Annotated in this window: 56 protein-coding genes, 1 tRNA gene and 1 pseudogene (1 of these 58 running past the window's edge); 27 read left to right on the top strand and 31 right to left on the bottom strand. The window is 65.6% G+C overall.

What is annotated here, in order from left to right; genetic code table 11:
- The 3 genes from V6M49_RS11895 to V6M49_RS11885 all read right to left on the bottom strand — a co-directional run.
- Window positions 1–842: the 5' portion of a tRNA (adenine-N1)-methyltransferase gene (locus tag V6M49_RS11895; RefSeq protein WP_104061484.1), read on the bottom strand. 220 nt of this gene lie to the left of the window's left edge; only the first 842 of its 1062 coding nucleotides appear in the window; its start codon is at window positions 840–842; its stop codon lies beyond the left edge, outside the window.
- A gap of 113 nt (window positions 843–955) precedes the next feature.
- Window positions 956–2122: a site-2 protease family protein gene (locus V6M49_RS11890; RefSeq protein WP_332761229.1), complete on the bottom strand. Its 1167-nt coding sequence runs from the start codon at window positions 2120–2122 to the stop codon at window positions 956–958.
- The gene (locus V6M49_RS11885; protein WP_332761228.1) at window positions 2119–2856 is read right to left on the bottom strand and encodes an HAD family hydrolase; all 738 of its coding nucleotides are present in this window, start codon (window positions 2854–2856) and stop codon (window positions 2119–2121) included. The genes V6M49_RS11890 and V6M49_RS11885 overlap by 4 nt, the downstream gene beginning before the upstream one ends.
- Before the next feature lie 150 nt (window positions 2857–3006).
- Between V6M49_RS11885 and V6M49_RS11880 the strand changes: the two genes are divergently transcribed.
- Window positions 3007–3912, top strand: a complete 906-nt coding sequence (locus V6M49_RS11880; RefSeq protein ID WP_141140621.1) for a PAC2 family protein — start codon at window positions 3007–3009, stop codon at window positions 3910–3912.
- Here V6M49_RS11880 and mshC read toward each other — a convergent pair.
- Window positions 3909–5186, bottom strand: a complete 1278-nt coding sequence (gene mshC / locus V6M49_RS11875) for a cysteine--1-D-myo-inosityl 2-amino-2-deoxy-alpha-D-glucopyranoside ligase (protein WP_332761227.1) — start codon at window positions 5184–5186, stop codon at window positions 3909–3911. The genes V6M49_RS11880 and mshC overlap by 4 nt on opposite strands.
- Window positions 5187–5201: 15 nt before the next feature.
- On the bottom strand, window positions 5202–6035 hold the full coding sequence (locus tag V6M49_RS11870; RefSeq protein ID WP_104061480.1) for an undecaprenyl-diphosphate phosphatase: 834 nt from the start codon (window positions 6033–6035) through the stop codon (window positions 5202–5204).
- A gap of 50 nt (window positions 6036–6085) precedes the next feature.
- On the opposite strand from V6M49_RS11870, the gene V6M49_RS11865 reads away from it, so the two are divergent.
- Window positions 6086–7021 (top strand): aldo/keto reductase, encoded by a 936-nt coding sequence (locus V6M49_RS11865; protein ID WP_332761226.1) that lies wholly within the window; start codon window positions 6086–6088, stop codon window positions 7019–7021.
- A 74-nt stretch (window positions 7022–7095) separates the two neighbouring features.
- Here the strand turns inward: V6M49_RS11865 and V6M49_RS11860 are convergent, their stop codons facing one another.
- Window positions 7096–7362, bottom strand: coding sequence for a hypothetical protein (locus tag V6M49_RS11860; protein ID WP_056339953.1), 267 nt, complete (start codon window positions 7360–7362; stop codon window positions 7096–7098).
- Between the two features lie 39 nt (window positions 7363–7401).
- Between V6M49_RS11860 and V6M49_RS11855 the strand changes: the two genes are divergently transcribed.
- Window positions 7402–7635, top strand: coding sequence for a DUF5703 family protein (locus V6M49_RS11855; RefSeq protein WP_056339951.1), 234 nt, complete (start codon window positions 7402–7404; stop codon window positions 7633–7635).
- Window positions 7636–7685: 50 nt separating this feature from the next.
- On the opposite strand, the gene V6M49_RS11850 is transcribed toward V6M49_RS11855, so the two are convergent.
- Window positions 7686–8846, bottom strand: a complete 1161-nt coding sequence (locus tag V6M49_RS11850) for an acyl-CoA dehydrogenase family protein (RefSeq protein WP_332761225.1) — start codon at window positions 8844–8846, stop codon at window positions 7686–7688.
- Between the two features lie 12 nt (window positions 8847–8858).
- The gene (locus V6M49_RS11845) at window positions 8859–10163 is read right to left on the bottom strand and encodes a M20/M25/M40 family metallo-hydrolase (RefSeq protein WP_104061477.1); all 1305 of its coding nucleotides are present in this window, start codon (window positions 10161–10163) and stop codon (window positions 8859–8861) included.
- A 172-nt stretch (window positions 10164–10335) separates the two neighbouring features.
- Between V6M49_RS11845 and V6M49_RS11840 the strand changes: the two genes are divergently transcribed.
- From V6M49_RS11840 to V6M49_RS11830, 3 genes are all read left to right on the top strand, one after another.
- Window positions 10336–10418, top strand: a tRNA-Leu gene (locus tag V6M49_RS11840).
- Window positions 10419–10492: 74 nt separating this feature from the next.
- Window positions 10493–11107: a hypothetical protein gene (locus tag V6M49_RS11835; protein WP_332761224.1), complete on the top strand. Its 615-nt coding sequence runs from the start codon at window positions 10493–10495 to the stop codon at window positions 11105–11107.
- A gap of 203 nt (window positions 11108–11310) precedes the next feature.
- A complete protein-coding gene (locus V6M49_RS11830; RefSeq protein ID WP_056339942.1) occupies window positions 11311–11613 on the top strand; it encodes a DUF4193 domain-containing protein in 303 nt (100 codons plus the stop codon).
- 99 nt (window positions 11614–11712) lie between these two features.
- Here the strand turns inward: V6M49_RS11830 and V6M49_RS11825 are convergent, their stop codons facing one another.
- A complete protein-coding gene (locus V6M49_RS11825) occupies window positions 11713–12177 on the bottom strand; it encodes a GatB/YqeY domain-containing protein (protein WP_141140616.1) in 465 nt (154 codons plus the stop codon).
- Between the two features lie 124 nt (window positions 12178–12301).
- Here V6M49_RS11825 and V6M49_RS11820 point away from each other — a divergent pair, with 124 nt between their 5' ends.
- The 4 genes and pseudogenes from V6M49_RS11820 (at window position 12302) to V6M49_RS11805 (ending at window position 16356) form a co-directional block, all read left to right on the top strand.
- Window positions 12302–13039: a M50 family metallopeptidase gene (locus V6M49_RS11820; protein ID WP_332761223.1), complete on the top strand. Its 738-nt coding sequence runs from the start codon at window positions 12302–12304 to the stop codon at window positions 13037–13039.
- Window positions 13040–13049: 10 nt separating this feature from the next.
- Window positions 13050–14062 (top strand): annotated as a pseudogene (locus V6M49_RS11815) (glutathione S-transferase C-terminal domain-containing protein).
- A gap of 38 nt (window positions 14063–14100) precedes the next feature.
- Window positions 14101–15210: a serine hydrolase domain-containing protein gene (locus V6M49_RS11810; RefSeq protein WP_332761222.1), complete on the top strand. Its 1110-nt coding sequence runs from the start codon at window positions 14101–14103 to the stop codon at window positions 15208–15210.
- Window positions 15211–15237: 27 nt separating this feature from the next.
- Window positions 15238–16356 (top strand): FUSC family protein, encoded by a 1119-nt coding sequence (locus V6M49_RS11805; protein ID WP_442959719.1) that lies wholly within the window; start codon window positions 15238–15240, stop codon window positions 16354–16356.
- Here the strand turns inward: V6M49_RS11805 and V6M49_RS11800 are convergent.
- The 3 genes from V6M49_RS11800 to V6M49_RS11790 are packed head-to-tail and all read right to left on the bottom strand — an operon-like array spanning window position 16353 to window position 19993.
- Window positions 16353–17279: a MaoC family dehydratase gene (locus V6M49_RS11800; RefSeq protein WP_332761221.1), complete on the bottom strand. Its 927-nt coding sequence runs from the start codon at window positions 17277–17279 to the stop codon at window positions 16353–16355. The two genes, V6M49_RS11805 and V6M49_RS11800, sit on opposite strands and share 4 nt — an antisense overlap.
- Window positions 17276–18616, bottom strand: coding sequence for a 3-oxoacyl-ACP reductase (locus tag V6M49_RS11795; RefSeq protein ID WP_332761220.1), 1341 nt, complete (start codon window positions 18614–18616; stop codon window positions 17276–17278). The genes V6M49_RS11800 and V6M49_RS11795 overlap by 4 nt, the downstream gene beginning before the upstream one ends.
- A 9-nt stretch (window positions 18617–18625) precedes the next feature.
- The gene (locus V6M49_RS11790; RefSeq protein WP_332761219.1) at window positions 18626–19993 is read right to left on the bottom strand and encodes an acetyl-CoA C-acetyltransferase; all 1368 of its coding nucleotides are present in this window, start codon (window positions 19991–19993) and stop codon (window positions 18626–18628) included.
- Between the two features lie 61 nt (window positions 19994–20054).
- Here V6M49_RS11790 and V6M49_RS11785 point away from each other — a divergent pair, with 61 nt between their 5' ends.
- Both V6M49_RS11785 and V6M49_RS11780 read left to right on the top strand, forming a co-directional pair.
- A complete protein-coding gene (locus tag V6M49_RS11785; RefSeq protein ID WP_371706668.1) occupies window positions 20055–20747 on the top strand; it encodes a TetR/AcrR family transcriptional regulator in 693 nt (230 codons plus the stop codon).
- A 53-nt stretch (window positions 20748–20800) separates the two neighbouring features.
- On the top strand, window positions 20801–22963 hold the full coding sequence (locus V6M49_RS11780; protein WP_246848524.1) for an acyl-CoA dehydrogenase family protein: 2163 nt from the start codon (window positions 20801–20803) through the stop codon (window positions 22961–22963).
- A gap of 135 nt (window positions 22964–23098) precedes the next feature.
- Here V6M49_RS11780 and glgA read toward each other — a convergent pair whose 3' ends face one another.
- Window positions 23099–24322: a glycogen synthase gene (glgA, locus tag V6M49_RS11775; RefSeq protein ID WP_332761218.1), complete on the bottom strand. Its 1224-nt coding sequence runs from the start codon at window positions 24320–24322 to the stop codon at window positions 23099–23101.
- Between the two features lie 101 nt (window positions 24323–24423).
- Here glgA and glgC point away from each other — a divergent pair, with 101 nt between their 5' ends.
- From glgC to V6M49_RS11760, 3 genes are all read left to right on the top strand, one after another.
- On the top strand, window positions 24424–25833 hold the full coding sequence (gene glgC / locus V6M49_RS11770; protein ID WP_058932488.1) for a glucose-1-phosphate adenylyltransferase: 1410 nt from the start codon (window positions 24424–24426) through the stop codon (window positions 25831–25833).
- 83 nt (window positions 25834–25916) lie between these two features.
- Window positions 25917–27368: an SDR family NAD(P)-dependent oxidoreductase gene (locus V6M49_RS11765; RefSeq protein WP_332761217.1), complete on the top strand. Its 1452-nt coding sequence runs from the start codon at window positions 25917–25919 to the stop codon at window positions 27366–27368.
- A gap of 75 nt (window positions 27369–27443) precedes the next feature.
- On the top strand, window positions 27444–27956 hold the full coding sequence (locus V6M49_RS11760; protein WP_141142077.1) for a pyridoxamine 5'-phosphate oxidase family protein: 513 nt from the start codon (window positions 27444–27446) through the stop codon (window positions 27954–27956).
- A 45-nt stretch (window positions 27957–28001) separates the two neighbouring features.
- Here the strand turns inward: V6M49_RS11760 and V6M49_RS11755 are convergent, their stop codons facing one another.
- The 3 genes from V6M49_RS11755 to V6M49_RS11745 all read right to left on the bottom strand — a co-directional run bounded on the left by V6M49_RS11755 (window position 28002) and on the right by V6M49_RS11745 (window position 31408).
- Entirely contained in the window at window positions 28002–28853 is an 852-nt protein-coding gene (locus V6M49_RS11755) for a transglutaminase family protein (RefSeq protein WP_332761216.1), read from the bottom strand.
- Window positions 28850–29776, bottom strand: a complete 927-nt coding sequence (locus V6M49_RS11750) for an alpha-E domain-containing protein (RefSeq protein ID WP_056339904.1) — start codon at window positions 29774–29776, stop codon at window positions 28850–28852. Before V6M49_RS11750 ends, V6M49_RS11755 begins: the two co-directional genes overlap by 4 nt.
- 75 nt (window positions 29777–29851) lie before the next feature.
- Complete coding sequence (locus tag V6M49_RS11745) at window positions 29852–31408, bottom strand: circularly permuted type 2 ATP-grasp protein (protein ID WP_141140604.1); 1557 nt, start codon at window positions 31406–31408, stop codon at window positions 29852–29854.
- A gap of 199 nt (window positions 31409–31607) precedes the next feature.
- On the opposite strand from V6M49_RS11745, the gene V6M49_RS11740 reads away from it, so the two are divergent.
- Together V6M49_RS11740 and pepN are read left to right on the top strand one after the other, a co-directional pair.
- Entirely contained in the window at window positions 31608–32597 is a 990-nt protein-coding gene (locus V6M49_RS11740) for a YeiH family protein (RefSeq protein WP_442959720.1), read from the top strand.
- A 62-nt stretch (window positions 32598–32659) separates the two neighbouring features.
- Window positions 32660–35275 carry an aminopeptidase N gene (gene pepN, locus V6M49_RS11735; protein WP_332761215.1) on the top strand — a complete coding sequence of 872 codons (2616 nt, stop codon included), beginning with the start codon at window positions 32660–32662 and terminating at the stop codon, window positions 35273–35275.
- Between the two features lie 17 nt (window positions 35276–35292).
- Here pepN and V6M49_RS11730 read toward each other — a convergent pair whose 3' ends face one another.
- From V6M49_RS11730 to V6M49_RS11710, 5 genes are all read right to left on the bottom strand, one after another.
- Window positions 35293–36384: a lipoate--protein ligase family protein gene (locus tag V6M49_RS11730; protein WP_332761214.1), complete on the bottom strand. Its 1092-nt coding sequence runs from the start codon at window positions 36382–36384 to the stop codon at window positions 35293–35295.
- A gap of 114 nt (window positions 36385–36498) precedes the next feature.
- Entirely contained in the window at window positions 36499–36756 is a 258-nt protein-coding gene (locus V6M49_RS11725; protein ID WP_056339888.1) for a type B 50S ribosomal protein L31, read from the bottom strand.
- 122 nt (window positions 36757–36878) lie between these two features.
- The gene (locus V6M49_RS11720; protein WP_332761213.1) at window positions 36879–37703 is read right to left on the bottom strand and encodes a TrmH family RNA methyltransferase; all 825 of its coding nucleotides are present in this window, start codon (window positions 37701–37703) and stop codon (window positions 36879–36881) included.
- 7 nt (window positions 37704–37710) lie between these two features.
- Complete coding sequence (locus V6M49_RS11715; RefSeq protein ID WP_332761212.1) at window positions 37711–38496, bottom strand: sulfite exporter TauE/SafE family protein; 786 nt, start codon at window positions 38494–38496, stop codon at window positions 37711–37713.
- 18 nt (window positions 38497–38514) lie between these two features.
- Window positions 38515–39300: an ABC transporter ATP-binding protein gene (locus tag V6M49_RS11710; RefSeq protein WP_141140599.1), complete on the bottom strand. Its 786-nt coding sequence runs from the start codon at window positions 39298–39300 to the stop codon at window positions 38515–38517.
- A 168-nt stretch (window positions 39301–39468) separates the two neighbouring features.
- Here V6M49_RS11710 and serB point away from each other — a divergent pair, with 168 nt between their 5' ends.
- Window positions 39469–40362: a phosphoserine phosphatase SerB gene (gene serB, locus V6M49_RS11705; RefSeq protein ID WP_141140598.1), complete on the top strand. Its 894-nt coding sequence runs from the start codon at window positions 39469–39471 to the stop codon at window positions 40360–40362.
- A 127-nt stretch (window positions 40363–40489) separates the two neighbouring features.
- Here the strand turns inward: serB and V6M49_RS11700 are convergent, their stop codons facing one another.
- Both V6M49_RS11700 and V6M49_RS11695 read right to left on the bottom strand, forming a co-directional pair.
- Complete coding sequence (locus V6M49_RS11700) at window positions 40490–41335, bottom strand: VOC family protein (protein WP_246848522.1); 846 nt, start codon at window positions 41333–41335, stop codon at window positions 40490–40492.
- Between the two features lie 160 nt (window positions 41336–41495).
- Entirely contained in the window at window positions 41496–42248 is a 753-nt protein-coding gene (locus V6M49_RS11695; protein WP_141140597.1) for an SDR family oxidoreductase, read from the bottom strand.
- A gap of 147 nt (window positions 42249–42395) precedes the next feature.
- On the opposite strand from V6M49_RS11695, the gene V6M49_RS11690 reads away from it, so the two are divergent.
- Complete coding sequence (locus V6M49_RS11690; protein WP_141140596.1) at window positions 42396–42773, top strand: DUF5655 domain-containing protein; 378 nt, start codon at window positions 42396–42398, stop codon at window positions 42771–42773.
- 26 nt (window positions 42774–42799) lie between these two features.
- On the opposite strand, the gene fabG is transcribed toward V6M49_RS11690, so the two are convergent.
- The gene (fabG, locus tag V6M49_RS11685) at window positions 42800–43525 is read right to left on the bottom strand and encodes a 3-oxoacyl-ACP reductase FabG (RefSeq protein ID WP_104061453.1); all 726 of its coding nucleotides are present in this window, start codon (window positions 43523–43525) and stop codon (window positions 42800–42802) included.
- Between the two features lie 143 nt (window positions 43526–43668).
- On the opposite strand from fabG, the gene V6M49_RS11680 reads away from it, so the two are divergent.
- The 4 genes from V6M49_RS11680 to V6M49_RS11665 are packed head-to-tail and all read left to right on the top strand — an operon-like array spanning window position 43669 to window position 45752.
- Entirely contained in the window at window positions 43669–44103 is a 435-nt protein-coding gene (locus V6M49_RS11680; protein WP_332761211.1) for a DUF3099 domain-containing protein, read from the top strand.
- Window positions 44100–44375 (top strand): hypothetical protein, encoded by a 276-nt coding sequence (locus tag V6M49_RS11675; RefSeq protein WP_058932504.1) that lies wholly within the window; start codon window positions 44100–44102, stop codon window positions 44373–44375. Before V6M49_RS11680 ends, V6M49_RS11675 begins: the two co-directional genes overlap by 4 nt.
- Complete coding sequence (locus V6M49_RS11670) at window positions 44376–45269, top strand: SURF1 family cytochrome oxidase biogenesis protein (protein WP_141140594.1); 894 nt, start codon at window positions 44376–44378, stop codon at window positions 45267–45269. It abuts the gene before it with no gap.
- Window positions 45270–45272: 3 nt separating this feature from the next.
- On the top strand, window positions 45273–45752 hold the full coding sequence (locus V6M49_RS11665) for a YbaK/EbsC family protein (protein ID WP_332761210.1): 480 nt from the start codon (window positions 45273–45275) through the stop codon (window positions 45750–45752).
- A 134-nt stretch (window positions 45753–45886) separates the two neighbouring features.
- On the opposite strand, the gene V6M49_RS11660 is transcribed toward V6M49_RS11665, so the two are convergent.
- A complete protein-coding gene (locus V6M49_RS11660) occupies window positions 45887–47485 on the bottom strand; it encodes an ABC-F family ATP-binding cassette domain-containing protein (protein ID WP_104061449.1) in 1599 nt (532 codons plus the stop codon).
- 280 nt (window positions 47486–47765) lie between these two features.
- Here V6M49_RS11660 and V6M49_RS11655 point away from each other — a divergent pair, with 280 nt between their 5' ends.
- From V6M49_RS11655 to V6M49_RS11645, 3 genes are read left to right on the top strand one after another with little or no spacing between them, the layout of a single operon-like run.
- On the top strand, window positions 47766–48395 hold the full coding sequence (locus V6M49_RS11655; RefSeq protein ID WP_332761209.1) for a biotin transporter BioY: 630 nt from the start codon (window positions 47766–47768) through the stop codon (window positions 48393–48395).
- Window positions 48396–48402: 7 nt separating this feature from the next.
- A complete protein-coding gene (locus tag V6M49_RS11650) occupies window positions 48403–49119 on the top strand; it encodes an energy-coupling factor ABC transporter ATP-binding protein (RefSeq protein WP_332761208.1) in 717 nt (238 codons plus the stop codon).
- The gene (locus V6M49_RS11645) at window positions 49116–49739 is read left to right on the top strand and encodes an energy-coupling factor transporter transmembrane component T family protein (protein WP_332761207.1); all 624 of its coding nucleotides are present in this window, start codon (window positions 49116–49118) and stop codon (window positions 49737–49739) included. Before V6M49_RS11650 ends, V6M49_RS11645 begins: the two co-directional genes overlap by 4 nt.
- Before the next feature lie 21 nt (window positions 49740–49760).
- Here the strand turns inward: V6M49_RS11645 and V6M49_RS11640 are convergent, their stop codons facing one another.
- Both V6M49_RS11640 and V6M49_RS11635 read right to left on the bottom strand, forming a co-directional pair.
- Window positions 49761–50963 (bottom strand): thiolase family protein, encoded by a 1203-nt coding sequence (locus V6M49_RS11640; RefSeq protein ID WP_332761240.1) that lies wholly within the window; start codon window positions 50961–50963, stop codon window positions 49761–49763.
- Between the two features lie 16 nt (window positions 50964–50979).
- A complete protein-coding gene (locus V6M49_RS11635) occupies window positions 50980–52386 on the bottom strand; it encodes a class I adenylate-forming enzyme family protein (protein WP_332761206.1) in 1407 nt (468 codons plus the stop codon).
- Between the two features lie 61 nt (window positions 52387–52447).
- On the opposite strand from V6M49_RS11635, the gene ypfJ reads away from it, so the two are divergent.
- Window positions 52448–53329 (top strand): KPN_02809 family neutral zinc metallopeptidase, encoded by an 882-nt coding sequence (gene ypfJ / locus V6M49_RS11630; protein WP_141140588.1) that lies wholly within the window; start codon window positions 52448–52450, stop codon window positions 53327–53329.
- Between the two features lie 104 nt (window positions 53330–53433).
- On the opposite strand, the gene V6M49_RS11625 is transcribed toward ypfJ, so the two are convergent.
- The 4 genes from V6M49_RS11625 to V6M49_RS11610 form a co-directional block, all read right to left on the bottom strand.
- On the bottom strand, window positions 53434–53766 hold the full coding sequence (locus tag V6M49_RS11625) for a metal-sulfur cluster assembly factor (protein ID WP_056339832.1): 333 nt from the start codon (window positions 53764–53766) through the stop codon (window positions 53434–53436).
- Window positions 53767–53778: 12 nt separating this feature from the next.
- Window positions 53779–54567, bottom strand: coding sequence for a Fe-S cluster assembly ATPase SufC (gene sufC / locus V6M49_RS11620; protein WP_056339828.1), 789 nt, complete (start codon window positions 54565–54567; stop codon window positions 53779–53781).
- A gap of 113 nt (window positions 54568–54680) precedes the next feature.
- A complete protein-coding gene (locus tag V6M49_RS11615) occupies window positions 54681–55040 on the bottom strand; it encodes a non-heme iron oxygenase ferredoxin subunit (RefSeq protein ID WP_056339825.1) in 360 nt (119 codons plus the stop codon).
- 15 nt (window positions 55041–55055) lie between these two features.
- Window positions 55056–55514 (bottom strand): SufD family Fe-S cluster assembly protein (locus V6M49_RS11610; RefSeq protein WP_332761205.1); only part of this gene is annotated, 459 nt, incomplete at its 5' end.

Raw genomic sequence — 55514 nt, 5'->3', positions numbered from 1 at the left:
TGGGCCACCATGCGGTGGTCCGGGCGGACAGCCAGGCCCTCAAGGTGCCACCCGCGGACCATGGACTCCCAGGCGTCGGGTTCGGTGAAGCGGCCATCAGCCCTGATGGCCTCCGCGGTCCGGGAGAGCTGGGTGACCGTGGCAACGTAGTTGATCCAGACGCCGCCGGGTGCGAGGACAGTGGCGACGGCATCAAGGCACTCCCAGGGAGCCAGCATGTCCAGCACGACACGGTCCACGGATCCGGGTGCCTCGCTGCGGACTACTTCCTCCTGGAAGTCGCCAAGGGAGATCCTCCACGCCGGGTGCGGGCCGCCAAAGATGGTTTCCACATTCCCGCGGGCGATGTCCGCAAATTCCTCACGGCGCTCGAAGGAGTGGAGGTAGCCGTTGTCGCCAACGGCCCGGAGCAGCGAGATGGACAGCGCTCCGGAGCCAACACCGGCTTCAACAACCCTGGCGCCGGGGAAGATATCGGCCATGGTGACGATCTGGCCGGCGTCCTTCGGGTAGACCACTGCGGCGCCACGCGGCATGGAAAGGACAAAGTCCGAGAGGAGCGGGCGCAGCGTCTGGTACTGCTGGCCGACGTTGTTCACGACGACTGAGCCATCTGCTTTTCCGATGATCTCGTCGTGGTTCAGGAAGCCGCGGTGCGTGTGGAAGGCGCCGCCGCTTTCAAGAGAGATCGTGTTCATGCGGCCGCGCTCGTCGGTCAGCTGGACCCGTTCGCCTTCACGGAAAGGCCCGCGGCGGCGGGCAGCTCCCACCGGCTGGGTGCCATTGGCGGCAACACCGGTGGTGGTTGGTGCTGCGGCTTCGGCGGCAGTTTCGCTGCTCATGGATTTTCCTCGCTCCTGTAAAACTGTGGGGCCACGCATTGAAATAGGTCCGCCGGGTGTGGCGCTGGCCTCCGGGCGGCCACGCGGCGGCAATGCACGGCCGGCACGTAACTCTACCGGCTTTGACCCTGAGGATGCCTATTTGACGGGTCAGCCTTGCCGGTGATGGCGGCCACCACCACGTTCTGCGCCAGAAGGCCGGTGACCGTGCCGTGATGGTCCACCACGGCATATTCGTGACCGTCCAGCTGGGAAAGGTACTGGATCAGTTCCTGCCCCTGGGACGACTCGGGTACGTAGGCTCCCGCCGCGAGGGCATAGGACACTGCCGTGGCAGGCGTGGAGCCGGCGGCGTAGTCAGGAACCGCGGCGAGGGCACCGGGATCCACAACACCCTGCGGGCGTCCATCCGGCCCGCAGACCACAACGGCGCGTGAACCGTCCGGTGACAGCCTGCGGATGTCCGCCACCACCGCGGTGGCTGGAATTCCGACGGCGGGAGCCGCCAGGGCAGCGGCGCTGACCAGATGCATCCTTCCGCGCAGGGTGCCCTGCTGGATTGCGGCGCTGGCACCCATCCAGAGGAAGCCGCCAACGAGGACGGTGATCATCAGGAGGCTGATATCTGGTGTCTCACCGGCCAGCAGCGGCCGGGCAATGAACCAGAAGCCCAGCGCCACCACGATGACGCGGCCGGCCCAGCCGGCGGCGACGGTGCCTTTGGCCTGGCTCCCGGTTGCTTTCCAGACGGCCGACTCAACGATCCTGCCCCCGTCCAGCGGGAGTCCGGGCAGAACATTGAAGATGCCGATGACGAAGTTGGCCCACATAAAGATGTTCGTGAGTATTTCGGCCACGGTGCCCATGCTGGTGGTGGACAGGACCACCCAGGCGCCGCCGGCGAGGACCAGGTTGGCAGCCGGCCCGGCCAGCGCCACGATGACCGAGCGCGCCGGCGTCGCCGTGAAATTCTCAAACTGGGTGTGGCCGCCCCAGAGATTCAGCACGATCTTCTGCGTGGGCCAGCCGTAGATCTTGGCTGTGAGGGCGTGCGCCAGTTCGTGGACCAGGACTGAGATCAGGAGCAGCAGGGCGTACGCGAAGGCCATGTAGTAAGCGGAAATGCCCAACACCGGATTCTGCTCCAAGAGAAGGGGCCCGTAGACAATGACGGTAAAGGCGGCGATCACAAACCACGAGTAGGCCAGAATGACCGGGATTCCGGCGATCCTGCCGAGCGGTATTCCTTCGCGGCGGGCGGGGGCGGGCGCGGAACTCATGACGGGCTCCCCGTCACGAGCATTGCGGATCCAGCCGCCGCGACGGCCAGGCTGCCCGCGGCGATGGCCTCCAGCTCGGAAACGGTGCGGCCGGCCAAGGATTCCCAGGTGGTGTGCCTGGGATCGTCGGGGATCGGGACAATGTGCGGAATGGCGACGGTGGCGACGCCCGAGGCCACAGCAGCAGCCACTCCCGGCGCGGAGTCCTCCAGGGCGACGCAGTGATCCACGGTCAGGTCCGGGTCCGCTTCCTGAAGCAGCTCCACTGCCTTCAGGTATGCTTCCGGGTGCGGCTTGCCCTGGGTGACGGTGTCCCCCGTGACCAGGAATTCGAAGTAAGGCTTGGGCAGGCTAGCGACAATTTCGCGGGCCAACGGCTCCTCCGACATGGTCACCAGCGCGCATCGTACTCCGGCGACGTGCAGGTCATCCAGCAGTTCCCGCGCCCCGGGACGCCAGGGAACAGAGTGCCGGACGCTCCTGATGACCTCAGAGGTCAGGGTGTCGATGATCTCCCGGCGCTCCAGCCGGACACCGGCTGCCTGCAGGATTCCGGCCGAATACGTCAGCGACTGACCCACGAGCTGCATGGCCTGCCCGTGTGACCAGGTGCCGCCATGCGCTTCCACAAGGGCGTGCTCCGCGGCAATCCAGTAGCGTTCAGTGTCCACAATGGTGCCGTCCATATCCCAAAGAACGGCTCTGAGCGGGGAAACGGAGGGTAGGGATCGCATGTTCCCAGTCTACGGGGCGCACCTGAACGCCAGCCGGTGGATACGCCCTCGGCGAATATCAGCATTGCCTTCGGGCGCGCACGCGCCCCGGCGCACTTTTTGGCCCTTCATTCAATGCGTCGCGCCGGTTCTTGGACGTAGGGTGATGAGATGAATAGCTTCGACGGAGACACCGCGGAACCGGGTGCCGCACCTGAACCGGAGCAGTTCCTGCTGCCAGTGGCGGACGGGGAGCGCATTACTGTGATGCTGGCCGCGTTTGAAGGCTGGAACGATGCCGGCGAAGCCGCCAGTGATTCCTTGCGCTACCTGAACAGGGTTTGGGGCGGCAAGAAGGTCGCGTCCATTGACGCCGACGAATACTACGATTTCCAGTTCACGCGTCCCACGGTCCGAAGGAACGCCTCGGGGGAACGCAAGATCAAGTGGCCCTCCACGCGGATCTACAAGGCCAGTGCGCCGGATTCGAACGTGGACGTCATTTTCGTCCAGGGCATTGAGCCGTCCTACAAGTGGCGGGCCTATACGGCGGAACTGCTGGTCCACGCCGAAGCGCTGAAGGTGGACTACGTGGTCCTGGTGGGGGCCCTTCTGGCAGACGTTCCGCACAGCAGGCCGATTCCGGTCAGCACCTCCTCTGACGACGCTGCGTTGCGGGAACGCCTCAACCTTGAAGCATCCCAGTATGAAGGTCCCGTCGGCATCGTCGGAGTACTGTCCGAAGTGTCCCTCCTGGCGGGCCTTCCTACTGTTTCCCTCTGGGCAGCCGTCCCGCATTACGTGGCCCAGGCCCCGTCACCCAAGGCGCAGCTGGCTCTCCTGCACCGGGTCGAGGAATTGATCCAGGTCCCGCTGGACACGCACGAACTGGCGGAAGAGGCAGCTGCGTGGGAGCGCGGCGTCGATGAGTTGGCTACCGAGGATCCTGAGATCGCCGCGTACGTCCGCCAGCTGGAAGAGGCAAAAGATACGGCCGATCTTCCGGAGGCGAGCGGCGAATCCATTGCGCGGGAGTTTGAGCGCTATCTCAAGCGTCGGGGCCGGGACAAGCCCTAAAGTACGACGCCGAGCAAGGCGTCCAGGGCGTCCCTGACCAGGGCCTGATCATGCTGGCTGCCCGCTGCCGCGGCGGAGTCCGCCGAGGCAGCCCAGCGGTCAACAGCTTCCAGGGCGGCCGGTGCGTTCAGGTCAGCTGCAAGGGCGGACCGCATTTCTGCGATCAGGCCGGGGGCCGATCCTTCCGGCGAGGTGGCGACGGCGCTGCGCCACGCAGCCAGGCGGTCCTTCGCGGCTTCAAACCCTTCACCGGTCCAGGACCAGTCTGAACGGTAATGGTGGGCCAGGATGGCCAGGCGGATGGCAGCCGGATCTTCTCCCTCGGCCCGAAGTTTGGACACCAGGACCAGGTTGCCCTTGGACTTGCTCATCTTTTCGCCGTCCAGGCCCACCATGCCGGCGTGGGCATAGTGGTGGGCCAGCGGCACTTCGGCGAGGGAATAGGCGTGACCGGCGCCCATCTCGTGGTGCGGGAAGATGAGGTCAGAGCCGCCGCCCTGGACAGTGAAGGGAGCCGGCAGGTACCGCTGGGCGATGACCGTGCATTCGATGTGCCAGCCAGGCCTGCCCTGGCCCAGCTCGCCGCCCGGCCAGCTGGGCTCGCCGTCACGGGCAACCCGCCAGAGCAGGGGGTCCAGGGCCTGCCGCTTGCCGGCCCGGCCCGGGTCGCCGCCGCGTTCGGCGAACAGTTCCAGCATTTCGGCTTCACCGAGGCGCGAGATCGAGCCTAGGGTCCAGGCGTCCGGCGCGACCGACTGCTTGCCGGCAGCTTCGACGTCGTAGTAGACGTCGCCGTCGGGCTCCCCTGCCGTACCAGGGACGCGGTAGGCCAGCCCCAGCCGGACCAGCCGTTCGATGGCCGGAACAATGATGTCAACTGATTCAACGGCCCCCACGTAGTGGTCCGGCGAGAGGACGTTCAGGGCCTCCATGTCGGTCTGGAAGAGTTCAATCTGGCTCGCGGCCAGGTCCCGCCAGTCCACACCGGTGGCGGTCGCGCGCTCCAGCAGGGGGTCGTCGACGTCGGTGACGTTCTGGACGTAGGAAACCTGCTGGCCGGCGTCACGCCAGGCCCTGTTCAGCAGGTCAAAGGCGACGTAGCTGGCCGCATGGCCCATGTGGGTTGCGTCGTAGGGAGTGATCCCGCAGACGTACATGGATTGCTCTCCCCCGGACCGGAGCGTGACCTCACTCCCCTTAGCGGTGTCGAACAGCCGGATGGCAGGCATGGCGCCGGGCAGCGCAGGGACAGGGCGGGAGGTCCAGGATTTCACAGCCTAAGCCTACGGCTAGGCGCTGATGACATTGAAACCGAGCAAGAGATACAGGGCCAGGCCCAGGAAGATCCGGTACCAGACGAAGAGCCGGTAGCTTCGGGTGGAAATGAACTTGAGGAACCAACCGATGATCACGTAGCCCACCACCAGGGCGATGACAGTGGCCAGCGCCGTCTCCGGGAGGCCGTAGGGGCCGGTGATGCCTTCCTTGGAGACCACTTTGTACAGCTGGTAAAGGCCGCTGCCGAACACAGCCGGGATAGCCAGGAGGAACGAATACCGCGCGGCGGCTTCGCGGGTGTAGCCCATCAGGAGACCTGCGGTGATGGTGCCGCCGGATCGCGACACACCGGGAATAAGAGCCAGGGCCTGGGCGAAGCCGTACAAAATGCCGTGTTTGTAGGTGAGCTGGGTGAGGTCCCGGTCCTGCTTTCCGATCGCGTCGGCCACGGCCAGAAAGAGCCCGAAGACGATCAGCATGGTGGCGACGAGCCACAGGCTCCTCAGCACCGACTCGATCTGGTCCTGGAACAGGAGACCCAGCACGATGATGGGGAGGCTGCCCAGGATCACCAGCCAGCCCATGCGGGCATCCGGGTCCTGCCGGGAGACTCTTCCGGTCAGCGATCCCGCCCAAGCCTTGACGATCCGCACGATGTCGCGCCAGAAGTAGATCACCACCGCCGTTTCGGTGCCAAGCTGCGTGATGGCGGTAAACGCGGCTCCGGGATCGGATGCGTTGGGCAGGAACTGCCCCACAATCCGCAGGTGCGCGCTCGATGAAATCGGTAGAAATTCGGTAAGTCCCTGCACTAGGCCCAGCAGGGCCGCCTCAAACCAGTTCACGCTAAGACCCTACGTCATGGACACTGTTGATTCCCCGTAAGCTTGCAGCTATGCAGCAGCGTTACGTCGGCAACAGTGGATTGCGAGTCTCCGCCCTTTCCCTCGGCACCATGTCCTGGTCCGGCGATACCGACGAACAGGACGCCTCGGAGATATTGCGGACATTTATCGATGGTGGCGGAAAACTCATAGATACCGCGGCGTCTTACTCCGAAGGCCGCGCCGAGGCGATGATCGGCTCTCTCCTGGGTGACGTCGTCTCCCGCACCGAAGTCTGCATTTCCACCAAGGCGGGGATGACGACGTCGGAGGGCCGGCGCACGGTGGACACGTCACGTAACGCGATGCTCACCGGCCTGGACGCAAGCCTGGCCAGGCTGGGGACTGACTACGTGGATATCTGGTTTGCCCAGGCATGGGACGGCAACGTTCCGCTGGACGAGACCCTGTCCGCGCTTGAATTCGCGCTCCGGAGCGGCCGCGCCCGCTATGCGGGGATCTCCAACTTCAACGGGTGGCAAAGCGCCAAGGCAGCGGCGGTGGCCGGATTTCCGCTTGTAGCCGCGCAGGCTGAATATTCGCTCCTGCAGCGAAAGGCGGAAGCGGAACTGGTTCCCGCCGTCGAAGATGCCGGCCTGGGACTGATGGCCTGGGCTCCGCTGGGACGCGGCGTCCTGACCGGCAAGTACCGCGGCACCATTCCCGCCGGTTCCCGGGCGGCAAGGACAGACTCCGCACCCTACGTAGAGCCGTATCTGGAGGCGCTGCCGTCCAGCGTGGTGGAAGCCGTGGCCATGGCGGCCAAGGGCCTGGGCCGGACACCGCTGGATGTCTCGCTGAGCTGGCTGTTGTCCCAGCATGGCGTGGCCACGGCCATCGTGGGGCCCAGGACTCCCGTGCAGGCGAAAGAAATCATGGCGGCCCAACTGACCAGGTTGCCGCCCGAAATTGCCCGCGCTCTCGAGGACGTTTCCCTGCCCGGCTGAGTTTCCGTGCCCGGCTGACGCGCCGTTCAGGGCCGCGGCGTTAGGTCGTTGCCCGCGATGGCGGCGTGGAGTTCTCAGTCCTCGAGGATTTCCAGGTCCTCGTCGTCATCGATGCCGGCTTCATCGTCCTCGTCTTCTTCATCATCGAAGACCTGAAGGGGTGTAACTTCGCTGTAAGCCTCGTAGAGTGCGTCTTCATAAACCTCGAAAGCATCCGCGACCGCAAAAAAAGCCGCTTCCACCGCGGGATCGCCATCTCCACGCCGGTTGGATGCTGCTATAAGGTGTTCTTCCAAGGCGGTTGTCAAGGACTGAAGCGCGACACGCGGATCGATGCTCATGCCTTCACGTTAGCCGGAAAAGGACGAAAATGGAGAGCAATGAAGGAACATTTTCTCACCAGCTCGGTCCAGCGCGAACGGGACATTCTTAGGCAGTACGAGTACCTCGTCCTGACGGTCAGCCCTGACGATTCGCTGCCTGACGCCAGGCGCCGGCTTGTGGAGCATTCCGAGTACGGCAAGTGGGAGCTGGAACGCAGCAAGCTGTATTTGGGCGGCGGCAGGCGCTTCTGGCTCCGCCGCCGGGTGATGCAGGTCCAGCGGACCGTGTAGGAACTGTCCGGCCAGCGGACCGTATAGGGATTAACGGGCCAGTGGCCTGTTCAATCCGCCAGCGGACCCAGCCATGCGTTCGCCACGGTGTTGTGCGCCGACTCATCGTCTGATGGGTGGAACATCCCCGCCAGCACGTCCCGGTACAGGCGTTCAAGCTCCGACCCACGAAAGTAGCTGGAGCCGCCACTCACCCTGATGGCCAGGTCCACAACGCGGCGGGCCGTTTCAGTTGCATTGACCTTCAGCCCCACAAGTTTGGGAAACCACTGTGGCCCGTGATCAACGAGCGCATCCACATCGCGGCTGACGGTCAGCAGCTGGGGGTAGAGGTTATCCATGGCCATGGCGGCCTCCGCGACCTTCCAGCGGATATCCGGATCCTGCGCATAGCTGCGGCCGGCGTTCTTGAAGGACGTGCGGCGCTTGACGGCCTCGACACCCAGGTCCAGGGCACGTTCGCCAATGCCGGTGTACACGGCAGCCAGCAATGTCTCGAAGCACGCGAAGATGGCGAAAATCAGCGGATCGGCGTTAGGTCCCACCGGGAGTTTGCGGAAGATCCTCTCCGGCGGGACCTCGGCGCCGTCCAGGACGGTGGTGTTTGACTGGCTGGCCCGCATGCCCAGGGTGTTCCAGTCATCCAGGATGGCGTAGCCCGCGGCCTCCCGGCTGATGAACCCGTGCACCAGCTCCCCTTCGCCTTCCCTGGCCTGGGCGTCCTTGCCGAAGATTCCCAGCCGGGTCCAGGCGGGCGAAAGACTCGTGAAGATCTTGGTACCCGTGAAGCTGTACGCCCCGCCCGGCAGGGGAACGGCTGCCGTTTTTGAATCAAAAAGTACCGAATCGTTGCCAGCCTCGGAATTGCCGAAGGCGAAGACCTCGCCGTGGGCGGCCTCCTGCAGGACGAAGTCCAGGGAAAGGTCGCCCCGTGCGGCCAGGACGTGCGCAACGCCGGTCCAGACCAGATGCATGTTGATGGCCAGGGCGGTGGCCGGGGCCGCCGTTGCCAGCCGCCGCTGGCACTGTGCTGCCGCCTCCAGCCCAAGCCCCAGGCCGCCGTCGGACGCCGGCACAAAGAGCCTGAGGTAGCCGGCGGCGGTCAGCTCTTCGAGGTCTTCAAAGAAGAAGGTGTTGTCCCGGTCATAGCCCGCAGCACGGCCGCGGATGGCCTGGAGCAAGGGCTCCGGCAGGACTTCCTCGGGAGTCATGTCCGGGCCGGCTCAGTAATTGGTGAGGAGCGTGTTGAGCACCCTGGCGCCGAACTTCAGCGAATCCACCGGAACCCGCTCGTCCACACCGTGGAACATCCCGGTGAAATCGAGATCATCGGGCAGCTGGAGGGGAGCGAAGCCGTAGCCGGTGATACCGAGCCGGCTCAATGATTTGTTGTCCGTGCCGCCGGAGAGCGTATAGGGAAGCACTTTCGCCCCCGGATCCTCGGTGTGCAGGGCGTCGATCATGGAATCCACCAGGTTTCCGGCGAACGGGACCTCAAGCGAGACGTCGCTGTGAACGTAGCTGACGTCGACACCCGAACCGGCAAGCTCCCGCACGACCTCCAGCACGTGGTCCTGCTGGCCCGGGAGCGTCCGGCAGTCCACCAGGGCCTCAGCCGATTCGGGGATGACGTTGTGCTTGTAGCCGCCCTTGAGCAGCGTGGGATTGGTGGTGTTCTGCAGGGTTGCCCCCACAAAGCGCGCCACGGTGCCGAGCTGGTCGAGCAGGCGGTCCGGATTATCGGGATCGAATTCCACGCCCGTGAGTTCGGTCACGCCGTCCAGGAACTGCCGCGTAGTGGGCGTCAGCTCAATCGGCCACTTGTATTCGCCGATCCGGGTTACCGCCGCAGCCAGCCGGGTGACGGCGTTGTCCGTATTGATCTGGGAGCCGTGGCCAGCCCGGCCGTGCGCCACCAGCCGGAGCCAGGAGATGCCCTTCTCAGCCGTCTGCAGGAGGTAGGTGCGCTGCCCGCCGATGGTTGCCGAGAAGCCGCCTACCTCCGAGATGGCTTCGGTTGCGCCTTCGAACAGCTCGGGCCGCTTGTCGACCGCGTAGCGGGCGCCGTACTCACCGCCGGCTTCCTCGTCGGCGAAGAAGGCAAAGATAATGTCGCGCTTGGGCTTGCGCCCGGATCTGGCCAAATCCCGCATCACAGCAAGGATCATGGCGTCCATGTCCTTCATGTCCACGGCGCCGCGGCCCCAGATGAGTCCGTCTTTGAGTTCCGCGCCAAAGGGATCCACCGACCACTGTTCACGCAGGGCGGGCACTACATCGAGGTGCCCGTGCACCACCAACGCGCTGGCGGACGGATCCTCACCGGCCATCCGGGTCACAACACTTGCGCGGCCGGGCGCCGACTCGAAGATCTCGGCTGCGAGTCCTACTTCCTCGATGAGCCCGGCCGTGTATTCCGCGGCCACCCGCTCCCCAGGACCCGAGCCGTCACCGTAGTTCGACGTATCTATCCGGATGAGTTCCTGGCAGATCCGGACAACTTCATCCTCAGCACGGATGTCAGACATAGAAACTCCTTGGGCAGTGGGAAGGCTGCAAACAACCTGCGTTCTCGTGTGTCCTCAGCCTACCCATCAGCCCCGATTCCATGTTTTCGGAAAGTTCGTGTTAGAGTTTTTCTCGCTGCTTCGGAGAAAAGCGAAACGCTGAAAGGCGGAAACGATCTCCGAATTACCACCTGCGCGGGTGGCGGAATGGCAGACGCGCTAGCTTGAGGTGCTAGTCCTCGAAAGGGGGTGGGGGTTCAAGTCCCCCTCCGCGCACAAATGGGAAAACCCCTGAAATCCACGGATTTCAGGGGTTTTTTCTGTTTCCGTCGACGGCCTAAGCTGGAGCCGTGAATCCAACCCCGCCGCCTGGCCCGCTTGACGTCGTCGTCCACTCCGGGCCGGCCGACTGGTGGGTAATCCTTGCCGGGCTTGGCCCCTTGGCTGTCCTGGTCGCGGCCCTGCTGGCCTTCTACATCAACTGGCGCACCCTGGCCCAGCGCACGTCAGCCGATAAGACAGCGCTGGACCAAAAACGCGAAGCCGACGAGCAGGCGCTCCGGCAGAAGACCGAGGCGGACAGCCGGGCGGAATGGTGGCGACGCACCCAGTGGGCCCTGGACCGCGCCCTGGATCAGGATGAAGGAACCAAGGCCCTGGGGCTTGCGACCTTAAACGTCCTCGCAGGCAGTGAGCTGGCCCGTGCCGAGGAGCTTGAACTGTTCGACGCGGCGTGGGAGTACGTGCCTGGCGGGGACGACAGTGACTGGACCGTGAGCGCAGGGTCCCCTGAACACAGGGACGTCCACGCACGCCCGAATGCCGCCTCTGTGCCGGACAGGAAGGTCACCCCTGCCAAGCACCGGGTTCAGGTGGCCGCCGCCCGGCTGCGCGTGACGCTCGACGAGCGCCTGGGGCGGATTACCCCGCCTCAGACCACGGCCTTGGCTGAGGAACTTGACTAGGTCTCGCGGCTGGGCCGCCGTGCGCTGACTTTCAGCCCCGGGCGCCATGGTGCCCAATGTCACCCGACACCGATCCCAGCGGGTGTCCGCACGGAAATATTGGCGCCGCAAAGAAATTTTCTTGCCAGGCTATTGGGGAATACCCGCCGGATGCTGTACGTTGCATACGCGACAGACGAACCAAAGAAAAGAGATACACCTAAGTGGCAACCGATTACGATGAACTTCGCTCCGACGTCAAGGAGTCGCAGGACAACTCACTCGAGGCACTGCAGTCCGCCAATGCTCCGGACGCCCGCAGCGTCGTCCTCGAGCTCGATGAGGCCGACGGGCTGGATGGCGCCGGCGTTCCGGGAGGCGAATTCGTTGCCGAGGAACTGGTCGTGCAGGTTATCCCGCAGGCTGAGGACGAGTTCACGTGCTACTCCTGCTTCCTGGTCCGGCACCGCTCCCAGATTGCGCGGCAGAAAGACGGACACAGCTACTGCACTGACTGCGAAGGCTGATTCAAGAAACCCGGAAATTCTTCCGTGGCGGCCGAGTTCCGCCAGCAGGAAGTTAAGGCACGCCCACGTTTAGTAGGCGTGCCTTTCCTGTTAACTGGCTCAGGCGAGACGGCTGCGGACGATCTCGCTGACCGCCTTGCCATCGTAGCGTCCGGCGACTTTGGCCGTGACAGGCTTCATCACGGCGCCCAGCTGACGCATTCCGGGCTCCACCCCTTCGTTCCGCAGCCCGGCAATGGTCTCGTCAACAATCGCCTCGACTTCGGCTGTTGTCAGCGGCTGCGGCAAGTACGCTTCTATGATTTCGGCCTCGGCGAGCTCGGCCGCGGCCCGCTCGGATTCTCCGGCTTCCATATAGATCCTTGCGGTGTCACGTCGCTTTGCAGCCTCTTTCTGCAACAACGAGGTCACCTGGGCGTCGTCCAGGACAATGGGCGTCTTTCCCGACTTCTCCCGTGTTTCGATCTCGCCCAGGACATTACGCACCGTTGTCAGGGCGGTTTTGTTCCGCTCCTTCATGTGCACCACAACATCAGCGTGCAGGCGTTCCTTCAAAGTGGTCACGGCATTCCTCGATTCGTTGAGCGCCCCAGGGCGGCAGGGCGGCAGGACAGTGGTGAACCATCCCTCTAGTACCGTAGAGGGCTATGGCTGACAATCACTACTCCCGGCCCGGCGGGAAACGACCTTGATTCCCGAGCAATTGTGGCAACGGACCGTTGAAGCCTTCAGCCGCGCCGCCATCCCCCAAGTCACGGTGGCCGAACTGGCTGTGGTGCTGGCGCTGGCAACTGCATTGTCCATCCCCCGTGCCACCTGGAAGTACTTTGGGCTCCTGGCCACCGCCACGCACGAACTCGGCCATGCTTTCGCCGCCGTCATGAGCGGCCAAAGACTGAGCGGGATCCGGCTCCGGTTGGACCACTCAGGCACAACCACCAGTTACAGCCGGGGCAAGGCCGCCGCCGTCTGGTCCGGATTCTGGGGCTATCCTGTACCTGCCCTGACCGGCGCTGCCCTGGTCACCTCCGGTTTTGCCGGCTGGGGTCCGGCCGCCTTGGCCACAGGCACCCTTATCCTCCTGGTTTCGCTCGTGTTCATCAGGAACTTCGCGGGACTGCTGATCACAGGCCTTGCCGTCGCAGGCGGCGGCGTGCTGGTCCTGGTTGTGCCCAGCAGCTTCACCGGCCATGTTGCAGTCGTGCTTGGCGTGGCCCTGCTTGTGGCCGCCGTCCGGGATCTCGCGAAGCTCACCAATGTGCACCTGCGGCGCCGTGACAGGCTGGCCAGTTCCGACGCGTATATCCTTTACCGCGCAACGTCCATACCCTCCGGCATCTGGATCGCGCTCTTTGTCGCCGTTATTGCCGGCTCCTGGCTGGTCGCCTGGCAGCCCATCTCGGCAATCCTGACCGCCGGAGCCTAGGCTGGTCCGCATGAGCCAGGAATCTCCTAGCGGGCCACAGGCCACGAACGCCACCCCTGCCGACAGCACGGACACCAGCACCGAACACAGCACCCTGGGCGCATATGTGACAGACGGTGCCGAGTTCAACCGGGACACGAATTACATTGAGGACCGGATCACCCACGACGGCCGCCCCGGCGTCAACGGCGAGCCGGGGTGGCCAGTGGAAGCTGGTCGGTACCGGCTGATTGCGGCGCGGGCATGCCCGTGGGCGAACCGGGCCGTGATTGTGCGTAGGCTCCTCGGCCTGGAGGACTCCATCTCCCTTGGCCAGCCCGGCCCTACCCGCATTACCCGCGCGGCATCACGGTGCAGCGGTCGTTGATATTGCCAGCGGCGCGGTGGTCACCAACAACTTCCCTCAGATCACCCTGGACTTTGCCACCGAAATGGACCCGTTTCCACCGGGTCGGAGCGCCTGACCTTTACCCGGAACACCTCCGCGCCGAAATTGACTCCGTCAACAAGCGCGTCTTCACCGAGGTCAACAACGGCGTCTACCGCTGCGGCTTTGCGGGCTCCCAGGAGGCCTACGACTCGGCCTACACCAGGCTGTGGGCCGCGCTCGACTGGCTCGAGGAACGCCTCACCGGACAGCGGTACCTCGTGGGTGACACCATCACGGTGGCGGATGTCCGCCTGTTCACCACCTTGGCCAGGTTCGATGCCGTCTAGCACGGGCATTTCAAGTGCAACCGGCAGAAGCTGACCGAGCTGCCGGCCCTGTGGGGCTACGCGAGGGAACTTTTCCAGACTCCCGGTTTCGGAGACACGATCGATTTTGTCCAGATCAAACAGCACTACTACATCGTCCACGAGGACATCAATCCCACCCGGATGGTGCCGCAGGGTCCTGATCCGGCGGGCTGGCTGGAGCCCCATGGCAGGGAACCACTGGGTGGCCGGCCGTTCGGTGACGGCACTCCCCCGGGGCCGGTGCGCCCCGGCGAAGAAGTTTCCCCCGGCCATGGAGCGGCTTAGGATCGGGAAAGCGCTTGCTAACCGGTTAGGCTAGCCCCATGCAGAAATCTTTTGGCTTTGCAGCACCCGGTTATGAAGGCGTTTTGGATCTGTTTGAGGCCCTTCTCGCCGCGGATCCGCAGTACAGCGCCCAAGTGGCGGCCTACCGGGACGGCGTGAAGATCGTGGACCTGTCCGGCGGGCCCCACATCACCGCCGATTCCGTTACGGGGGCGTATTCAGTCTCCAAGGGCGTGGCGGCGCTGGTGATTTCGCTGCTCGTCCAGGACGGGCTGCTGGACCTTGACCGGACGGTGGCGCACTACTGGCCCGAGTTTGGTTGCCATGGCAAGGACCGTTTGCTGGTGCGTGAAGCCCTGTCCCATCAGGCCGGCCTGATGGGAGTCGAGGGAGGCATCGCCCTGGACGAATTCACCACCTCCCTGGCCGCGGCAAGGTTGGCAGCGACGAGCCCCGCATGGCGTCCCGGCAGTTGCTTCGGATACCACGCCCTCACCATCGGAATCATTATGGAGGAACTCTGCCGGCGGGTCACGGGAGCCAGCCTGCAGAGCCTCTATGAGCAGCGCATCCGCACGGCCTTCGGCATCGACTTCTTCCTGGGGCTGCCCGAAGAGCTGGAACCGCGCTACCGTGACGTCCTCTACGACGTCGATCCCCTTCAGCCATGGCTGGATCCGCTGAGCCTGGAGGGGCTTAACAGCAACGCGGCAGTCAGCACAATCATGGAACTACCCAATCAACGGGCCGTCCGCGCCGCGGGGATGAGTGCCGCCGGCGGTGTGGGTACGGCGGAGGGCCTGGCCAGGCTCTACGCCGCGGCCATCACCGGTGTGGACGGCCGGGACCCCTTGTTGACCCCTGAGACCGTCAGTGCCATGTCCCAGGAGCAGGTGTGGGGCCTGGACCGCCTATCCGGACTGGACAACGCCTTTGCCGTGGTCTTTATGAAGCCGCACGTGTCGCGGAATTTCGGCAGCCACCGCGCGTTCGGCCACGAAGGAGCGAACGCTGCCCTGGGGTTCGCCGACCCCGCGTACGGGCTCGGCTTCGGATACATCCCGCAGCGGGCCGAGGACGGACGCACACAGGGCAAAGCTCATCGGCTGGCTGCTGAGGTCCGGCGGGCGTCGTCGGCCTTGTCCTAGTACACGGCTGCACCTAGTGTGGGGCTGATGGGTGATACTCAAGCGCAGCCGGAGGGCGGGCCTTCCGGTGGAACCCGAATCCTGCGGAATTCGGTGGCCGGTCTCTCGTCGGCATTCACAGTACAGCGCCTGCAGCTGGCGGCGAAGGCAGCTCTGGCCGCCGGCCTCGCTTTCGCCATTGCTCCCCTGATGCCGGGATCTGCTGCCGAGTATCCGTACTATGCGCCGCTCGGCGCCCTGGTGTCGATGTACCGCAACGTGGCCGGATCCTTCCGGCAGGGTCTCCAGGCGCTTGTCGGACTCGCCCTGGGTATCGGGCTCGCCTTTGCGCTGGTCAGTGTCGGTGATCCGTCACCGCTGTCTGTTGCGGTAGTTATGGGACTCGGCGTGCTGCTCGGCGGTCTCCCCCGCATCGGCTCGGGCAGCGATTGGATTCCGACGGCGGCGCTGCTGGTCCTGCTGGTGGGGGGAAGCAACCGGGACGACTTTTCCTTCGGCTACCTCATCCAGATGGGCGTCGGCGTCGCCGTGGGCATTGCCGTCAATTTCCTGGTCTTTCCTCCCCTGCATTTCGACGCGGCGGCCACCAGCCTCGGCAAACTCCGGCTGGCCCTCGGGCGGCAACTGACTGACATGGGAACGGCCCTGACTGAAAAGTGGCCTCCCGAGCATGAGGACTGGTCCCGCCGGTCCACCGAGCTGGCCGAAGCAGCCAGCACGGTCCGCCATCTCGTGCAGGAGGCTGACGCCAGCCGGCGGGCCAATCCGCGCCGGCGGCTCCATCCCCGCGACGTGGATCTCGATTACCGCAATCTTCGTGAGCTGGAGCGGGTGACGTTCCACATCCAGGACATGACAGAAGTCCTGTCCGATGTCATCTGGACAGACGACGCACCTTATACGGTGCCTTTCAACGACAGTGCGCCCCTGGCCACGGCCATGACCGCCACCGGCGAACTCCTGGCCTCGTTCGACGGTGAGGATGAAGCAGAGCAGCGGCGGCTGTTCGCTGCCGCAAAGTCGGCGGTGGAGGCCGGTATGGCAACGGTTGCGGAGCGGGCCCAGGAGGATTCGGCCGTGACAGCGTCCGAGTCCATCCTCCTGAGCCTGCACCGTATCGTCAGGGCTGTGCGGCCGGCGTCCTAGAGCGGTGCCACGGCGCCGCTGAAGTGGCGGCGGCCGGAGCGGGGGTTCCACGCCACAAATTCGGCCCGCTGCCAGCCTTCGCCAGGCGTCTGTGCCGTGGTGATATCCAGGGCGGTGATAGCCAAGGCAACGCGGGCAGGAAGGAATACTGGAGCCTCGAACGTGACATCCCACGTGAACGATTCGCCCTTGGCCGGCCCGACATCCGCGAGGGCCCTCGAGGCAAGGTACATCCCGTGCGCGATGGAGCGGCGCATGCCCAGGGCCTTGGCAGAAAGCACGCTCAGGTGGATGGGGTTGAAGTCGCCTGAAACGGCGGCATACGCCCTTCCCGTATCGACCCCCAAATGCCAAATCGCGGTGGGGTCCGGAGGCGTGAAATCGGCCTGTCCGTTGTGGGGCGTTGGCTTGTCGATGCCGGGGAGGAACACACCCTTGGCCAGGTAGGAGGAGCGCCCGGTCCATTTGATGTCCGGCGTATCCGCTCCACGGATCTCTGCCACAACGTCAAGTTGCGTGCCGGACCGGTGGCCCCGGAGGTTCTCAACCCTGGCCTGGATGTCCAGCGATTCCGTGAAGAGCACCGGCGACCTCTGCTCCACATGGTTGCTGAGATGGACCATGCCCAGGAGTGGCAGCGGGAAATCGTCGCGGTTCATGACACTCATGGCCAGCGGGAACGCCAGTGCGTGGAGGTATCCGGCCGGCAGGGTGTCCCTGGCAGCCAGCCCGATGAGGTGCTGGTAGGCGGTGAGGTTGCCGACGTCGGCCCTTACCCCGCGCACTTCGTGGCTAGTGACCGGAAGGTTTGATCCGTTGTGCGTGCCCAACACGCGCCGCCGCGCGGTCTGCGCTGCGGCATTGACGTAGAGCTTGGACAGGGACGGCATCTCACCCAGGATGACCGGCTGGACAGTACTCATGCCCCCACCAGGTTCTGTCCGCAGATCCGCAGCACGTCGCCGTTGATGCCCCCGGCGGCGTCGCTCGCCAGAAAGGCAATGGCCTCCGCGACGTCGGACGGTTGGCCACCTTGCTGCAGCGAATTCAGCCGCCGCCCCACTTCGCGGACGGCAAACGGGATCCGTGCTGTCATGTCCGTTTCGATGAATCCGGGCGCCACCGCGTTGATGGTCCCGCCGTTCGCCGCCAGAAGGGGCGCAGAAGCGCGCACCATACCCATCACGCCGCCCTTGGACGCCGCGTAGTTGGTCTGGCCGCGGTTGCCCGCGATGCCGCTGGTGGATGCCACCGAGACAATCCGTGGTGAATTACGGAAGTGTTCGGAAGCAAGGAGCGCTTCGTTGATTCTCAGCTGGGCGGCGATGTTGATGTTCAGGACGGAGGCCCAGCGGCCGTGGTCCATATTGGCGAGCAGCTTGTCCCGGGTAATTCCTGCGTTGTGGATGACGATGTCCAGACGGCCGTGACGCTGCACGGCGTGGTCGATGATCCGCTGGCCGGCGTCTGCGCTGCTGATATCCAGTTGAAGCGCCGTGCCGCGGACTTCGTTGGCGACGGCGGCCAAATGGTCCCCGGCTGCCGGGATGTCTACGAGCACCAGGGTGGCCCCGTCCCGGTGGAGGGTACGGGCAATAGCTGCCCCGATGCCGCGGGCGGCGCCGGTGACCACGGCAACCTTGCCGGCGAGCGGCTTCTCGAAGTCCGGGGGCAGCTGGCCCTGCTCGGTTGAGACAGTCAGGAACTGGCCATCCACGAATGCCGACCGGCCGGACAGAAAGAACCGCAGGGCGGCCAGGGCGCTGGGGCTGGTGCTCTGGACACCTTCTGCCAGGACGATGCCGTTCGCTGTTGCGCCGGCCCGGAGTTCCTTGGCAAGCGACCGCAGGAAGCCATCCACGCCTTGCCGGGCAGCCGACTGTGCCGGGGACGCGGTTTCGGCGGCCGGCCGGGAGATGGTGATGACGCGGGCGCTGGGCCCGAGATCACGCAGTGAGGCCGCGGCGGACAGCACAGGCTTTTCAAGATCCTCGGGCCGGGTCAGCTCATCCAGGACCAGAATGATCGCGCCAAGTCTTTCGCGGGGAACGGCGTGGCGCCGGACGTCCAGGTCCCAGGAGAGCAGCTTGGCGGCCAGTTCGTCGGCACCAGCGGTGTTGCCCTGGACGAGGACGGGACCGGTGACCAGGGGCTGGCCCGGCTTGAAGCGGCGCAGCACGGCAGGCTGGGGCAGGCCCAGCCGTTTGGCGATGTTCTTGCCTACGCCCTGGTTGACGAGCGTGGTGTATTTATCCGTCATCCGGTGCCCCTAGAGTGCTTCGAGTATCGCGACGACGCCCTGGCCGCCGGCAGCGCAGATGGAAATAAGTCCGCGCGCAGGCCTTCCCTCGACGGTGCCTTTGGCCTGCAGCATCTTGGCCAGCGAGGCCACAATGCGTCCGCCGGTGGCGGCGAACGGGTGGCCCGCGGCCAGGGAGGAGCCGTTGACGTTCAGCTTGGTGCGGTCGATGCTGCCGAATGCACCCTCAAGTCCCAGCCGGGTGCGGCCGAACTCATCATCTTCCCAGGCGGCCAGGGTGCTCAGGACAGTCCCGGCGAAGGCTTCGTGGATCTCAAAGAAGTCGAAGTCATCCAGCGTCAGTCCGTTGCGGGCCAGCAGCCTGGGGACCGCAAACGCGGGAGCCATAAGGAGTCCGTCCTTGCCGTGGACGAAGTCCACAGCGGCAGCTTCACCATCCACGACGGTGGCGAGCTTCGGAAGGTCATGGGCATCAGCCCAGTCATCGGATGCGAGCAGGACCGTGGAGGCCCCGTCGGTCAGCGGTGTGGAGTTTCCCGCCGTCATGGTGGCCGCGGCGCCGAGGCTCTTCCCGAAGACGGGTTTGAGGGTAGCCAGCTTCTCCAAAGTGGTGTCCGCCCTCAGGTTGGAGTCCTTGGCGAGGCCTCGGTAAGGCGTCAGGAGGTCATCGAAGAATCCTGCGTCATACGCGGCGGAAAGGTTGCGGTGGCTGTTGAATGCCAACTCATCCTGCGTCTCGCGCGAAATGTTCCATTGCGCGGTGGTCAGCGCCTGGTGCTCACCCATGGACAGGCCGGTGCGTGGCTCCCCCGTACTCGGAGCATCGGGGGCCAGGTCCTTGGGCCGCAGGCGGCTGAGTACCTGCAGGCGCTGGGGCAGCGTCTTGGCGCGGTTGAGGTCCAGGAGTATCTCGCGGAGGCCTTCACTGACAGCAATGGGGGCATCTGACGCCGAGTCGACACCACCGGCGATGGCGGAATCGATCTGGCCCAGTTTGATCTTGTTGGCCAGGCCCAGAACCGTTTCGAGGCCGGTGGCGCACGCCTGTTGCAGGTCGTAGGCCGGAGTTTCCGCCGACAACGCCGAACCCAGGACTGCCTCGCGGGTGAGGTTGAAGTCGCGGGAGTGCTTGAGTACGGCCCCCGCCGCAACCTCGCCGATCCGCTCATCCTGGAGGCCAAACCTGGCGATAAGACCGTCCAGTGCGGCAGTGAGCATGTCCTGGTTGGATGACTTCGTGTAGGCCCCGCCGGACCGGGCAAACGGGATCCGGTTACCACCCACAATTACGGCCCGGCGGACTGGACGCGCCGCGCCGGAAGTCGTGGGGCTGGCGAATTCGTGGGGTCCGGTGCCGGACGGTCCATTGACGGACATGGGTGACTCCTCTGATCTGCGACGGTTACCGATACCCAGCGTACCTGATACGCTGAGTATCGTGAACAACCTCCACACAGAAGTCCCGACGCCGGCTGCCGGCGCAATTGCCGACGGCCGTTCGGCCCGCTGGCAGACCCACCGGGAGGAACGACGCCGGGAGCTCATCAAGTCCGCACGCCGCGCGGTCCACGCGCTGGGCAGCGATGCCTCCATGGAGGAGATTGCAGCGGCCGCCGGCACCTCAAAGTCGGTCTTCTACCGCTATTTCGGCGATAAGGCAGGGCTTCAGCACGCCGTCGGGGAAGTTGTCCTGAGCCAGATGCAGCGCAAGATCCGCGAAGCGGCGCAGGGTGCCCAGACTCCTCGGGAAGGGCTGCTTGCCATGATTTCTGCCTATCTCCAGATGGCGGAAACCAGCCCCAATGTCTACAGTTTCGTCACCCGCTATGCGCCGGTGGATGCGGAAAACCACCAGGGATCGGCGGCCATTTCGGGAGCCCTTGGCCACTTCTTCGATTCCATCGCTGAGATGATCGCCGCGCCAATGCGGACCCACCTCGGCGAAGGCAAGGAATCGGTGATCGGCTACTGGCCCACGGCGGCCATCGGCCTGGTCCGAAATGCCGGTGAGCAATGGCTCAGCACGCCGGCTTCGGCGGCGAAGCCGGACCAGGAAGCCATGGCCCGCCAGATCACGGCCTGGTTATGCGTGGGGATCGCCCCCGAGCTTAGCCCCGCCAGCGCGACATGATTCCGCCCCAAGAACCTCACACCCTCCTGTCAGAACCAACGAAGGACATTGACATGACCGAAGTAGTGGACCGCCCCACCGGCCCGGACGCCGCCGTAACGGATACAGCCGCAGCTAATGCCGCTGTAGCGAACACAGCCGCTGCGGGCCCAGCGGCCACCAGCCCCAGCGCCAACGATGGCTCGGCTGTGCAGCCCGCCGTCGACGTTGCCGCCCTCGGCGAGCAACTCCTGGGCAAATGGGCGGACTCCCGTCGCCAATCCCGCGCGCTGGCCAGTGACCCTGCACTGCATAAAATTGAAGGACTGACGCACACCGAACACCGGACGCGAACCTTCGGCCAGTTGAAGTACCTCGTGGACAACAGCGCCGTACACCGGGCCTTCCCGTCGGCGCTGGGCGGTTCCGATGACCACGGCGGCAACATCGCGGCGTTCGAGGAACTGGTCACCGCCGACCCGTCCCTGCAGATTAAGGCTGGTGTCCAGTGGGGCCTCTTCGGCTCGGCCGTGATGCACCTGGGCACGCAGCAGCACCACACCAACTGGCTTCCAGGCATCATGAGCCTGGAGATCCCCGGCTGCTTCGCCATGACGGAGACCGGTCACGGTTCCGATGTGGCCAGCATCGCCACCACCGCGACCTACGACGTCAAAACCCAGGAATTTGTGGTCCACACACCGTTCCGCGCTGCGTGGAAGGACTACATCGGCAATGCAGCCATCGACGGCCTCGGCGCCGTCGTTTTCGCCCAGCTCGTGACAAATGGCGTCAACCATGGCGTGCACGCCTTCTACGTTGACCTCCGGGACCCCCAGACCAAGGAGTTCATGCCCGGGATTGGTGGGGAGGACGACGGAGTCAAGGGCGGCCTCAACGGGATCGACAACGGACGGCTTCATTTCGACAACGTCCGCATCCCCCGCACGAACCTGCTGAACCGCTACGGCGATGTGGCACCTGACGGGACCTACACGTCGTCCATTGCCAGCCCCGGCCGCCGCTTTTTCACCATGCTTGGAACCCTCGTCCAGGGCCGCGTGTCATTGGACGGCGCGGCCGTGGCGGCGTCGAAGATCGCCCTGACGGCAGCCATCCGCTACGCCACCGAACGGCGCCAGTTTAACGCGTCGTCTCACACTGACGAAGAGGTCCTCCTGGACTACCAGCGCCACCAGCGGCGCCTGTTTACCCGGCTGGCCACGACGTATGCCGCGGGCTTCGCGCACGAGCAGCTCCTCCAGAAATTCGACGACGTCTTTTCCGGCGCCCACGATACTGACGAGGACCGGCAGGATTTGGAAACCCTTGCCGCAGCCCTGAAGCCGCTGAGCACCTGGCATGCCCTTGACACCCTGCAGGAATGCCGCGAGGCGTGCGGCGGCGCCGGCTTCCTGATCGAAAACCGCTTCGCCTCCCTCCGGGCGGACCTGGACGTCTATGTCACGTTTGAAGGCGACAACACCGTGCTGCTCCAGCTTGTGGCCAAGCGCCTCCTGGCCGACTACGCCAAGGAGTTCAGGAATGTCGATTTTGGCGTCCTGGCCCGCTACGTGGTGGCTCAGGCAACGGGCGTGGCGATCCATCGCACCGGTCTGCGGCAGGTGGCACAGTTTGTCGCCGATACCGGATCAGTCCAGAAGGCTGCCATTGCGCTCCGGGACGAGGAAGGCCAGCGCGCCCTCCTGGCCGACCGCGTCCAGACCATGGTGGCCGACGTCGGGGCGGCCCTGAAGGGCGCCAACAAGCTGCCCGTCGAAAAGGGGGCGGCCCTCTTCAACCAGCACCAGAACGAGCTGATAGATGCTGCCCAGGCCCACGCGGAGCTCCTGCAATGGGAGGCGTTCACGGCGGCCCTGGAAGACGTCACGGACCCCGGCACCAAGCGGGTCCTGACCTGGCTGCGCGACCTGTTCGGCCTGTCGCTGATCGAAAAGAACCTGTCCTGGTACCTGATGAACGGCAGGCTCTCCATGCAGCGGGCACGCACGGTGGGTGATTACATCAACCGGCTCCTGGTCAAGATCAGGCCCCACGCCCTGGACCTGGTGGACGCCTTCGGGTACGGCGACGAGCACGTGCGCGCATCGATCGCCACCGGTGCCGAGAAGTCCCGGCAGGACGAGGCCCGCGCCTACGTCAGGGCACAGCGGGCCAGCGGCAACGCGCCCGTCGACGAAAAAGTGCTGCTGGCGCGCACGGCTACCTCCCGATAAAGCAACGCGAGGTCACTTCAAGCCCCTCCGACGCCCCGGAATGGGCACTATGTGACCCCGCGTTGGATCAAGCGTTATGGACGAACGACGGCGCCGGTCCCCTCGGTGGGGGCGGCGCCGTCGTGCGCTGTTTGGTCACTGGTGCTGTTGTTCCTGCCGTCCGTCAGGAAGCACTGAGCGGTAGACCTCGAGGGTGGTCTCGGTGATGGAGTCCCAGGAGAAGTGCTCCTCCGCGCGGCGGCGGCCGGCCTGGCCCATGGCACGTGCCCGATCGGGATCGGACACCACCTCGGTCAGAGCGGCGGCAAATTCCGTCACGAACTTCTCCGGATCAAGCGGCGTGCCGGTACCGTCGGTGACCTGCTCCAGGTCCACCAACAGGCCCGTCTCGCCATGCTGGACCACCTCGGGAATGCCGCCCGTAGCGCTGGCCACCACGGCAGCGCCGCAGGCCATCGCCTCGAGGTTGACGATGCCCAGCGGTTCATAGATGGACGGGCAGGCGAACGCTGTGGCGTGGCTGAGGACCTGGATGAGTTCGTTCCGCGGCAGCATCCGTTCGATCAGGACGACGCCGGTCCGCTGGCTCTGCAGCTCCTCGATCAGGCGTGCAGTTTCTGCGGCGAGCTCGGGGGTATCCGCCGCGCCAAGGCACAGCACGAGCTGCACATCGGCCGGAAGCTTCGCGGCGGCACGCAGGAGGTACGGCACGCCCTTCTGGCGCGTGTTGCGGCCGACAAACACCACGCTCGGCTTATCCGGATCAATGCCCAGGGCGCGGACGGCGTCCTGGTTTTCGTCGCGCTGCCACAGTTCGACGTCGATGCCGTTGTGGACCACCCTGACTTTGGCAGGGTCAACGTCGGGGTAGCTGCGGAGGATGTCCTGGCGCATGCCTTCCGAAACGGCGATGATCGCTGCTGCCGCCTCGTAGGCGGTTTTCTCGACCCAGGAGGACAACGCGTAGCCGCCACCAAGCTGCTCGGCCTTCCACGGCCTCAGCGGCTCCAGGCTGTGGGCACTTAATACGTGCGGGATGCCGTGGAGCAGGGACGCCAGATGCCCGGCCATGTTCGCATACCACGTGTGCGAATGGACCAGATCGGCACCTGCCACGTCCGGCACGATCCGCAGGTCCACCCCGAGCGTCTGGACGGCGGCGTTGGCCGAGCCCAGGTCTTCGGGAACGGAATAGGAGGTCACCCCGGCACCGTGGTAATCGGCGTCGCGGGGTGCACCGAAGGCGCGAACCTGCAGGTCAACATGCTTACTAAGCACCCTGCTCAATTCGGCCACGTGGACTCCGGCGCCTCCGTAGATCTCGGGCGGGAACTCTTTAGTCACAATGTCTATTCGCACGTTACCCAAGGTAGTCGTTCCGCACTATCTGTTCTAGTGTGAAGGAGTCCGGGCATGCCGGACTGTTTGGGGAGATACGAAGGCGTACAGGAGCTACTACCATGCCGTTGAATAAAAGAGTCCTGGCCATTGTCCTCGCGGGCGGCGAGGGAAACAGGCTGATGCCACTGACGGCAGACCGGGCGAAACCTGCAGTGCCCTTTGCCGGCAGTTACCGGCTGATCGACTTTGCGCTGTCCAACCTGGTGAATTCACGCTACCTGCAGATCGTGGTCCTGACCCAGTACAAGTCGCACAGCCTTGACCGCCACATTTCCGAGACCTGGCGGATGTCCACGCAGCTGGGCAATTACGTGGCGTCCGTGCCGGCGCAGCAGCGCGTCGGCAAGAGCTGGTTCCTCGGCAGCGCCAACGCCATCTACCAGTCGCTGAACCTGATCCATGACGCCAACCCCGACATCGTCGTCGTGGTTGGTGCGGACCACGTGTACCGCATGGACTTCGCCCAGATGGTGGAGCAGCATGTGCAGAGCGGCGCCAAGGCCACTGTGGCCGCCGTGCGCCAGCCGTTGAGCATGGCCAACCAGTTCGGTGTGATCGAGGTGGACCAGGAGGACCCGCAGAAGATCGCCGCATTTGTGGAAAAGCCCGCCACAACTCCTGGCCTGGCCGCTGATCCCACCCAGTTCCTGGCTTCCATGGGCAACTACGTTTTCGACGCCGACGCGCTCGTGGATGCCCTTCACGTGGACGCCGAACGGCTCGACACCAAGCACGACATGGGCGGGGACATCATCCCCTACTTCGTCAGCCAGGGCGAGGCCGGAGTCTACGACTTCACCCTCAACGACATCCCCGGCTCCACGGAACGCGACCGGACCTACTGGCGCGACGTCGGCACCATTGATTCGTTCTACGACGCCCACATTGACCTCATCTCGCCGTTGCCTGTGTTCAACCTCTACAACTCTGAATGGCCCATTTACACACGCCAGAGCATCTCCCCGCCCGCCAAGTTCGTCCGCGGTCAGAACGACACCGTGGGCACCGCCCTGGACTCCATCGTGTCCAGCGGCGTGGTCATCTCCGGCGGCGTCGTGGAGGGCTCCGTCCTGTCCAACGACGTCTTTGTGGGGAACGGCAGCAGGGTCATCGACTCGGTCCTGATGGACAAGGTGAACATCGGCGAAGGTGCCGTGGTCAACCGGGCCATCCTGGACAAAAACGTGAAGGTTCCGGCCGGCGCCGCGATCGGCCTGGACCATGACCTGGACCGCGCCCGCGGTTTCAAGGTGACCGACTCCGGCATCACCGTGCTCGCCAAAGGCCAGCAGGTGCCCGAGCCCGGGGACGCGGAACGTGCGCTCGCCGCCAAGAACCTCCACCAGGTACCGGATGCCGTCAAGGCGGCCACAGCCAACTACCCCGAACTCCGCGAATCAGTCGAACAGGCCGCTGCGGTCCACGCGGAAACAGCAGCCCAGGCCGCCCCGGGCGGCCGCCGCGCCTAAACGAAGGACAGCCAGGCCTGGCCGGGCTGCGAACCCCGCGGCACGGTCAGGCTGGATCGTCGCCAGGCTGTAAAATCGGTACAATGAGCTCCCCCGATCTGACGCCTGAGGAAATCCAGGCCTGCCTCAAGGTTTTGAACACCATCCACGTCTACGACGAGGAACACCCCGACTATGTCTCGGTGCGCCGTGCCACCGGGAAGATGTTCAAGGCCGTGAAGCGTCACCGCCGCGTCACCAAGCGGGACCTGATCTCCGAAGCCGACCGGGCCGTCATCGCCCAGACGGCAACGGCAGCACCGGACCGGATCGACGACGAGACCCGCGGCAACAAGCTGGAGACCTCGGCGACGGGCAAGGTGGCCGGGCACCTGATCCGTTCCCGCCCCTGCTATATCTGCAAAAAGCACTACACGCAGGTGGACGCTTTTTATCATCAGCTCTGCCCGGAATGCGCCGCCTTCAGCCACAGCAAGCGGGATGCCCGCACCGACCTGACAGGCCGGCGTGCGCTGCTCACGGGCGGGCGGGCCAAAATCGGCATGTACATCGCGCTGCGCCTGCTTCGGGATGGCGCGCACACCACCATCACCACCAGGTTCCCCAAAGACGCCGCACGCCGTTTTGCGGCAATGGAAGACAGCAGCGAGTGGCTGCACCGGCTCCGGATCGTGGGCATCGACCTGCGCGACCCGTCACAGGTGATGGCCCTGACTGATTCGCTCAACGCCGCGGGCCCCCTGGACATCATCATCAACAACGCCGCCCAGACCGTGCGCCGGTCCGGCAACGCCTACAAGCCACTGGTGGACGCCGAGGACGAGCCGTTGCCCGCCGCGCTCGAACCCGCCAACGGCGGACCGGAACTGGTGACGTTCGGCCACGCCCACGACAAACACCCACTCGCCCTGGCGAGCACCGTCACCGATCACCCCGTGCTGGCCGGCGACGCCATCACCTCACTGGCGCTCTCCACCGGCTCCGCCTCGCTGGAGCGGATCGCCTCCGGAACAGCGATCGACGCCGGCGGGCTCGTCCCGGACCTGGCTGACATCAACAGCTGGACCCAGGTGGTGGACGAGGTTGACCCGCTGGAAATGCTGGAAGTCCAGCTCTGCAACGTCACGGCACCGTTCCTGCTGGTCAGCAGGCTCCGGGACGCCATGAAGCGCTCCACGGCGCACCGGAAGTACATCGTCAACGTCTCCGCCATGGAAGGCCAGTTCTCCCGCGCCTACAAGGGCCCCGGGCATCCGCACACCAACATGGCCAAGGCAGCCCTGAACATGATGACCCGCACCAGCGCCCAGGAAATGCTGGATGCCGACGGGATCCTGATGACTGCGGTGGACACCGGCTGGATCACCGACGAACGGCCGCACTTCACCAAGGTCCGCCTCATGGAGGAGGGCTTCCACGCGCCCCTCGACCTGGTGGACGGCGCCGCCCGCGTCTACGATCCGATCGTGATGGGCGAAAACGGCGAGGACCAGTACGGGGTCTTCCTCAAGGACTACAAGCCCAGCCCCTGGTAGGACGGGCACTGTCCTGAACAGGGTGTTGGGCGTAGGCTCGGCGGCATGAGCAGCGAGCCAATGTCCGGTGAACCAATGTCCGGCGACCCAGCGTCCAACAAGTCAACGTCCAGAGAGTCCAACTCCGGCGAGTCAACGTCCCAGGTCCAGAACCTGGAACACCACGAATGCTGGTCCCTGTTGCGGACGGTTTCGGTAGGCAGGCTGGCCGTCCTGGTGGACGGCCAGCCTGACATCTTCCCCATCAACTACACGGTGGACGGCGGAACATTAGTGTTCCGCACCGGCGCTGGAACCAAGCTGGCCGCCGCCTCGGGAGGTGCCGCTGTGGCGTTGGAGGCCGACGGCGTGGATGCCGTCAGTGGCCTGGCCTGGAGCGTGGTGGTCAAGGGACCGGCAAAGGTCATCACAGGAACCGAAGGCATCCTGGACTCCGCAGCCCTGTACCTCTTCCCATGGCAGGCCGGGAAGAAAGACACCTTTGTCCGGGTGAGCCCGGGAACAGTGACCGGGCGCCGGTTCAAAGTCACCGCACCCATGACCTGGTGGACCCAGCTCAGCGGAGCGGCCAAGGCAGCCCCGGAGTAGTCCTGGGCCGGACCCTGGGCAGGACGAGGAAACGCCCCCGACTGCCTAAGCGAGGCGGGTGATTTCCACGCTCACGCTGAGCGCCGATCCGCCGCCGCCGGACAGGATGCCCTTCAGCGGTGGTACGTCCCGGTAGTCCCGGCCCCTGGCGACGGTGACATGGTAGTCCCCTGCCGGCTTGTGGTTCGTAGGATCCCAGCTGCGCCACTCGCCGTCCCAGAACTCCAGCCACGCATGTGACTGGCCGGCGACCGTCTCGCCGATGGCCGCCGTCGACCGCGGGTGCAGGTAACCGGACACGTAGCGGGCGGGAATGCCGCAGCTGCGCAGCGCGCCTATGGCGAGGTGCGCGAGGTCCTGGCAGACGCCCTGCCGCTGGCCCCACGCTTCCTCTGCGTTGGTGGTGACCGCGGTGGAACCGGACATGTAGGTCATCTCGCCGCGCATCCATTCGAAGATGGCCATGGCGGCCTCGTGCGGGTTCTTGCCCTCCACGACACGTGGAATGATGCCCAGTACTTCGGCACCGGGACCGCTCAGCTGCGACTGCGGCAGCCAGTCGCTGAAATTGTTCAGCGACTCCTTCGATGACAGGACGTCCCAGCCGGCGATGTCAGCGTCCGCGGGGATTTTTTCCGCCCGGTGCACTTCGACGGTGATGTTGGAAACGACCTCAAGGTGGTCGTGCGGCATCTGCATGTCGAAGGCGGTGACTCGTGTTCCCCAGTAGTCCCGGTAGTTGCTCACGGACGCCTGCGACGGCGAGACCTTGAGCACGGATTCAAGGACAACCTGCTGGGGATCGGTCAGGGGTGTCATGCGTGCCTCGTTGTAGGACAGCGTGACGCGCTTGTTGTACTTGTAGGCCGTGGTGTGGATGATGCTCAGCCGGGTCATGAAACTTCTCCCACCCAGGCGAGTTCGTCTGCCTGATTGAAGTATTTACGGGAAATGGCGTCCGAGGCCTGCGAGACGGCCTTCTGCACGCGTTCCATGTGCTCGGGCAGTTCGGACATCAGATCGTCCGTCCGGTGGAACTCGAGGAATGTGCGGGCCTGGCCCACGATCCTGCGGGCGTCGTTGATGAAGCCCACGCGCTGTGCCGATGGGTCCAGCTTCGCGAGGCACTCATCGGCGTCCCGCAGGGCATAGACGATGGACCGCGGGAACAGCCGGTCGAGCAGGAGGAACTCGGCGGCGTGCTGGTCCCCGAAGGCGGCCCGGCGGGTCCGCAGGAACGACTCATAAGCCCCCGCGCAGCGCAGCATGTTGACCCAGGACATGCCGGCAGAGAGGACATCCCGGGTGGAGAGCATCCGCGCGGTCATGTCGGCGCGCTCGAGGGACCGGCCCAACACCAGGAACAGCCAGCTTTCATCATGGCTCACGGTGGTGTCGGCCAGGCCGCTGACCATGGCGGTCCGTTCCAGCGTCCAGTTGCAGAAGCGGTACGTCCCCACCACGTCCTTGCGGTGCTGGCTCAGCCCGTAGTAGGTGGTGTTGAGGCTTTCCCAGAGGCCCGAGGATACGGTCTCGCGGGCACGCCGTGCGTTTTCGCGGGCCGCGCCCAGCGACCCGGCGATGGACGTTGCGCTGGTTTTGTCGTATGCCAGGGCGTGGAGGAGTTCGGGCAGGCCGAAGTCTTCGCTCTGCGGCCGGGCACCCATGACTGCGAGCAGCTCCTGGGCCACCCTGCGGCGTTCGTCCATGGGCAGGTGGTTCAGGCGTTCCAGGTGCACGTCCAGGATGCGGGCGGTGCCGTCGGCCCGCTCCACATAGCGTCCGATCCAAAATAGGGACTCAGCAATACGGCTAAGCATTCGCGGTGACCTCCTGCGCGTCCGAAATCTGTGGGGATGACCCCGTGAACAATTGTGCCGGTTCGATGGCCCGGCTCACTGCTGCTGCTCCGACTGGCGGTCGCGCCAGTTGCTCTCCACTGGCCAGACGGATACCCGCTCGCGGATGGAAATGGTGGGCCGGGGAACAGTTTCCACCGGCACCTGGGGTGAGTCTGCCAGCACCCAGGTGTCCTTGGAGCCGCCGCCCTGGCTGGAGTTCACAATGAGGGAGCCTTCCTTGAGCGCCACCCTGGTGAGTCCGCCGGGGAGTACCCAGACGTCGTCGCCGTCGTTGACAGCGAAGGGGCGCAGGTCCACGTGCCGCGGGCCGAACTTGTCCCCGCCGAGCGTGGGCACGGTGGAAAGCTGCAGCACGGGCTGCGCGATCCAGCCCCGAGGGTCAGCGACGACCCGCTTGCGCAGGGCCTCAAGTTCGTCGTTGGAGGCGTCCGGCCCGATGACCAGGCCTTTGCCGCCGGAGCCGTCCACGGGCTTCACCACAAGCTCAGCCAGGTTGTCCAGGACATACTCCCGGGAGTCTTTCTCCTCCAGCCGGAACGTATCCACGTTCGCGATGACGGGCTCCTCGCTGAGGTAGTAGCGGATGAGATCCGGAACGTAGCTGTAGACAAGTTTGTCGTCGGCCACGCCGTTGCCCACGGCGTTGGCGATGGTCACGCCGCCGGCCCGGGCGGCGTTGACCAGCCCCGGGCAACCGAGCATGGAATCCGAGCGGAACTGCAGGGGGTCCAGGAACTCGTCATCGATGCGTTTGTAGATCACGTCCACGCGCTGCTCACCGGCCGTGGTGCGCATGTAGACGCGGTTGCCGCGGCAGATGAGGTCGCGGCCTTCGACGAGCTCCACGCCCATCAGGCCGGCCAGCAGGGTGTGTTCGAAGTAGGCGCTGTTAAAGACGCCGGGGGTCAGCACCACAACCGTGGGATCGTCGACGCCGGCGGGCGCCGTTTTGCGCAGCGCGGACAGCAGCCGGCGGGGGTACTCTTCGACCGGCCGGATGAGCTGCTGGCCAAACGCTTCGGGCAGGCCCTTGGCCATGGCCCGCCGGTTTTCCAGGACGTAGCTGACGCCGGACGGCACCCGCACATTGTCTTCCAGGACGCGGAAGGTGCCTGCGGCGTCGCGCACCACATCGATGCCGGAGATGTGCACTCGGACTCCGCCGGCCGGCTCGAAGCCGTGCACCTGGCGGTGGAAGTGGGCGCTGGTGGTGACGAGCTGGCGCGGGATGACGCCGTCCGCCACCACATTCATTTTGTCGTAGACATCGTTGAGGAAGGCTTCCAAGGCCCGGACGCGCTGCGCCACGCCCTTTTCCAGCACGGTCCACTCATCGGCGGGGATAACGCGCGGGACGATGTCGAGCGGAAAAGGCCGCTCCTCCCCCGCGAAGTCAAACGTCACACCGCGGTCCAGGAAGGTCCGTGCCATGGAGTCCGCCCGGGCGCTGACGTCAGCGAGGGAGAGCTTGCTAAGGGCATCGGCCACCTGGCCGTACGACTCGCGTGCTTCCTGGCCGGGGGCGAACATCTCGTCGTAGGCGCCGGTACGTTCGGCGGCCTCGGAGTAATCCTGAAATAGGTCTGACATGTCCTTTAGCCAACCATCTTTTTGTTTCGAAATCATTACCGCCATCCATTGTGGCGTGTTGCAGGGAGGCAACGGCGGTTCGTTGAATCCGTGTCCTATCCGGCAAGGTTAGTGAGTGCCAGAGACAACTAATCCCGGGAGCTTCGGAGACGGCGGGAACAGCCGCAGCGGACTGCGCGCCAGGCTTCGTGGACTGAAGATTCGTTCCGGCAGGCTCCTGCCCGGCCTCCTGACGGCCACCCCCGCGCTGGCCGTGGCCTTCGCTGTACATGCTGTGGTGCCGGCACTGCCCGCCATGACCGTCGCGGTGGCGCTGGGCCTGCTCGCCGCGAACCTGCCCGGCACGGCGGTGTGGATCGCCGGACGGGCGCGTCCGGGCCTGGACTTCGCGGGCAAGCACCTGATGCGGGGCGGCATCGTCCTGCTGGGCCTCAAGGTGAGCATCATGGACATCCTGGGCCTCGGCTGGCTGGCAATGGTCCTGATAACGGGCGTGGTGCTGCTGAGTTTCGGCGGCACCTACCTGCTGATGCGGCTGTTCCGGCTGCCGCGTGAGACCGCGCTGCTGGTGGCAACCGGCTTTTCGATCTGCGGGGCGTCCGCCATCGGTGCCATGGCGGCCGTGCGGCGGATCCGGCATGCGGATACTGTCCTGCCGGTGGCGCTGGTGACACTGTGCGGCACGCTGGCGATCGGCATTCTGCCGCTGCTGATGCATCCCCTGCAGTTGAGCCCCCTCGCTTTCGGCGCCTGGACGGGTGCGTCGGTGCACGACGTCGGCCAGGTGGTGGCCACGGCGCAGACCGCCGGCACCGCAGCACTGGGCATCGCCGTCGTCGTTAAGCTCACCCGAGTGCTGCTCCTGGCACCGGTGGTGGCCGTGGCGGGCGTGCACCACCGCATAAGTACGTCAGGACAACATGCGCTGCCGCCGCTGGTGCCCCTGTTCGTGGTGGGGTTTGTGGCCATGGTGGCGCTTCGGTCCACGGACTGGCTCTCGGACGGCTGGCTCGACGCCGGCGCGGGGCTGCAGGACATTCTCCTGGGAGCGGCGCTCTTCGGGCTCGGGTCGGCCGTGCGGATCCGTACGCTCCTGCACACCGGAGCGAGGGCGCTGCTCGCGGCGCTGGCGGCCTGGCTGCTGATCGCGCTGCTGGGCCTGGCAGCGGCCCTGCTGATGACGGCCTAGGCTGGCAGCCGGAGCGGCCGGATGGTGACCGGCACGCCTGGATCCCGTGATTAGATAGCTGAGTGTCACATGAGAATCTGCAGCGCGATGAAGCCGCTCAACGGTCAGCCCTGATCAGCACCCACAGTTACGACGTCTCCCTGGATGTGCGGCAGGCAGCGGACCCGGACGTGGCGGGCTACATGAGCCGCAGCGTTATCCACTTCTCCGCCGCTGTGCCGCGCCAGGGGCAGGTGGCGTCCACGTTTCTGGATTTCATCGCCGGCGAAGTCCACAGCGTGTTCCTCAACGGCAAAGCGCTGCCCGTGGCCGACGTGGTGGAGGGTTCCCGGATCCGCCTGGACAACCTGCAGGCAGAGAACGAGGTCACCGTCACCGGCACTGCGCTGTACAGCCGGTCCGGCGAGGGCATGCACCGCTTTGTGGATCCGGCTGACGGCCAGTGCTACCTCTACACGCAGTATGAGCCCGCCGACGCCCGGCGAGTGTTCGCGAACTTTGAGCAGCCTGACCTCAAGGCCGAGTACACATTCCACGTCATGGCACCGTCCGGCTGGGAGGTGGCCTCCAACGGGGTGGAAGCGGCCCGCACTCAGCTGACCAGTGATCCGGACACCAGTCGCTGGGACTTCGCCACCACACGCCCCATGTCCACCTACATCACCACAGTCCTTGCCGGGCCCTACTTCAAAGCCGAGGACCACTGGAGCACCAGGCTCGACGACGGCACGCCGCTGGAGGTGCCCCTATCGCTGTACTGCCGGGCTTCCATGGCGGAATCGTTCGATGCCGCGGAGCTCTTCCGGCTGACCAAAAACGGGCTGGACTTCTTCAACCGGCTGTTCGAATACCCGTACCCCTGGGGCAAATACGACCAGGCTTTTGTGCCCGAATACAACCTGGGCGCGATGGAAAACCCGGGGCTGGTCACGTTCACGGAAAGCTATGTGTTCACGTCCCGCGCCACCGACGCGCAGTACCAGGCCCGGGCGAACACGCTGATGCACGAGATGGCGCACATGTGGTTCGGCGACCTGGTCACGATGCAGTGGTGGGACGACCTGTGGCTGAAGGAGTCCTTTGCGGACTACATGGGTACCCTCGGTGTGGACCGTGCCACGGACTGGGAGACAGCCTGGGTGAACTTCGCCAACAAGCGCAAAGCGTGGGCCTATGTCCAGGACCAGCTGCCCACCACCCACCCGATCGTTGCCGACATTCCTGACCTTGAGGCCGCCAAACAGAATTTTGACGGCATCACCTACGCCAAGGGTGCGTCCGTACTCAAGCAGCTTGTGGCGTACGTTGGGTTCGATGCTTTCATCGCGGGCTCACGGCAGTACTTCCGCGATCACGCCTACGGAAACACCACCCTGGCGGACCTGCTGGAGGCCCTCAGCGCTGCTTCCGGCCGCGACCTTGCCGGCTGGGCTGCCGCCTGGCTGCAGACCTCCGGCATCTCCACACTGTCGCTGGAGACGGACACGCACGACGGCGTCGTCGGCGCCGTAACGATCGTCCAGGCTGCGGTGGACCCGGTTACCGGACGGGAGGAACTGCGGCCGCACCGTCTGCGCGTGGGCTCGTACAACTTCGATGCCGACGGCGCCCTGGTCCGCACCGGAAGTATCGAAACGGACGTTGCCGGAGCGCGGACAGAGGTCCCGGAGTTGGCCGGGCAGCCGCGGCCCGCCCTCCTGCTCGTCAATGATGATGACCTGACCTACGCAAAAGTCCGGCTGGACCCGGTGTCCGGGGAAACAGTTTTGGCATCCCTGGACCGCATCACCGATCCGATGGCCCGCGCCCTCTGCTGGACCGCGCTGTGGAACTCCGCCCGCGACGGGGAAAGCCCGGCCTCCCGCTACGTGGAGGCCGTGACGTCGTTCGGCCCGTCCGAAACGGGAGTCGGCGTGCTGCTGAACATCCTGGAGAACGCCGCCACCGCCGTCGAACGCTACACCCCCTTGGCCCAACGCGACGCGGTGCGCGGCGCCTTCCTGGCGGCTGCCGACGCCCAGCTGGGTAAGGCAGCGCCGGGCTCGGACCACCAGCTGGCCTGGGCGCGGACGCTCGCCGCCGCCAGCCGTCATGACGCTGCCCTCCTCCCCCGGCTCAGGTGCCTTCTGGACGGCACGGTGGTGGTGGACGGCCTGGCCGTGGACGCCGAGCTGCGCTGGAGCTTCTGGCACGCTCTGGCGGCCAATGGGCAGGCAACCCCCGAAGACCTGGACGCAGAACTCGAACGCGACACCACCGCCTCGGGCCGGGCGGGCCACGCCACAGCCCTCGCCGCCCGTCCGGAGCGTGGTGTGAAGGCCGCCGCCTGGCACTCTGCCGTGGAGGGGACCGAGCTGTCGAACCAGCTGCTCAGCGCCACCATCGTTGGATTTGCCACCGCCTCCGCTGCCCTGCTGGAACCCTATGTGGAGCCGTACTTTGAGTGCCTCCGCGGTGTCTGGGACAACAGGAGCATTGAAATCGCCAGCCGGATCGTCCGGGGGCTCTATCCCCTGGCACAGGATCTGCCGGCGGGGACCTTGCCTGCGGAGCACGCCGTGGTGCTCCGCACGGATGCCTGGCTGACGGCCAACTCGGACGCGCCGCGGGCGCTGCGCCGGATCATTGTGGAGCAGCGGAGCCACCTTCTGAGGGCGCTCAACGCACAGGCTCTGTAGATCACCGGGCAAGGCTCTTACGGGACCCGGTGCAGCCAATCCTCGGCGCCGAACTTGGTGGTCACCCGGTCCCGGGCGGCAGTGAGCTCGGCGGCAGTGAGTTCGGAGGGGGTGGCGGCGTACCTCTCGGTGAACACTTCCATCATGGCCGCGATGATCTCCGTGCGGGCCAGCCCGGTCTGCCGGCGCAGCGGATCAACCCGCTTCTTGGCGCTGCGTGTCCCCTTGTCCGAGAGCTTCTCCTTACCAATGCGCAGCACCTCGACCATCTTGTCGGCGTCGATGTCGTAGCTCATGGTGACGTGGTGCAGCATGCCGCCGTTGGCCAGGCGTTTCTGGGCGGCGCCGCCGATCTTGCCCTGGTCCGTGGCGATGTCGTTCAGGGGCACGTAAAACGCGGTCACCCCGATCTTCTCGAGGGCGGCCATCACCCAGGCGTCGAGGAATGTGTAGGAGTCCGCGAAGCTGATCCCGTCCACGAGCGTCTGCGGCAGGTACAGGGAGTACGTGATGCAGTTGCCGGCCTCCATGAACATGGCTCCGCCGCCGCTGATCCGGCGGACCACGGTCATGCCGTGCCGGGCGACGCCGTCGGGATCCAGCTCGTTCCGGACGGACTGGAAGCTACCGATCACCACGGACGGTTCTTCCCAGTCCCAGAACCGCAGGGTGGGGTGGCGACGGCCGGCGCCCACCTCTTCGGTCAGCACTTCGTCCAAGGCGACGTTGATATGCGTGGACAGCACTGTGGGAGCGATGATGTTCCAGTGGTGGTCAGTCCAGGACGTGGCCTTCGCCAGCGCGCGGCGAACGGTGACGGCCACGGCGTCGGCAGAAAAGCCGAACAGGACAGCGCCGGGCGACAGCGAAGCGGTGACGGCCGCGGACAGCTCCGCCGCCGTCGTGCTTTCCGGAAGTCCTGTCAGCGCCCGGTTGATGGCAGGCAGCGCCTCGTCGGGTTCGAGGAAAAAGTCGCCGCTGAGGGAGACGTCTGCGAGGACGCCGTCCACAAGGTCGAAATCCACCACCACAAGTTTGCCGCCCGGGACTTTGTACTCACCGTGGTGGCTGCGGGGGCGGTCTTCAGCGGCAAACGGCGAGGCAGTCATGACATCCATCCTGCCCCACGATGGGGGCTCCCCGAAACGACAAAACCCCGGACGCAAAAAGCCCGCACCGTTGCCGGTGCGGGCTTTCCAAAGAACCTTGGGGGGTGAAGTGAATTACTTCGCGCCGCCGAAGCCCTTGAAGCGAGCGTTGAAGCGCTCGACGCGGCCTGCAGAGTCCATGATGCGCTGCTTGCCCGTGTAGAACGGGTGGGACTCGGAGGAGATTTCGACGTCAATGACCGGGTAGGTGTTTCCGTCTTCCCACTCGATGGTCTTCTTGGAAGACACGGTGGACTTGGTCAGGAACTTGACGCCGGAAGCCAGGTCGTTGAAAACAACAGCTTCGTACTTCGGGTGGATATCAGACTTCATAATGGGGCCTTTGTTCGCACAACTGGATTTTGCCAGCTGCCAGGTATGAATGGGATGGCTGGTGTCTGCTTCACTGCCGCAAGACAGAAAGCGCAGGACAGCCAGCTGTTAATAATAGCTGATCAGCGCGGACCCTGCGAACCGCGTGGCCGGAGTTCCCAGAACGCCACGGCCGAGGCCGCCGCCACGTTGAGGGAGTCCACGCCGGCGCGCATAGGGATTTTCACGGCGAGGTCGACGGCGGCGAGCGTCTCGGCGCTCATGCCGGCGCCCTCGGTGCCGAGCACCAGGGCCAGCCGGTCCGGATGGCGTGCGGCAAGCGCGTCCACGTCCACGGCGTCCCCGGTGAGTTCCAACGCGGCCACGGTGAAGCCGGCTTCCTTGAGCAGCGACAGGTCCTGCGGCCAGGACTCCAGCCGCGCCCAGGGCACCTGGAAGACCGTTCCCATGCTGACACGGACGCTGCGGCGGTAGAGCGGATCGCCGCAGCGCGGCGAAATCAGCACGGCATCGATGTCCAGGGCCGCGGCCGACCGGAAGATGGCACCCACGTTGGTGTGGTCCACGATGTCCTCCAGGACCGCGACCCGGCGCGCACCTGCCAGCAAGTCGTGGAGGGGCACCGGTTCCGGCCGTTGCATGGCTGCCATGGCGCCGCGGTGGAGGTGGAACCCGGTGATCTCTTCGAGCAGGGCAGCGCTGCCAATAAAGGCGGGAACGTCGGGGTAGGCACTGAGGACATCCTGCAGGTCAGCCAGCCATTTCTCCGCCAGGAAGAACGACCTTGGCCGGTGGCCTGCCGCCAACGCCCGGCGCAGGACCCGTGAGGATTCGGCGATGTACATTCCTTCAGCCGGTTCACGGAGCTTCCGCAGGTGAACGTCCGTCAGCTGCGTGTAGTCGGAGACACGGGGATCCTCGGCAGATTGAAGGTAGTGGATTGTCACCGGCTGATTATTTCATCAGGTTGGCGATCATAAAGCCCAGCGCCATCAGGCCGAGGGCAAAGATGACAGTCCGCAGCACAGCCGGGGACAGTTTCCGTCCCACCTTGGATCCCAGGAGGCCGCCGATCGTGGAGCTCACGGCAATCAGGAGCACCACCAGCCAGTTGATCCGGTCAAACGCGAAGAGCAGGTAGGACACTGCGGCCACGAGGTTCACGCCGAGGACCAGGATGTTCTTCATGGCATTGGCGTTCTGGATGGTGCCGGTGAGGAACACGCCCAGAATGCCGACCAGGAGGATCCCTTGGGCGGCCACGAAGTAGCCCCCGTAGACGCCGGCGAGGTACACCAGCACGATCAGGAGGATGCCATGGCGTTTGTCCTTGATGGCGTGCTCGGGGTTTTCCTCGCGGTTGCGGACCCAGGCCTGCAGCCGCGGCTGGAACACCACCATCAGGAGGGCAAGGACCAGGAGGACCGGTGCGACGTAGTGGAAGACCTTCTCCGGCAGGTGCAGCAGCAGCCAGGCTCCGGTGATGCCGCCCAGCAGCGACGCCGGGAGGAGCTTCAGCAGCTGCAGGCCGCGGCCCTTGAGCTCGCGGCGGTAGCCCCACGCGCCCGCTGCGGTGCCGGCCACAAGGCCCATCGCGTTGCTCATGGAAGCGACCACCGGAGTGACGCCGAGGGCGATCAGGACCGGGAAGGTGACCAGTGTGCCGGAGCCTACAACGGCGTTGATGGTGCCGGCCCACAGGCCGGCAAAAAACACAAAGATGCTGCTGAGAAGATCCACGGTTGGCGGCGCCGCGGCCTAGCGGCGGGCGGTGGCGGTGTAGCGGCCGGCGTTGACGGTGACGTCGAGTTCCACGCCGAAGGTCTTGCTGAGGTGCTCCGCCGTGAGCACACCCTCAAGGGGTCCGGCCGCCACCACGTTGGACTCACGGAGCAACATCGCGTGGGTGAAGCCAGGCGGCACTTCTTCGAGGTGGTGGGTGACCAGGACAATGGCCGGAGCGGCGTCATCACGGGCCAGTTCGGTGAGGCGGTGCACCAGGTCCTCGCGCCCACCCAGGTCCAGGCCGGCGGCAGGTTCGTCCAGCAGGAGGAGTTCCGGGTCGGTCATCAGGGCACGGGCAATCTGGACGCGCTTGCGCTCACCCTCGGACAGGGACGCGAAAGCCCTGTTCAGGAACGGCCCCATGCCCCAATCATTCAGCAGCCTGAAAGCCCGGCGTTCGTCAGCCCTCTCATAGCCCTCACGCCACCGCCCCGTCACGCCGTACGCCGCGGTGACGACTACGTTGAGGACCGTTTCGTGCCCGGGAATCTGGCTGGCCAGTGCGGCGGAGGACAGGCCGATGCGGGGCCGGAGTTCAAACACGTCCACGGAGCCGAGGATTTCCTCCAGGACGCCGGCTATGCCGCTAGTGGGGTGAAGACGGGCTGCAGCAATCTGCAGGAGAGTGGTCTTGCCTGCGCCGTTGGGTCCCAGGATGACCCAGCGCTCGCCCTCCTTGACCTGCCAGTCCACCTTGTTCAGGAGCGTCTTAGACCCACGGACAACGCTGACGGCGGCCAATTCAAGAACATCACTCATAGGAGTAGACACTAGGACAAAACAGGGACGGACTGATAACTGAAAACGTGGACAGCGACGCCCGTCACAGTCCCGGGCACGGCCCGTCTGCTGGCTGGCCCACAGGTTCGCCATCAACGTGGCGCAATCAATTCGGGCGGTTCTCCCCCGCTGGCTAAGATTGCAGCCATGACTTCGAACGTGACTGCGGTCAGCTATGGCCCAAAACTGACTGCCTCCGGGCTCGACAAGCTGCGCTCCGCCCTGACGGGCAGTGGCGCCACGCTCCAGTCCGAATCAAGGGGCGGGGACAGCCGGTTTGAGGTCCACACTGCCGAGGTCGCCGTCGCGGATGGCACGGACGCCGGCATTTCGGCCCTCCGCCGGGCGGTGGCCGAGGCGGCGCAGGATGGCCTGGACACCGCCATCGTTCCCGCTGGCCTTCGTGCGGCTCCGCGCAAGCTGTTGATCATGGACGTTGATTCGACGCTGATCCAGCAGGAAGTCATCGAGCTCCTGGCGGCCTATGCGGGCAAGCGGGAGGAGGTGGCGGCCGTCACCGAAGCGGCGATGCGCGGTGAACTGGACTTCGCGCAGAGCCTCCACGCGCGGGTGGCCGTGCTCGCAGGGCTGCCGGCCACCGTCGTCGATTCCGTCCGGGCGGAAGTGAAGCTGAGCGAAGGTGCGGCTGAGCTGGTTGCGGCGTTCAAGGCTGCAGGCCACGTGGTGGCCGTGGTGTCCGGCGGGTTCAACCAGATCCTGGGGCCCATCGCTGAGGATCTGGGCCTGGACTACTGGCTGGCGAACGAACTTGAGATTGTGGACGGGGCCCTGACCGGCAAGGTGCTCGGTGCCGTCATCGACCGTGCGGCGAAGGAAAAGTACCTGCGCGAGTGGGCGGCCGCAGAAGGAATCGCGATGGAACACACCATTGCCGTGGGCGACGGCGCCAACGACCTGGACATGCTCGGTGCCGCCGGGATGGGAGTGGCGTTCAATGCCAAGCCTGCGGTCCGGGCAGTTGCGGACTCTGCGATCAACATGCCGTACCTCGACGCCGTGCGCCACATCGCCGGCGTCTGAGCCGCAGGCTCCGTCCCACGGCCGGGTCCACCAACCGGGTCCACCAACCTGGTCCGCTCAGCCTGGTCCGCTCAGCCTGGTCCGCTCAGCCTGGTCCGCTCAGCCTGGTCCGCTCAGCCTGGTCCGCTCAGCCCGCGGGCGGCGTGTACTGGCTCGCAGTGAATACGGCTCCGCCGGGATCCCGGATCAGGACGGTGCGCGTCCACTCGGTATCGTCCTGCCCCAGGATGTCGGCGCCGAGGCGCTCCGCATCCTCGGCCGTACGGTCCCGGTCTGCGACAGTAAACGTCACGTGCCACTGCGGACGCTCACCCGGCGCCGCGGAGGCAAGCCAGGCAACAGCATCCTCGAAGCCGCGGGGCACGAGGTCGCCCGACTGGCGAGCCCTGATGTTGGGGTCCACGGTGGCCTCAAGGTGATCACCGTATCCGGGGCGGCGGATCATGATTCCGAAGTCCAGGTTGTCGAACTGCCAGCCGAAGGCCTTCGTGTAGAAAGCGACTGCTGCCTCGGGGTCTGTGGTGTGGAGATCACTGAAGTTCCATCCGCCGGGAAGGTTGACGGCCTGGGCACCGAGCCGCTCGCGGGCCTGCCATATGCGGAACTCGGCGCCTTCGGGATCTGCCAGTACTGCCTGCACGCCTCCTGAGCCCGCATCGGCAGGGGCCGATTTCAGTGTTGCGCCGACGGAGAGCAAGTGGCGCGCGGCAGCATCTGCTTCGTCGACGGAGACGTAGGTGTTCCACGTGGCGGCACCGGTTCCGGGGCCCGTGATGGCGCCGGCATCCTGGCCGTCAAGGGTGGCTATGACGTACCTGCCGGTGCCGCCGGACGGGGCCGTATCCTTGAATTCCCACCCGAAGATTCCGCCGTAGAAGTGCATGGCGGCCTCCACGTCGGGCTGCTCGGTGTCCACCCAGCACGGAACACCTGCCGGATAGCTACGGCCTGTCACCTCTGGTTGCTGTGCCATCCATAAACCCTAGGCGGCGTTGCCCTCATAGACAACGCCGCCGAGGTACCGGAGGATTCGCGACAGACAAAAGCTCCGGGCAGGGGTACTGCCCGGAGCTCGTCGTGGTGATGGGGTTTTGGCGCGGGCAACTACGGCCCTCGCGGGATGCCCGGAACCGCTACTCGGCGCCCTTGCCGAAGTAGTCGGAGCCGCCGGCGTACTCCGTGTGGCCGGATTCGACGTCCGCGGTCGCCATGCTGGCCACAACCTCAGCGAACTCCTCCACGGAATAGAGCTTTCCGGCCTCGGCGCGGCGGGCTTCGATGGCGCCCGGGTTCGAGCGGTCCAGAAGCGTCGCTGTGACGGTTCCTTCGATCATGTCGCCGGACACCACCACCAGCGAGATGCCCTTCTCAGCCAGGTTCGGAAGGAGCTCACGCAGGGCGTCTTCGCCGGCACGCTTGCTGCGGGCCACGGGCTCGTATTCGGGCATGGTGGGCACGGAGTTGATGAAGTGGGCCTGGTGGCTGGTCACGAAGACCACGCGTGAGCCTTCCTTCATCAGGGGCACGGCGGCGTTGAGCATGTTGACCTGGGCGTCGCGGTTCAGCTTCAGGGCGTAGTCGTCTGCCATGCCGGACTCCATGCCGCCGGAAGCGTTGAGCACCAGGACGTCCAGCGAGCCGAAGTTCTCCATGGCAGCGCTGGCCAGGGCCTGCACGCCTTCCTGGGTGGTGAGGTCCGCGCCCACTGCGGTGGCGCGTCCGCCGGCAGCCTCAATTCCCGCGACCACCCTGTTGGCGCGCGGCGCCTTCTGGCGGTAATTAACTACGACGGCGGCGCCCTCGGCAGCGAGGTTCTTGGCCACTTCAGCGCCGATTCCCCGTGAGGATCCGGTCACAATGGCGGTTTTGTTGTCCAGCAGTCCCATATGGGCTCCTTTGTTTGAAACGTCTAAATCGCTTGAAGTCTGAAGTCCATCATGCCAGCGCCTGCACCGCATTCGCTTGTGTGACCCCCACAAAGAAGACGGTTCGCGCTAGTTCCGCGAAGCCTCCCGGCGGCGTATGCTCCCCCCATGACGGGTAGCACTGGCACTGCGTCCACACCGGGCGAGGTCTTCAGCAACTCCCCTGCCGGCCTTCAACTCTGCCAGGCCGTCCACGACGCCATCATGAACGCCGTGCCGGCGACCGTGCGCACCACTACCAGCCAGGTGGCCTTCCGGAACAGGCGCGGCTTCGCATACGTCTGGAATCCACGCCGGCACCTCACAACCGGAGTGCCGGCGGTTCTCTCCATCGCACTCTCCCGGCGGGATGAGTCACCCCGATTCAAGGAAGTGGTCCATCCGTCCCACGGCGTGTGGATGCACCATCTGGAACTGCGCGCGCCTGGGGACGTCGACGCCGAGGTCGCCGCCTGGCTCAGGGAAGCCTTCGACGCCGCCGCCTGAGCGGAAGCTTGGTCAGGGTTCGGTGGTCAGTGGCCCATGCCAAGGCCGCCGTCAACGGGAATGACGGCACCTGAAATGTAGGCCGCCTCGTCACTGGAGATCCAACGGACCACGTTCGCCACTTCCGTTGCCTCGGCAAACCGGCCGGCAGGAATGCTGGAAAGGTAGCCCTTCTGCGTGGCTTCAGGCAGTTCTGCCGTCATGTCGGTGTTGATGAATCCGGGAGCCACAACGTTTGCCGTGATCCCGCGTGAACCGAGCTCTCGGGTCAGGGACCGGGCAATGCCCACCAGACCGGCCTTGGAGGCCGAGTAGTTGATCTGTCCCGGCGCGCCATAAAGGCCGGAGACCGAGGAAATGAGGACCACGCGGCCCTTGCGCATGCGGATCATGCCCTTCGAGGCGCGCTTGATGACGCGGAAAGCGCCGGTGAGGTTGGTGTCGATCACGGACGTGAAGTCATCTTCACTCATGCGCATCAGGAGGGTGTCCTTGGTGATTCCCGCGTTTGCCACCAGGACTTCAACGGGACCGTGGGCAGCTTCCACCTCGGCGAAGGCAGCATCCACAGAGGCCTCGTCAGTCACATCGGCCTTCACGCCCAGAATCCCGGCCGGCAGCTCCGACGCGCTCCGGTATGTCACGGCCACCTTGTCGCCGTTGGCCACAAAAGCCTGCGCGATGGCCAGGCCGATGCCGCGGTTTCCACCGGTGATCAGGACGCTGCGGGCCGCTGTAGCTGCTTCAGACATAAAACGCTCCGGGATTCTGCGGCATGTGCAGCCGCGGTTGTAAGGGGGTGTGATTTTGCTGCCTCCGATCTTAGCCCGCGTTTGGGCGCCACTGACGATGGTGAGAGAATTGAGGCAAGCCTTTGGAGCGTGATCAATCAGCCGTGACCCTTGAAAACCATGCTGGACAGTCTGTGCCCGGAGATCCCGAAAGGTTCTCTGGGGATTCAGGGGTCCACAGCATTACGGACGCGGCGGCCGCCCACTCGGAGGACATGCGCCAGCGCATGATCAAGTACGCGCTGGCCATGGGAATCCGCATGGTCTGCCTCATCCTCATTTTTGTGGTGGACGGCTGGTTCAAGCTCGTGATGGTGGCCGGCGCCGTCTTCCTCCCCTGGATCGCTGTGGTGATCGCGAACGGGAGCGATAAGGCGGAGGTCCACAGCGACTCGCTGCTGGACTCGGCTCCGCTTGCCGAGCTCGAAAGCCCGTATTGGCCGCTGGAACAGGACGACTCCACGTCCGCGGTCATCCAGGGCGAGCTCATTGATGACGACGACGAACCCACGCAAGGACAGGAACGGCGCGCCTCATGAACATTTTTGACCTGGCTGCAGGGACCGCTGGTCCCCCGCCGGCTATGGCGGCCATGTGCTCCCGCAAGGCCTGCCGCTCGGAAGCTTCCTGGCAATTGCTCTGGAACAACCCCAAAATCCATACGCCGGAACGCCGCAAGACCTGGCTTGCCTGCGATGACCACCGTGACTGGCTGGAAGATTACCTCCAGACCCGCGGGCTCTGGAAGGAAACCCTGGTCCTGGATTCGGGGCAGGACACCGGCCGGGCGCCGGTAGGGCAGGACGGCTGAATGTACCGCTTCCTCTTTTCCAGCAAGTGGCTGGGATACCTCCTGCTTGCCGCCATCTTTGCCGCTGCCTGCGTCTTCCTCGGCCGCTGGCAGATGGACCGTCGCGCAGAGACCCTCGCGGAGATCAACCGCGTGGTCACCAACTATTCCGCCACACCCATCTCCTTCGACGAGGCGAGGGACGAGTTCTCCGCCCTGGACCCGTCGAAAGAATGGACCCAAGTGGAACTCCAGGGCACGTATGATCCCGACGGCCAGCGGATTGTCCGCAACCGTCCACTGAACGGGCAGCCCGGGTATGAGGTGGTTGTCCCGTTCAGGCTGGAGACCGGTGAAACCGTGGTGATCGACCGCGGCTGGCTGCCCATCGGCAACAAGAACCCGGGCAGTCCCGATTCCATCCCGGCGCCTCCCGCCGGACCCGTGACCGCCGTCGTCCGCCTCAAGCACGGCGAGCCGCAGTTGGACCGCGGCGCCCCCGACGGCCAGCTCGCATCCATCGATCTCCCCACTTACTCGGAGCAACTGGGCTATCCCGTACTCACCGGCGCTTACGGGCAGCTGGCGTCTGAATCTCCCGCCCCCGCTGACATGCCGTTCCCGTTCCCGAAGCCGGCCACCGAAGAAGGCACGCACCTCTCCTACTCGTTGCAGTGGTTCGCCTTCGGCGTGCTGATGTTCGTGGGCTTCGGGTACGCCGCGCGGCAGCAAGCCAGGAACGCCGCGATCGACGCCGAAGATGCCGCAGAGGGCGAAGAAGGCTGGACGGATTCGGGCAGTACCGTCCACTCCGCCGCTGCGGCAGCCCGCCGTCGTCCGCCTGTTGCCCGCAAGCGTAAAAAGGCGACCGCCGAGGAAGAGGAAGACGCCCTCCTGGACGCGCAGGGCTACTGACGCATGCGCAGTGTGGAAGTTGCCGCCCCGGTGGCGAATGTGAAAAGCGCCCTGACCGCGGCTGGTGTCCAGGACACAGTGCGGATCTTCGACACCAAGGTCCCGACGGCGGCTGCCGCGGCTGAGGCGCTCGGCTGCGATGTCGCGGCCATCACCAACAGCCTGATCTTCGACGTGGACGGCGCCCCGCTCCTGATCCTGGCCAGTGGTGCCGCCAAGGTGGACACGAAGCTCGTGGCGGTGCAGCTGGGAACAGGAAAGATCCGCCGGGCCGCCGCCACCTTCGTCCTGCAACACACAGGCCAGGAAGTAGGCGGAGTAGCCCCGATAGGCCACCCGGAAAAGATCAGGACACTCCTGGACAACTCCCTCAAAGCCCACAAACTCATCTGGGCCGGAGCCGGAGACCACAACTCAATGTTCAGCATCACCTACGAAGACCTGCTGCGGATCACAGACGCCGAAGAAATAACAGTCCGCTAGCTCCGCAAAGGTGAGTGGACCGTCAGCGCAGCGACGCGGTGGATTTGTGTAGCGTGCGTCTAAGCGAGGTACGAGCGAGCACGCGGCAAATCCAGTGCGGTGCTAAGCGATATGTGAGGCCGACGCCGACAGGACTAAGCCAGCGTAATCAGGTCCAGGTAGTCTTCGTTCCAGTGGTCCTCGATGCCGTCAGGCAGCAGAACGACGCGCTCGGGGTTCAGCGCTTCGACGGCACCTTCATCGTGGCTTACGAGGACGACGGCGCCGGTGTAGTTGCTCAGGGCCCCGAGGATTTCGGCGCGGCTGGCCGGGTCGAGGTTGTTAGTGGGCTCGTCAAGGAGCAGCACGTTCGCGCTTGAGGCCACGATGGTGGCAAGGGCCAGCCGGGTCTTCTCGCCGCCGGAGAGCACACCGGCGGGCTTGTCGACATCGTCTCCGGAGAACAGGAACGAGCCCAGGATGTTGCGGACCTCGGCGTCGTTCATGTCCGGGGCGGAGGAGCGCATGTTCTGGAGGACGGTGCGGTCCACGTCGAGCGTCTCGTGCTCCTGGGCGTAGTAGCCCACCTTCAGGCCGTGGCCCGCCACGACCTCGCCGGTGTCCGGCTTGTCGACGCCGGCAAGCATCCGCAGGAGCGTGGTCTTGCCGGCGCCGTTGAGGCCCAGGATAACCACCTTGGAGCCGCGGTCGATGGCCAGGTCCACATCGGTGAAGATCTCCAGTGAGCCGTAGGACTTGCTGAGTCCGTCCGCGGTTAGCGGGGTCTTGCCGCAGGGTGACGGATCCGGGAAGCGCAGGGCTGCCACGCGGTCGGTCGCACGGACGGCTTCGAGGCCGCCCAGGAGACGTTCGGCACGCTTGGCCATGTTCTGTGCTGCGACAGCTTTGGTGGCCTTGGCGCGCATCTTGTTGGCCTGGTCGATGAGGACCTGGGCCTTCTTTTCGGCGTTGGCGCGCTCACGCTTGCGGGCGCGCTCGTCCGTTTCGCGCTGCTGGAGGTAGCGCTTCCAGTTCATGTTGTAGAAGTCGATCTTGGCGCGGTTGGGATCCAGCAGGAACACTTTGTTGACGGTGGCTTCGAGCAGCTCGGTGTCGTGGCTGATCACGATCAGGCCGCCCTGGTGGTTCTTCAGGAACTCGCGGAGCCAGGTGATGGAATCCGCGTCGAGGTGGTTGGTGGGCTCATCGAGGAGCATGGTTTCGGCGTCCGAGTACAGGATCCGGGCGAGTTCCACACGACGGCGCTGGCCGCCGGACAGGGTCTTGAGCGGCTGGTTCAGCAGCCGGTCCGGGAGGGCCAGGTTGGAGCAGATCGCGGCGGCCTCGGCCTCGGCCGCGTATCCGCCGGCGGCCAGGAATTCGGATTCCAGCCGGTCATAGCGGTTCATCGCCTTGCGCTGGATCTCGGTGTCCTCGCTGGCCATGTCCTCATGGGTCTTCTTGAGGTTGTTGACGGCGATGTCCAGGCCGCGGGCGGAGAGGATGCGGTCGCGGGCCAGCTGTTCCATGTCCGGGGTCCGGGGATCCTGCGGCAGGTAGCCGATCTCGCCGCTGCGGGTCACCTTGCCGCCGGCGGGCTGGCCTTCGCCCGCGAGCACCCGGGTCAGGGTAGTCTTGCCTGCGCCGTTACGGCCGACGAGGCCGATCTTGTCGCCCTTGTCGATGCGGAAGCTCACCTGGTCCATGAGGAGCCGGGCGCCGGCGCGCAGTTCAAGATCCTGGACAGTAATCACAGCAGGTAAGGCCTTTCACAACAGGGAAACGCCGCAGCTCAACGGGTGATGTCTGGAAGCAGCCGGCAGAATGGCCGAAGAACGGCCTTTCCAAGTCTACCGGCCACAGCTTGACCCCATAACCGCTGCACCGCCGTCGTGCGTTGGCTCAGCGTTTGTGCCCTGCCGTCAGTCCCGGGCGGCCCGCTTAGTAGGTCCCCTACAAAATGGCGTCCGACGGCGGCCGGTAACGTCAGGATCACCCCATGCTTCGCTTGTACAACCACGACAGGAACACCCCATGAGCCAGACTGACACTGCCGCCAAAGGCAGCGCTTCCCGCCTCCGGAACCGCTGGAACGCTACCGACCTCGGCCTGATCGCCGTCTTTGCGGCACTCGTGGCCGGCTCCGCCATGGTGCCCGGCATCGCGGCGAACGTGTTCGGCATCCCCATCACTTTCCAGACTCTTGCGGTGATGCTCACCGGACTGATGCTGGGCCCGGGCCGGGGTTTCGCCGCCGTCGGCCTGTACACTCTCCTGGGCCTGGCCGGCCTGCCGATCTTCAGCCAGGGCCGCAGCGGCCTGGGCATCCTGGCCGGACCGTCGGCCGGCTACATCATTGCTTTCCCCATCGCAGCAGCCGTTGTAGGCTGGCTCGCCACCGTGGTGATCCGGCGGACAACACGTGCCCGGGCGCTGTGGTTCTTCGCGTCGGCGATGGTCACCAGCATCGCTATCGTGCACACTCTCGGAGTTGCCGGGATCGCACTGAACACCAAAGCGTCACTGGGTGAAGCCTTCCTCGCAGACCTGATCTTCTACCCCGGTGACGTGATTAAGAACATCCTCGCCGCGGTGATAGCCGTGGCTCTGCACCGGGCATTCCCCGACGTCCTGGTCCGCCGGGTGAAGCGGATCAACAACTAGTCCCGCCATGGCAACCATTTCTTTCCGGCAGGCCGCCGTGGCCGTCGCCGTTGACAACCGCCCGGAACCCAAGTCCCTGCTCCAGGACGTCACGCTTGAGCTGACCGAACAGCGCATCGGCGTGATCGGGGCCAACGGGTCCGGCAAGTCCACGCTGCTGCGAATGATTAACGGCCTGGTCCAGCCAACTTCCGGCACCGTGTTGGTGGACGGCGCCGACACCGTCCGTGCCGTGCGTGCGGTCCGCAGGCAGGTGGGGTTCGTCTTCACGGATCCCTTGTCGCAGCTGGTGATGCCCACGGGGCGCGAAGACGTGGAGCTTTCGCTCCGCCGCCCGGTCCGCCACGGGGCGGAGCGGCGCCGGCTGGCCGAAGCGGCCCTGGAGCGCCTCGGCCTGCTGCCGCTCGCGGACCAAAGCATCTACGAACTCTCCGGCGGCGAACGCCAGCTGATGGCCCTCGCCGCTGTACTGGCCGTGAACCCAGCTGTGCTGGTGCTGGACGAACCGTCAACCCTCCTGGACCTCCGGAACCGGGAACTCCTGCGCCGCACCCTGTCCGGCCTCGACCAGCAGATCGTGATGTCCACACACGACCTCGACCTCGCCCTGGAGATGGACCGCGTGCTCGTGGTGGAGGCCGGACGCGTGATGTTCGACGGCGGCCCTGCCGCGGCTGTGGACGCATACCGGGCGCTGGTCAGCAACGGCCTGGCCGCGCCGTGAGGGGGCACGGCTTCCTGCTGGCCAACTACGTCCCGGGGAATTCCGTCATCCACCGGACGCCGCTGGCACTGAAATTCCTGCTGGTGGTGGGCTGCGGCCTGGTGTCCTTCCTGGTGGTCGACTGGCTGGTCTCCGCCGCGGTCCTGGCCGCCCTCGGCGTGCTGTTTCTCCTGACCGGCGCCGGAGCCGGGCGGCTCGTAAGTGCTGTCCGTCCTGTTGCCGTGGTGCTGGTGGTCATCGGCCTGTTCCAGTGGTGGCAGCTGGGTGCGCCAACAGCCGCCCGGATTGTCCTGAACATTCTGGTCTGCGTGGTGGCGGCATCCCTGCTGACGGCCACCACGCCCATGCAGCGGATCCTGGACGGCGTGGTTTCGCTGGCCACGCCGTTCCGCCGCTTCGGCGCGGACCCTGAACGTTTTGCGCTGACCATCGCCATCATGCTCCGCAGCATCCCGTATATCGCCGGCGCCTTTGCAGACGTCAGGGATTCCGCCCGGGCCCGCGGGCTCGAGCGGAACCCGCGTGCCCTCGTGCTGCCCGTCTTCATCACCACCGTGGCCTTCGCCCGCCAGACCGGCGAAGCGCTGGCTGCCCGCGGGCTGGGCGACGCGGAAGACTGATTTTGGTCCGTCGTGTGCGGCTTAGGAGTCTAGGTGGTTTCCGGCCAGCAACTCATAACGCAGCAGCGCCGCCGTGCCCATGCCGCCGGCAATACTGATCAGGGCCAGCGCCAACGATCCATGATTCGCGGTACGGCGGGCCTGGGCGAGAAGCCGGGTCACCAGCACCGCCCCGGACGCCCCGTAGGCGTGGCCCAATGCCAGCGCCCCGCCGTCGAGGTTGACCCGGTCCGGATCAATGCCCAACTGGTCCAGGCAGGCCAGGGTCTGGGACGCGAAGGCTTCGTTGAATTCCACCAGATCCACGCTGGCAGCCGACAGCCCCCTCGCCTGCAGGAGCCGCTCACCGGCAACCGCTGCGCCGATCCCCAGCAGCTCGGGGTCCACGCCGGCAGTGTCCGTGGCCAGCACCAGGAGCCCGGCTGTGGCTCCGAGTTCCCGTGCCCGCTGCAATGAAGTAACGACGACGGCGGAAGCGGCGTCCGCGTCGAAGCATGAGTTCCCGGCGGTGACAGTGCCCCCTGGCACAAAGGCGGGCGGGAACCGCTTGAGAACGGCGGCGGACAGGCCGGTGCGGGGGCCGTCGTCGGCACTGATGGGTCCAGCGGACGTCTCCAGGGTGGTGATCTCGCCGGCAAAGAAGCCTGCTTTAGCCGCGGCCAGCGCCCGCTGGTGGCTGCGCAGCGCGGAGGCATCCTGCCGCTCCCGGCTGACCGCGAACCGGGCCGCTACATTCTCTGCGGCAACCCCCATATCCGGGTCGCCGAAGCTGTGCGGCACAAACTGGGCCCGGGCAAAAAAGTCAGGCTCGCCGCCGTCGTTCCGGTGGGCCCGCAGCGGTGCCGTGCTGATGCTCTCCACTCCCCCGGCCAGATACACGGTGTTGCCGCCGGCGGCAACCAGCCGGGCGGCCAGAACGATGGCATCCAGGCCTGACCCGCACTGGCGGTCAACGGTCAGTCCCGGCACACCGACCGGCAGGCCCGCCTCGAGCAGGGCCAGGCGGGCCACGTTGCCGCCGCCGCCCACGGCGTTGCCGATCACCACATCCGTGACTTCTTCGGCCGGCACGTGGGCGTCTGCCAGGAGGTCGACCAGGACCGGTGCGAGAAGCTGGTGCGCACGCAGTTCCTTCAGCGCACCGTTGGCACGCCGGACCGCGGTACGCCGCGCCGCGATGATCACGGGCTGCCGGTCCGGCGGCAGCACGTCGCCGGGCGGCATGCCATGGGGCCGCAGGTCAGCGGTCAAGGTGCCGCGCCCTGGGGTCCTGGGAGCCGATCCAGTCGAGCAGGATGTTCCGGCTGACCTTGCCACGGTCCGTGGTGGGGAGTTCGGAGAGTGCGAAGTACTGGTGGGGCCGCTTGTCCCGCGGCAGGATGTTTTCGAGTCCGGCCTTCAGCTGCGTGGCCGTGACGCCGCCATGGGAAGGAACGACGCCGGCGACCACCCGCTGGCCGCGGAGATCGTCGGGTATTCCGGCGGCCACCGCAGCAGCCACCCCCGGCACGGCCGCCAGGGCGAGTTCCACTTCGTGCGGATAGACGTTCTTTCCCGAGGTCAGGATCATGTCGGCGCGCCGGCCCAGGATGTGCAGTTCGCCGTCGGCGAGGTAGCCCTGGTCCCCCACCGTGAACCAGCCGTTGAAGGAGCGCAGCGCCTGGCCGTCGTCACCCCACAGGTAGCCGTTGCTGACCATGCCGCTGCGGACACAGATATTCCCGGCTTCGCCGTCCTGCAGTTCGGAACCCTCATCGTCCAGGATTCTGACGTCCACGCCAGGGAACGGGTGTCCGATGCCTGTTCCCCCGGCGTCCAGGAGCTCCCCCGCCGCCAGCCCCACACCGGAGACAAAGCTCAGTTCGGACGCGCCGTAGTACTCGAAGATGGTGGCGTTCGGCGCCCAGCGCCGTGCCGCTTCGAGGGTGCGTGCGTCCAGCTTCGAGCCGGCGCAGATGATGGTACGGATGCCGGAGGCGTCCACGCCGCCGGTCAGGCCGCGCTCACTGAGCAGCCGCAGCATGGTGGGCACGAGGATAAGCCGGGTCACGCCGTCGTGCGTGATGGCGGCGTGGACATCACCGACGTCGAAACTCTCCAGCGTCTGGAATTCAGAGCCGGCGTAGAGGCACTCAGCCAGGGCATAGAGGTTAAGGCTGGCGGCCAAGGGCCCGGGCGCGAGCGTGACGTCGTCCTGGGCGAGGCCGAAGAACGCCACGGACGCGTCAAACGACTGCCGCCAGGACTGCCTGGACCGGGTAAACGCCTTGGGCACTGACGTGGTGCCGGAGGTGAGTCCGATCAGGAACGTCGAGTCCGGCGGCCCGTCCGCCAAGGCATCCGCTGCGGAAACCGTCCCGGGCTTGGCCGACTCCGCCAGCCGTTGAACGATCTCCTGGTGCAGGGACTCCGGCCAGGTCGGGTCCAGGACAGCGCATTGCCGCCGGCCGGCAACGGCTGCGGCGAACCTTGCGGCGAAGTCCACGGAGTTGGCCTCGGCAAGCACGGTGACGGCTGCTGTCTCGGGAAGGGCGGCGGCGGCGGCGTCCCGGAGTTCAGCCCAGCGCAGGCGCCGGCCCGCCACCACGACGGCGGTGTCATGGGGGCGTTCTTCGGCCCAGCGCTGGATATTGTCGAGAAAAGGCATCGACCCAACTTTACCGGCCGGACTCCGCTTCGGTGGTGCCGCTAACGGCTATTGTGACTTCATGAGCTTCAATGACAACGTGCAGCTGGACCCTTCCCAGGTCCAGGACCGGCGTGGCATGGGCCGTGGGGCCAAAGTCGGCGGCGGCATCGGTGGCGGAATCGTCCTGCTGATAGCCGTGCTCCTCGGCGTCAACCCCGCCTTGCTCGAAGGCCTGACCGGCGGGTCGGGCACGGCGGATCAGAACCAGGGCACGGCCCCGGCCTGCACCACAGGGGCCGACGCCGACGCGCGGCTGGACTGCCGGATCACCGGCACGGTGAACAGCCTGAACGCGTTCTGGCCCGCGTATCTCCAGCGATACAACGTGCAGTACCCGCAGCCGGAGACCGTGATCTTCGACCAGGCCGTCAACAGCGCGTGCGGGACGGCTTCCAGCGCGGTGGGCCCCTTCTACTGCCCGGCTGACAGCACCGCCTACTTCGATCCCGGGTTCTTCCAGGATCTCGTGGACCGTTTCGGATCCTCGGGAGGTCCCCTGGCGCAGGAGTACGTGGTGGCGCACGAATTCGGCCACCACATCCAGAATGTGCTGGGGTACATCGACCGCGCGCAGCAGGACCCGCAGGGGCCCGAGTCCGGTGCCGTCCGCGTGGAACTACAGGCCGACTGCTATGCCGGCCTCTGGGTAAAGCACGCCTCAACCCAGCCCGGACCCGACGGCCAGCCGTTCCTGGAACCGATCACCCAGCAGGACCTGAACGATGCCCTGTCCGCAGCGTCAGCGGTGGGCGATGACCGGATCCAGGAAGCCGCCACCGGACAGGTCTCGCCCGAGGCCTGGACGCACGGATCCAGCGAACAGCGGCAGAAATGGTTCTACACCGGCTACCAGACCGGCGACATCAACCAGTGCGACACATTCTCGGCGGCCACCCTCTGACAGGATCCGCGGCCGGCGGCAGCACCAATTAGACAAGTACGACGACGGCCGGCTACCTCCGCTGGGGAGGTGACCGGCCGTCGTCGTGCTTTAGGCAGTGGGGATCAGATGTTGAAGCCGAGGGCCCGCATCTGGTCCTTGCCGTCATCGGTGATCCGCTCCGGACCCCACGGCGGCATCCACACCCAGTTCAGGCGCCAGTCGTCAACGACGCCGTCAAGCGACTTGCCTACCTGCTCCTCGATAACATCGGTGAGCGGGCAGGCGGCCGTGGTGAGCGTCATGTCGATCAGCAGCGCGCCGTCGTCGTCGGAGTACTTCAGGCCGTACAGCAGCCCGAGGTCCACGATGTTGACACCGAGTTCCGGGTCGATGACGTCCTTGAGTGCCTCTTCGACATCTTCGAGGCCCGTGCGGGCCGCATTGATTTCGGTCATGGCAAGTCCTATCTAGGCCTGTGCGGCAGCGGCGATGGTGGCTGCGCCGGCGCCCGTGGCGTAACGGTCGTAGCCTTCGTCTTCGAGACGGTCAGCCAGTTCCGGGCCGCCTTCTTCGACAACCTGGCCGTCGACGAAGACGTGGACGAAGTCAGGCTTGATGTAGCGCAGGATGCGGGTGTAGTGCGTGATGAGCAGCGTGCCCATGTTGCCCGCCTCGTGTGCACGGTTGACGCCTTCGGAGACAACCTTCAGGGCGTCAACGTCCAGCCCGGAGTCGGTCTCGTCCAGGATGGCGAACTTCGGCTTGAAGAGTTCCAGCTGGAGGATCTCGACGCGCTTCTTCTCGCCGCCGGAGAAGCCTTCGTTGACGTTGCGCTCGGCGAAGTCTGCATCGATGCGCAGCTGGGCCATGGCCGCCTTGACGTCCTTGGTCCAGGTACGCAGCTTGGGTGCTTCGCCGTCGATGGCGGTCTTTGCGGTGCGCAGGAAGTTGGTCATGCTGACACCGGGGACCTCCACGGGGTACTGCATGGCCAGGAAGAGGCCGGCGCGGGCCCGCTGGTCAACGGTCATCGCGAGGACATCTTCGCCGTCGAGCGTGATGGTTCCGCTGGTGACCTTGTAGCGCGGGTGCCCGGCAATGGTGGATGCCAGGGTGGATTTGCCCGAACCGTTGGGGCCCATGATGGCGTGGGTCTGACCGGTCTTGATGGTCAGGCTGACGCCCTTCAGGATCTCCTTGGTGCCCTGCTCCGTGTCAATGCTGACGTGCAGGTCCTTGATCTCAAGAGTAGACATAGGTCTTGTTCTCCTCTGCACCGCGCCCTCCGGCGGTGGTGCGGTCTGTATCTGGAAGTTTGGTTCTGTTGCTTGGTATTGCCGCTCGCGGCTGATCTGTCCGGTTGATGCTGCTAGCTGAAGTTCGGGGCTTCCGCTCCGTTGAGCACGTTCGTGAAGTCCACGTAGACCTCGTCGCCGACGATCTCGACGGCGAACACCGGGACGGGATCGTAGGCGGGGAGCTGGAGCGGCTCACCGCTGCGCAGGTCGAACTGGGAGCCGTGGCCCCAGCATTCGATCATGCAGCCCTCCACTTCGCCCTCGGACAGTGAGATGTCCGCGTGCGAGCAGGTGTCCCCGATGGCGTGGATGTCTCCCATGGAGTCCTTCACGATGGCTACGGGGTAGTCATCGATCAGGATCCGGAGCGCCTGCTTGAGCTGGATTTCATCCGTCTTGCAGACAAATTCGCCCTTTGGCTGGTCAGTCATCTGTTTCCGCGCCGTCTAGTTGTTCGTCACGGCGAGTTCGCGCTCAACAGCCTCGGTGAGCCGCTCTTCGAGGGCCGGTACCTTGATCTGCTGGATGATCTCGTGCAGGAAGCCACGGACCACCAGGCGGCGGGCAGCATCCTCGGGAATGCCGCGGGCCATGAGGTAGAACAGGTGCTCGTCGTCCAGCCGGCCGGTGGCGCTGGCGTGGCCGGCACCCTTGATCAGGCCGGTCTCGATCTCGAGGTTCGGCACGGAGTCGGCGCGGGCGCCGTCCGTGAGCAGCAGGTTGCGGTTGGCCTCGTAGCTGTCGGTGCCTTCGGCTTCCTTGCGGATCAGGACGTCGCCTACCCACACAGCGTGGGCGTTACGGCCCTGCAGCGCGCCCTTGTAGAGCACGTTGGAGGTGCAGTTCGCCACCGCATGGTCAACAAAGAGCCGCTGCTCCAGGTGCTGGCCGGCGTCGGCGAAGTA

It is taken from the genome of Pseudarthrobacter sp. (assembly GCF_036675385.1).
GTDB lineage: Bacteria > Actinomycetota > Actinomycetes > Actinomycetales > Micrococcaceae > Arthrobacter.
This window is presented reverse-complemented; position numbering and strand designations above follow the sequence as displayed.

Bases quoted from the DNA above. Each gene is read 5' to 3' on its own strand.
- V6M49_RS11780 (WP_246848524.1), top strand. From the start codon at position 20,801: ATGACCGAAGTAGTGGACCGCCCCACCGGCCCGGACGCCGCCGTAACG.
- serB (WP_141140598.1), top strand. From the start codon at position 39,469: ATGACTTCGAACGTGACTGCGGTCAGCTATGGCCCAAAACTGACTGCC.
- V6M49_RS11800 (WP_332761221.1), bottom strand. From the start codon at position 17,279: ATGAGTACTGTCCAGCCGGTCATCCTGGGTGAGATGCCGTCCCTGTCC.
- V6M49_RS11850 (WP_332761225.1), bottom strand. From the start codon at position 8,846: ATGACTCCCGAGGAAGTCCTGCCGGAGCCCTTGCTCCAGGCCATCCGC.
- sufC (WP_056339828.1), bottom strand. From the start codon at position 54,567: ATGTCTACTCTTGAGATCAAGGACCTGCACGTCAGCATTGACACGGAG.
- V6M49_RS11725 (WP_056339888.1), bottom strand. From the start codon at position 36,756: ATGAAGTCTGATATCCACCCGAAGTACGAAGCTGTTGTTTTCAACGAC.
- V6M49_RS11865 (WP_332761226.1), top strand. From the start codon at position 6,086: ATGCAGCAGCGTTACGTCGGCAACAGTGGATTGCGAGTCTCCGCCCTT.
- V6M49_RS11650 (WP_332761208.1), top strand. From the start codon at position 48,403: ATGGCAACCATTTCTTTCCGGCAGGCCGCCGTGGCCGTCGCCGTTGAC.
- V6M49_RS11855 (WP_056339951.1), top strand. From the start codon at position 7,402: ATGAAGGAACATTTTCTCACCAGCTCGGTCCAGCGCGAACGGGACATT.
- V6M49_RS11750 (WP_056339904.1), bottom strand. From the start codon at position 29,776: ATGCTTAGCCGTATTGCTGAGTCCCTATTTTGGATCGGACGCTATGTG.
- V6M49_RS11810 (WP_332761222.1), top strand. From the start codon at position 14,101: ATGCAGAAATCTTTTGGCTTTGCAGCACCCGGTTATGAAGGCGTTTTG.
- V6M49_RS11690 (WP_141140596.1), top strand. From the start codon at position 42,396: ATGACGGGTAGCACTGGCACTGCGTCCACACCGGGCGAGGTCTTCAGC.
- V6M49_RS11885 (WP_332761228.1), bottom strand. From the start codon at position 2,856: ATGCGATCCCTACCCTCCGTTTCCCCGCTCAGAGCCGTTCTTTGGGAT.
- V6M49_RS11745 (WP_141140604.1), bottom strand. From the start codon at position 31,408: ATGTCAGACCTATTTCAGGATTACTCCGAGGCCGCCGAACGTACCGGC.
- V6M49_RS11625 (WP_056339832.1), bottom strand. From the start codon at position 53,766: ATGACCGAAATCAATGCGGCCCGCACGGGCCTCGAAGATGTCGAAGAG.
- V6M49_RS11795 (WP_332761220.1), bottom strand. From the start codon at position 18,616: ATGACGGATAAATACACCACGCTCGTCAACCAGGGCGTAGGCAAGAAC.
- V6M49_RS11730 (WP_332761214.1), bottom strand. From the start codon at position 36,384: ATGACTGCCTCGCCGTTTGCCGCTGAAGACCGCCCCCGCAGCCACCAC.
- V6M49_RS11700 (WP_246848522.1), bottom strand. From the start codon at position 41,335: ATGGCACAGCAACCAGAGGTGACAGGCCGTAGCTATCCGGCAGGTGTT.
- V6M49_RS11665 (WP_332761210.1), top strand. From the start codon at position 45,273: ATGCGCAGTGTGGAAGTTGCCGCCCCGGTGGCGAATGTGAAAAGCGCC.
- V6M49_RS11845 (WP_104061477.1), bottom strand. From the start codon at position 10,163: ATGTCTGACATCCGTGCTGAGGATGAAGTTGTCCGGATCTGCCAGGAA.
- V6M49_RS11695 (WP_141140597.1), bottom strand. From the start codon at position 42,248: ATGGGACTGCTGGACAACAAAACCGCCATTGTGACCGGATCCTCACGG.
- ypfJ (WP_141140588.1), top strand. From the start codon at position 52,448: ATGAGCTTCAATGACAACGTGCAGCTGGACCCTTCCCAGGTCCAGGAC.
- glgC (WP_058932488.1), top strand. From the start codon at position 24,424: ATGCCGTTGAATAAAAGAGTCCTGGCCATTGTCCTCGCGGGCGGCGAG.
- V6M49_RS11860 (WP_056339953.1), bottom strand. From the start codon at position 7,362: ATGAGCATCGATCCGCGTGTCGCGCTTCAGTCCTTGACAACCGCCTTG.
- V6M49_RS11805 (WP_442959719.1), top strand. From the start codon at position 15,238: ATGGGTGATACTCAAGCGCAGCCGGAGGGCGGGCCTTCCGGTGGAACC.
- fabG (WP_104061453.1), bottom strand. From the start codon at position 43,525: ATGTCTGAAGCAGCTACAGCGGCCCGCAGCGTCCTGATCACCGGTGGA.
- V6M49_RS11615 (WP_056339825.1), bottom strand. From the start codon at position 55,040: ATGACTGACCAGCCAAAGGGCGAATTTGTCTGCAAGACGGATGAAATC.
- V6M49_RS11710 (WP_141140599.1), bottom strand. From the start codon at position 39,300: ATGAGTGATGTTCTTGAATTGGCCGCCGTCAGCGTTGTCCGTGGGTCT.
- V6M49_RS11765 (WP_332761217.1), top strand. From the start codon at position 25,917: ATGAGCTCCCCCGATCTGACGCCTGAGGAAATCCAGGCCTGCCTCAAG.
- V6M49_RS11670 (WP_141140594.1), top strand. From the start codon at position 44,376: ATGTACCGCTTCCTCTTTTCCAGCAAGTGGCTGGGATACCTCCTGCTT.
- V6M49_RS11760 (WP_141142077.1), top strand. From the start codon at position 27,444: ATGTCCGGCGACCCAGCGTCCAACAAGTCAACGTCCAGAGAGTCCAAC.
- V6M49_RS11755 (WP_332761216.1), bottom strand. From the start codon at position 28,853: ATGACCCGGCTGAGCATCATCCACACCACGGCCTACAAGTACAACAAG.
- V6M49_RS11635 (WP_332761206.1), bottom strand. From the start codon at position 52,386: ATGCCTTTTCTCGACAATATCCAGCGCTGGGCCGAAGAACGCCCCCAT.
- V6M49_RS11640 (WP_332761240.1), bottom strand. From the start codon at position 50,963: ATGCCGCCCGGCGACGTGCTGCCGCCGGACCGGCAGCCCGTGATCATC.
- V6M49_RS11675 (WP_058932504.1), top strand. From the start codon at position 44,100: ATGAACATTTTTGACCTGGCTGCAGGGACCGCTGGTCCCCCGCCGGCT.
- V6M49_RS11880 (WP_141140621.1), top strand. From the start codon at position 3,007: ATGAATAGCTTCGACGGAGACACCGCGGAACCGGGTGCCGCACCTGAA.
- V6M49_RS11890 (WP_332761229.1), bottom strand. From the start codon at position 2,122: ATGAGTTCCGCGCCCGCCCCCGCCCGCCGCGAAGGAATACCGCTCGGC.
- V6M49_RS11655 (WP_332761209.1), top strand. From the start codon at position 47,766: ATGAGCCAGACTGACACTGCCGCCAAAGGCAGCGCTTCCCGCCTCCGG.
- V6M49_RS11790 (WP_332761219.1), bottom strand. From the start codon at position 19,993: ATGTCCGTCAATGGACCGTCCGGCACCGGACCCCACGAATTCGCCAGC.